The 57671-nt window shown below is 27.7% G+C and carries 56 protein-coding genes, 3 tRNA genes and 1 other RNA gene (1 of these 60 cut by a window edge); 34 read left to right on the forward strand and 26 right to left on the reverse strand.

Annotated features, from left to right (window positions below):
• On the reverse strand, positions 1 to 722 hold the 5' portion of the coding sequence (locus tag H0H67_RS00510) for a GYDIA family GHMP kinase (protein WP_185859404.1). It extends 199 nt beyond the left edge of the window; only the first 722 of its 921 coding nucleotides appear in the window; the start codon lies at positions 720 to 722; its stop codon lies beyond the left edge, outside the window.
• Positions 723 to 734: 12 nt separating this feature from the next.
• Positions 735 to 1604: an ACP S-malonyltransferase gene (fabD, locus tag H0H67_RS00515; protein WP_185859405.1), complete on the reverse strand. Its 870-nt coding sequence runs from the start codon at positions 1602 to 1604 to the stop codon at positions 735 to 737.
• Positions 1605 to 1644: 40 nt separating this feature from the next.
• On the opposite strand from fabD, the gene H0H67_RS00520 reads away from it, so the two are divergent.
• Positions 1645 to 2406, forward strand: coding sequence for a TatD family hydrolase (locus H0H67_RS00520; RefSeq protein ID WP_185859406.1), 762 nt, complete (start codon positions 1645 to 1647; stop codon positions 2404 to 2406).
• A gap of 11 nt (positions 2407 to 2417) precedes the next feature.
• Here H0H67_RS00520 and fumC read toward each other — a convergent pair whose 3' ends face one another.
• On the reverse strand, positions 2418 to 3803 hold the full coding sequence (fumC, locus tag H0H67_RS00525; RefSeq protein ID WP_185859407.1) for a class II fumarate hydratase: 1386 nt from the start codon (positions 3801 to 3803) through the stop codon (positions 2418 to 2420).
• 219 nt (positions 3804 to 4022) lie between these two features.
• On the opposite strand from fumC, the gene H0H67_RS00530 reads away from it, so the two are divergent.
• Positions 4023 to 4319 (forward strand): FtsB family cell division protein, encoded by a 297-nt coding sequence (locus tag H0H67_RS00530; RefSeq protein ID WP_238784579.1) that lies wholly within the window; start codon positions 4023 to 4025, stop codon positions 4317 to 4319.
• 6 nt (positions 4320 to 4325) lie between these two features.
• Here the strand turns inward: H0H67_RS00530 and mnmG are convergent, their stop codons facing one another.
• Positions 4326 to 6200 carry a tRNA uridine-5-carboxymethylaminomethyl(34) synthesis enzyme MnmG gene (gene mnmG, locus H0H67_RS00535; protein WP_185859408.1) on the reverse strand — a complete coding sequence of 625 codons (1875 nt, stop codon included), beginning with the start codon at positions 6198 to 6200 and terminating at the stop codon, positions 4326 to 4328.
• Positions 6201 to 6210: 10 nt separating this feature from the next.
• Positions 6211 to 6627, reverse strand: coding sequence for an rRNA maturation RNase YbeY (gene ybeY / locus H0H67_RS00540; RefSeq protein ID WP_185859409.1), 417 nt, complete (start codon positions 6625 to 6627; stop codon positions 6211 to 6213).
• 73 nt (positions 6628 to 6700) lie between these two features.
• Here ybeY and H0H67_RS00545 point away from each other — a divergent pair, with 73 nt between their 5' ends.
• The gene (locus tag H0H67_RS00545; RefSeq protein WP_317168118.1) at positions 6701 to 7360 is read left to right on the forward strand and encodes a CDP-alcohol phosphatidyltransferase family protein; all 660 of its coding nucleotides are present in this window, start codon (positions 6701 to 6703) and stop codon (positions 7358 to 7360) included.
• A 4-nt stretch (positions 7361 to 7364) separates the two neighbouring features.
• Positions 7365 to 8135: a 3'-5' exonuclease gene (locus tag H0H67_RS00550; RefSeq protein WP_185859411.1), complete on the forward strand. Its 771-nt coding sequence runs from the start codon at positions 7365 to 7367 to the stop codon at positions 8133 to 8135.
• A gap of 7 nt (positions 8136 to 8142) precedes the next feature.
• Here the strand turns inward: H0H67_RS00550 and htpG are convergent, their stop codons facing one another.
• The 5 genes from htpG to rpmB form a co-directional block, all read right to left on the reverse strand.
• Positions 8143 to 9984, reverse strand: coding sequence for a molecular chaperone HtpG (htpG, locus tag H0H67_RS00555; protein WP_185859412.1), 1842 nt, complete (start codon positions 9982 to 9984; stop codon positions 8143 to 8145).
• 65 nt (positions 9985 to 10049) lie between these two features.
• Positions 10050 to 11000 carry a signal recognition particle-docking protein FtsY gene (gene ftsY / locus H0H67_RS00560; protein WP_185859413.1) on the reverse strand — a complete coding sequence of 317 codons (951 nt, stop codon included), beginning with the start codon at positions 10998 to 11000 and terminating at the stop codon, positions 10050 to 10052.
• Between the two features lie 9 nt (positions 11001 to 11009).
• Entirely contained in the window at positions 11010 to 11165 is a 156-nt protein-coding gene (locus H0H67_RS00565) for a DUF4295 family protein (RefSeq protein ID WP_185859414.1), read from the reverse strand.
• A 1-nt stretch (position 11166) separates the two neighbouring features.
• A complete protein-coding gene (gene rpmG / locus H0H67_RS00570) occupies positions 11167 to 11349 on the reverse strand; it encodes a 50S ribosomal protein L33 (protein ID WP_185859415.1) in 183 nt (60 codons plus the stop codon).
• Positions 11350 to 11351: 2 nt separating this feature from the next.
• Positions 11352 to 11591 (reverse strand): 50S ribosomal protein L28, encoded by a 240-nt coding sequence (gene rpmB, locus H0H67_RS00575; protein WP_185859416.1) that lies wholly within the window; start codon positions 11589 to 11591, stop codon positions 11352 to 11354.
• A gap of 65 nt (positions 11592 to 11656) precedes the next feature.
• Here rpmB and H0H67_RS00580 point away from each other — a divergent pair, with 65 nt between their 5' ends.
• From H0H67_RS00580 to H0H67_RS00590, 3 genes are all read left to right on the forward strand, one after another.
• Positions 11657 to 12361, forward strand: a complete 705-nt coding sequence (locus tag H0H67_RS00580; RefSeq protein ID WP_185859417.1) for a YebC/PmpR family DNA-binding transcriptional regulator — start codon at positions 11657 to 11659, stop codon at positions 12359 to 12361.
• An RNA gene (rnpB, locus tag H0H67_RS00585) (RNase P RNA component class A) lies at positions 12359 to 12648 on the forward strand. Before H0H67_RS00580 ends, rnpB begins: the two co-directional genes overlap by 3 nt.
• Positions 12649 to 12733: transfer RNA gene (locus H0H67_RS00590), tRNA-Ser, on the forward strand. It abuts the RNA gene before it with no gap.
• Positions 12734 to 12735: 2 nt separating this feature from the next.
• On the opposite strand, the gene rmuC is transcribed toward H0H67_RS00590, so the two are convergent.
• The 3 genes from rmuC to rho all read right to left on the reverse strand — a co-directional run bounded on the left by rmuC (position 12736) and on the right by rho (position 15643).
• Complete coding sequence (gene rmuC, locus H0H67_RS00595; RefSeq protein WP_185859418.1) at positions 12736 to 13899, reverse strand: DNA recombination protein RmuC; 1164 nt, start codon at positions 13897 to 13899, stop codon at positions 12736 to 12738.
• 37 nt (positions 13900 to 13936) lie between these two features.
• Positions 13937 to 14009: transfer RNA gene (locus H0H67_RS00600), tRNA-Met, on the reverse strand.
• Positions 14010 to 14074: 65 nt separating this feature from the next.
• A complete protein-coding gene (rho, locus tag H0H67_RS00605) occupies positions 14075 to 15643 on the reverse strand; it encodes a transcription termination factor Rho (protein ID WP_185859419.1) in 1569 nt (522 codons plus the stop codon).
• A gap of 148 nt (positions 15644 to 15791) precedes the next feature.
• Here rho and H0H67_RS00610 point away from each other — a divergent pair, with 148 nt between their 5' ends.
• Both H0H67_RS00610 and prfA read left to right on the forward strand, forming a co-directional pair.
• A complete protein-coding gene (locus H0H67_RS00610; RefSeq protein ID WP_185859420.1) occupies positions 15792 to 16175 on the forward strand; it encodes a DUF4293 family protein in 384 nt (127 codons plus the stop codon).
• 48 nt (positions 16176 to 16223) lie between these two features.
• Entirely contained in the window at positions 16224 to 17294 is a 1071-nt protein-coding gene (prfA, locus tag H0H67_RS00615) for a peptide chain release factor 1 (RefSeq protein ID WP_185859421.1), read from the forward strand.
• Positions 17295 to 17307: 13 nt separating this feature from the next.
• Here the strand turns inward: prfA and accC are convergent, their stop codons facing one another.
• The 3 genes from accC to rpmF are packed head-to-tail and all read right to left on the reverse strand — an operon-like array spanning position 17308 to position 19345.
• Positions 17308 to 18669, reverse strand: coding sequence for an acetyl-CoA carboxylase biotin carboxylase subunit (gene accC, locus H0H67_RS00620; protein ID WP_185859422.1), 1362 nt, complete (start codon positions 18667 to 18669; stop codon positions 17308 to 17310).
• A 6-nt stretch (positions 18670 to 18675) separates the two neighbouring features.
• Positions 18676 to 19140 carry an acetyl-CoA carboxylase biotin carboxyl carrier protein gene (gene accB / locus H0H67_RS00625; protein ID WP_185859588.1) on the reverse strand — a complete coding sequence of 155 codons (465 nt, stop codon included), beginning with the start codon at positions 19138 to 19140 and terminating at the stop codon, positions 18676 to 18678.
• Between the two features lie 19 nt (positions 19141 to 19159).
• A complete protein-coding gene (gene rpmF, locus H0H67_RS00630) occupies positions 19160 to 19345 on the reverse strand; it encodes a 50S ribosomal protein L32 (RefSeq protein ID WP_185859423.1) in 186 nt (61 codons plus the stop codon).
• A 121-nt stretch (positions 19346 to 19466) separates the two neighbouring features.
• Between rpmF and proS the strand changes: the two genes are divergently transcribed.
• Positions 19467 to 20936 carry a proline--tRNA ligase gene (gene proS / locus H0H67_RS00635; protein ID WP_185859424.1) on the forward strand — a complete coding sequence of 490 codons (1470 nt, stop codon included), beginning with the start codon at positions 19467 to 19469 and terminating at the stop codon, positions 20934 to 20936.
• On the opposite strand, the gene H0H67_RS00640 is transcribed toward proS, so the two are convergent.
• Positions 20930 to 21871, reverse strand: coding sequence for a dihydroorotate oxidase (locus tag H0H67_RS00640; protein WP_185859425.1), 942 nt, complete (start codon positions 21869 to 21871; stop codon positions 20930 to 20932). The genes proS and H0H67_RS00640 overlap by 7 nt on opposite strands.
• 62 nt (positions 21872 to 21933) lie before the next feature.
• Between H0H67_RS00640 and pyrF the strand changes: the two genes are divergently transcribed.
• Together pyrF and H0H67_RS00650 are read left to right on the forward strand one after the other, a co-directional pair.
• A complete protein-coding gene (gene pyrF, locus H0H67_RS00645) occupies positions 21934 to 23295 on the forward strand; it encodes an orotidine-5'-phosphate decarboxylase (protein WP_185859426.1) in 1362 nt (453 codons plus the stop codon).
• Positions 23296 to 23475: 180 nt separating this feature from the next.
• Positions 23476 to 24051, forward strand: a complete 576-nt coding sequence (locus H0H67_RS00650; RefSeq protein WP_185859427.1) for a MarC family protein — start codon at positions 23476 to 23478, stop codon at positions 24049 to 24051.
• Here H0H67_RS00650 and H0H67_RS00655 read toward each other — a convergent pair.
• From H0H67_RS00655 to fbp, 3 genes are read right to left on the reverse strand one after another with little or no spacing between them, the layout of a single operon-like run.
• Positions 24042 to 24218: a hypothetical protein gene (locus tag H0H67_RS00655; protein ID WP_185859589.1), complete on the reverse strand. Its 177-nt coding sequence runs from the start codon at positions 24216 to 24218 to the stop codon at positions 24042 to 24044. The two genes, H0H67_RS00650 and H0H67_RS00655, sit on opposite strands and share 10 nt — an antisense overlap.
• Before the next feature lie 22 nt (positions 24219 to 24240).
• A complete protein-coding gene (locus H0H67_RS00660) occupies positions 24241 to 24390 on the reverse strand; it encodes a hypothetical protein (protein WP_185859428.1) in 150 nt (49 codons plus the stop codon).
• Between the two features lie 14 nt (positions 24391 to 24404).
• Entirely contained in the window at positions 24405 to 25403 is a 999-nt protein-coding gene (gene fbp / locus H0H67_RS00665; RefSeq protein ID WP_185859429.1) for a class 1 fructose-bisphosphatase, read from the reverse strand.
• A 160-nt stretch (positions 25404 to 25563) separates the two neighbouring features.
• On the opposite strand from fbp, the gene H0H67_RS00670 reads away from it, so the two are divergent.
• Both H0H67_RS00670 and H0H67_RS00675 read left to right on the forward strand, forming a co-directional pair.
• Positions 25564 to 26325, forward strand: a complete 762-nt coding sequence (locus H0H67_RS00670; RefSeq protein ID WP_185859430.1) for a lysophospholipid acyltransferase family protein — start codon at positions 25564 to 25566, stop codon at positions 26323 to 26325.
• Between the two features lie 21 nt (positions 26326 to 26346).
• Entirely contained in the window at positions 26347 to 26826 is a 480-nt protein-coding gene (locus H0H67_RS00675) for a ribonuclease HI (protein WP_185859431.1), read from the forward strand.
• On the opposite strand, the gene H0H67_RS00680 is transcribed toward H0H67_RS00675, so the two are convergent.
• Positions 26821 to 27516, reverse strand: a complete 696-nt coding sequence (locus H0H67_RS00680; RefSeq protein WP_394366809.1) for a TrmH family RNA methyltransferase — start codon at positions 27514 to 27516, stop codon at positions 26821 to 26823. The two genes, H0H67_RS00675 and H0H67_RS00680, sit on opposite strands and share 6 nt — an antisense overlap.
• A gap of 252 nt (positions 27517 to 27768) precedes the next feature.
• On the opposite strand from H0H67_RS00680, the gene H0H67_RS00685 reads away from it, so the two are divergent.
• Positions 27769 to 28068 carry a deoxycytidylate deaminase gene (locus H0H67_RS00685; RefSeq protein WP_317168119.1) on the forward strand — a complete coding sequence of 100 codons (300 nt, stop codon included), beginning with the start codon at positions 27769 to 27771 and terminating at the stop codon, positions 28066 to 28068.
• Between the two features lies 1 nt (position 28069).
• Positions 28070 to 28152 (forward strand) — tRNA-Leu (locus H0H67_RS00690).
• Positions 28153 to 28162: 10 nt separating this feature from the next.
• On the opposite strand, the gene ureC is transcribed toward H0H67_RS00690, so the two are convergent.
• Together ureC and H0H67_RS00700 are read right to left on the reverse strand one after the other, a co-directional pair.
• The gene (gene ureC, locus H0H67_RS00695) at positions 28163 to 29869 is read right to left on the reverse strand and encodes an urease subunit alpha (protein ID WP_185859432.1); all 1707 of its coding nucleotides are present in this window, start codon (positions 29867 to 29869) and stop codon (positions 28163 to 28165) included.
• On the reverse strand, positions 29866 to 30501 hold the full coding sequence (locus H0H67_RS00700) for an urease subunit gamma (protein ID WP_185859433.1): 636 nt from the start codon (positions 30499 to 30501) through the stop codon (positions 29866 to 29868). Before H0H67_RS00700 ends, ureC begins: the two co-directional genes overlap by 4 nt.
• 202 nt (positions 30502 to 30703) lie before the next feature.
• On the opposite strand from H0H67_RS00700, the gene thrA reads away from it, so the two are divergent.
• Genes thrA through thrC form a run of 3 tightly spaced genes read left to right on the forward strand, consistent with a single transcriptional unit; the run spans position 30704 to position 35457 of the window.
• Positions 30704 to 33151 carry a bifunctional aspartate kinase/homoserine dehydrogenase I gene (thrA, locus tag H0H67_RS00705; RefSeq protein ID WP_185859434.1) on the forward strand — a complete coding sequence of 816 codons (2448 nt, stop codon included), beginning with the start codon at positions 30704 to 30706 and terminating at the stop codon, positions 33149 to 33151.
• Positions 33152 to 33156: 5 nt separating this feature from the next.
• Positions 33157 to 34110: a homoserine kinase gene (locus H0H67_RS00710; protein WP_185859435.1), complete on the forward strand. Its 954-nt coding sequence runs from the start codon at positions 33157 to 33159 to the stop codon at positions 34108 to 34110.
• A gap of 33 nt (positions 34111 to 34143) precedes the next feature.
• Positions 34144 to 35457, forward strand: a complete 1314-nt coding sequence (thrC, locus tag H0H67_RS00715) for a threonine synthase (protein WP_185859436.1) — start codon at positions 34144 to 34146, stop codon at positions 35455 to 35457.
• 5 nt (positions 35458 to 35462) lie between these two features.
• On the opposite strand, the gene H0H67_RS00720 is transcribed toward thrC, so the two are convergent.
• Positions 35463 to 36257: a thymidylate synthase gene (locus tag H0H67_RS00720; RefSeq protein ID WP_185859437.1), complete on the reverse strand. Its 795-nt coding sequence runs from the start codon at positions 36255 to 36257 to the stop codon at positions 35463 to 35465.
• Positions 36258 to 36318: 61 nt separating this feature from the next.
• On the opposite strand from H0H67_RS00720, the gene H0H67_RS00725 reads away from it, so the two are divergent.
• The 3 genes from H0H67_RS00725 to H0H67_RS00735 are packed head-to-tail and all read left to right on the forward strand — an operon-like array spanning position 36319 to position 38371.
• Positions 36319 to 37257, forward strand: a complete 939-nt coding sequence (locus tag H0H67_RS00725; RefSeq protein ID WP_185859438.1) for a ribose-phosphate diphosphokinase — start codon at positions 36319 to 36321, stop codon at positions 37255 to 37257.
• Positions 37254 to 37910, forward strand: coding sequence for a 50S ribosomal protein L25 (locus H0H67_RS00730; protein WP_185859439.1), 657 nt, complete (start codon positions 37254 to 37256; stop codon positions 37908 to 37910). The genes H0H67_RS00725 and H0H67_RS00730 overlap by 4 nt, the downstream gene beginning before the upstream one ends.
• 26 nt (positions 37911 to 37936) lie before the next feature.
• Positions 37937 to 38371: a nucleoside deaminase gene (locus H0H67_RS00735; protein ID WP_185859590.1), complete on the forward strand. Its 435-nt coding sequence runs from the start codon at positions 37937 to 37939 to the stop codon at positions 38369 to 38371.
• On the opposite strand, the gene H0H67_RS00740 is transcribed toward H0H67_RS00735, so the two are convergent.
• Entirely contained in the window at positions 38368 to 39015 is a 648-nt protein-coding gene (locus tag H0H67_RS00740; RefSeq protein WP_185859591.1) for a DedA family protein, read from the reverse strand. The two genes, H0H67_RS00735 and H0H67_RS00740, sit on opposite strands and share 4 nt — an antisense overlap.
• A 262-nt stretch (positions 39016 to 39277) precedes the next feature.
• Here H0H67_RS00740 and aroB point away from each other — a divergent pair, with 262 nt between their 5' ends.
• Both aroB and gyrA read left to right on the forward strand, forming a co-directional pair.
• Positions 39278 to 40345, forward strand: a complete 1068-nt coding sequence (gene aroB / locus H0H67_RS00745) for a 3-dehydroquinate synthase (RefSeq protein WP_185859440.1) — start codon at positions 39278 to 39280, stop codon at positions 40343 to 40345.
• A 59-nt stretch (positions 40346 to 40404) separates the two neighbouring features.
• Positions 40405 to 42864: a DNA gyrase subunit A gene (gyrA, locus tag H0H67_RS00750; RefSeq protein ID WP_185859441.1), complete on the forward strand. Its 2460-nt coding sequence runs from the start codon at positions 40405 to 40407 to the stop codon at positions 42862 to 42864.
• Here gyrA and H0H67_RS00755 read toward each other — a convergent pair.
• Positions 42848 to 44962, reverse strand: coding sequence for a carboxy terminal-processing peptidase (locus H0H67_RS00755; RefSeq protein ID WP_394366811.1), 2115 nt, complete (start codon positions 44960 to 44962; stop codon positions 42848 to 42850). The two genes, gyrA and H0H67_RS00755, sit on opposite strands and share 17 nt — an antisense overlap.
• A 65-nt stretch (positions 44963 to 45027) precedes the next feature.
• Here H0H67_RS00755 and surE point away from each other — a divergent pair, with 65 nt between their 5' ends.
• The 10 genes from surE to H0H67_RS00805 all read left to right on the forward strand — a co-directional run bounded on the left by surE (position 45028) and on the right by H0H67_RS00805 (position 57617).
• Positions 45028 to 45870 carry a 5'/3'-nucleotidase SurE gene (surE, locus tag H0H67_RS00760; protein ID WP_185859442.1) on the forward strand — a complete coding sequence of 281 codons (843 nt, stop codon included), beginning with the start codon at positions 45028 to 45030 and terminating at the stop codon, positions 45868 to 45870.
• Positions 45855 to 46820: a Holliday junction branch migration DNA helicase RuvB gene (gene ruvB, locus H0H67_RS00765; RefSeq protein WP_185859443.1), complete on the forward strand. Its 966-nt coding sequence runs from the start codon at positions 45855 to 45857 to the stop codon at positions 46818 to 46820. The genes surE and ruvB overlap by 16 nt, the downstream gene beginning before the upstream one ends.
• Before the next feature lie 65 nt (positions 46821 to 46885).
• Positions 46886 to 48181 (forward strand): adenylosuccinate synthase, encoded by a 1296-nt coding sequence (locus tag H0H67_RS00770; protein WP_185859444.1) that lies wholly within the window; start codon positions 46886 to 46888, stop codon positions 48179 to 48181.
• Positions 48182 to 48194: 13 nt separating this feature from the next.
• Positions 48195 to 49631, forward strand: a complete 1437-nt coding sequence (gene purB / locus H0H67_RS00775) for an adenylosuccinate lyase (protein WP_185859445.1) — start codon at positions 48195 to 48197, stop codon at positions 49629 to 49631.
• Positions 49632 to 49657: 26 nt separating this feature from the next.
• Entirely contained in the window at positions 49658 to 53332 is a 3675-nt protein-coding gene (locus tag H0H67_RS00780) for a phosphoribosylformylglycinamidine synthase (RefSeq protein WP_185859446.1), read from the forward strand.
• A 19-nt stretch (positions 53333 to 53351) separates the two neighbouring features.
• Positions 53352 to 53837, forward strand: a complete 486-nt coding sequence (gene purE, locus H0H67_RS00785) for a 5-(carboxyamino)imidazole ribonucleotide mutase (RefSeq protein ID WP_185859447.1) — start codon at positions 53352 to 53354, stop codon at positions 53835 to 53837.
• A 2-nt stretch (positions 53838 to 53839) separates the two neighbouring features.
• The gene (purC, locus tag H0H67_RS00790) at positions 53840 to 54562 is read left to right on the forward strand and encodes a phosphoribosylaminoimidazolesuccinocarboxamide synthase (protein ID WP_185859593.1); all 723 of its coding nucleotides are present in this window, start codon (positions 53840 to 53842) and stop codon (positions 54560 to 54562) included.
• A 42-nt stretch (positions 54563 to 54604) separates the two neighbouring features.
• A complete protein-coding gene (purF, locus tag H0H67_RS00795; protein ID WP_185859594.1) occupies positions 54605 to 56038 on the forward strand; it encodes an amidophosphoribosyltransferase in 1434 nt (477 codons plus the stop codon).
• Between the two features lie 12 nt (positions 56039 to 56050).
• A complete protein-coding gene (gene purM / locus H0H67_RS00800) occupies positions 56051 to 57034 on the forward strand; it encodes a phosphoribosylformylglycinamidine cyclo-ligase (RefSeq protein WP_185859448.1) in 984 nt (327 codons plus the stop codon).
• A gap of 19 nt (positions 57035 to 57053) precedes the next feature.
• A complete protein-coding gene (locus H0H67_RS00805; protein WP_185859449.1) occupies positions 57054 to 57617 on the forward strand; it encodes a formyltransferase family protein in 564 nt (187 codons plus the stop codon).
• Positions 57618 to 57671: the final 54 nt, after the last annotated feature.

Here is a 57671-nt window from a genome sequence, read left to right on the forward strand (position 1 = left end):
TTTAGTAATAATTTTTCAAATTCTTCCAATGTTTTACAAAAAGGAATTTTTTGAGTAATAGAAGATATAGACTCAATACTTTGAATGGATATATTTTTTTTAGAACGAAAAAATTGTATTCCATCACAAGTATTTTGTTTTTTATTGAGATGCAGAAAAAAAAGTTTATCTCTAAATGGAGGATTAAAATTTATAGGGATAATATGAGGTTTTTTGTTGTGTAATTTATAAATTATTGGTTTTGAGTAGGAAACACAAGCTATATCATAACCACTTCCTGGAAAATTATTTCCTAATAACATATATGGATCTATTTTAGCCCACTTAGATATGTTATAAATTAAAGTAGAACTACTTCCCAATCCCCAATTTCTAGGAAATTCTAGTTTTGTTTTGACATGTATTCCCAATGAATTATGAAGAAAACTTTTTTGAAGTTTTTTGGATTTTAATAAAAGATATTTTAAATCATTTGCTATTTTTTTTTCTGTTTCATAACAAATTTCTAAAGAAGGAAGTTTGAAAATAACCTCGAACCAAGGTTTATTAATTTCATCATAACTCTTCCAATGCAAAACAGAAGATAAATTACGTCTTAATATAGTTAATGATTGTCCTTTAATTGTAGGTAAAGCTAACCCACAAGCTCCACATAAAATAAAATATTCTCCTGTTAACAAAAGTTTTCCATGACTATAAAAAAAATTATCATGTTGATGCATGATCACATGGTTTTATATTTTTTTTGCAAAATTTCTTAAAATTTTTCTAATTAAACCTTGTAAAATATTTCCTGGACCTATTTCTGTAAATGAAATAGCTCCATGAGCAATCATGTTTTCTATAGATTGTTTCCATTTTACAGGAGAAGTCAATTGTTCTATAAGATTTTTTTTTATATCGTTAGATTTTATAACTGATTGAGCAGTTACATTTTGATATATTGGACATTTAGAGTCTTTAAAAGAAATTTTGTTTATAAATTTTTTGAATTTTTTCCTAGCTGGTTCCATGATGGGAGAATGAAAAGCTCCATGAACAGGAAGAATAAATATTCTTTTAGCTCCTCTTTTTTCTAAAGAAGAACAAACTCTTTTAAGAGCTTGATATTCTCCGGAAATAACTAACTGTTCAGGTCCATTATAATTAGACGGAACAATAATTCCACTATCATTTTTACAAAAATCTTCTACAATTGAATCTTCCAAACCAAATACTACAGCCATCCCTCCATGAATTGATTCACAAATTTCTTGCATAATTGAAGCTCTTTGATTGACTAATATCAAACCATTTTCAAAAGAAAAGACATCAATTGCAGCTAAAGCAGAAAATTCACCAAGAGAATGTCCAGCTACCATATCAGGTTCAAAATTATTTGATATTTTTGCTTTTATAACTGAATATATATAAATTGCGAGCTGTGTGTATTTTGTTTTTTTTAAAATATCCATAGGACCTTCAAACATTATAGATGTGATTCTAAATCCTAAAATATCATCAGATAATTGGAATAATTTTCTTGCCAAATGAGAATTTTTATATAAGTTTTTTCCCATTCCTATAAATTGAGATCCTTGACCAGGAAATAGATAAGCTTTCATAAGAATCAAAAATTTTTTTAAAATTAATAATTATTATAATATGAAAATTACTGATACCCATGCTCATCTGTATATGAATGATTTTAATGAAGACATTGATTTTGTAATTCAAAAAGCTTTGAATCAAGGAATACACAGATTTTTTATTCCTTCTATAGACTATTCCGACATTCCCAATATATTAAAATTAGAAAAAAAATATCCTAACATATGTTATGCAATGATAGGACTTCATCCCAATAGAGTTTTTCCAGATAATTTAGAAAAAAAATTAAATAGTATTGAAAAATGGTTATGGAAACATTCCTTTATTTCTGTAGGAGAAATTGGAATGGATCTTTATTCAGAAAATAAATTTGTTTCAGAACAAGAATACGCTTTTCAAATTCAAATAAAATGGGCAAAAAAAAAAAAACTTCCCATAGTTATACACTGCAGAAAAGCTTTTGATCATATTTTTAACATTTTATCAAAAGAATCTTCTATTAAAGGAGTATTTCATTGTTTTTCTGGAACTTTAGATCAAGCAAAAAAAATTATTGATTTTGGAATGAAAATAGGAATTGGAGGAATGATTACTTTCAAAAACAATCATATCAGTCAATTTCTGCATAAAATAAGTCTGGATCATCTAGTTCTAGAAACTGATTCCCCCTATCTTTCTCCACATCCTTTTAGAGGAAAAAGAAATGAACCAAAAAATTTAAGAATAATTTTGAAAAAACTTTCTCAAATTTATTCTACATCAGAAGAAAAAATAGCCGATATCATTCATCTGAATGTAGAAAACTTATTTTTTTAATAAATATTGATTCATACCATTTTTGATGGATTAACTAATTTTTCAAATTTTTCTTCAGTTAAGTATCCTAATCGAATTGCCTCTTCTTTTAAAGTCCTATTATTTGCATAAGCAGATTTTGCTATTTCTGCTGATTTATCATATCCAATATGAGTATTCAATGCTGTGACCAACATCAAAGATTTATCCAATAATTCTTTAATTCTTTGATCATTTGGTTTAATTCCTTTCACACAAAAAGAAGAAAAAGAAGTACAAGCATCTGAAAGAAGTTGGGAAGATTGCAAAAAATTGTACACTATTAATGGTTTAGCAACATTTAATTCGTAGTTTCCTGAAGATCCGGCTATGGAAATGGAGACATCGTTTCCTATAATTTGTGTACAAACCATCATAATCGCTTCACATTGAGTAGGGTTTATTTTTCCAGGCATGATAGAAGACCCTGGTTCATTTTCAGGAATGAAAATTTCTCCAATTCCTGAACGTGGTCCAGAAGCTAAAAAACGAATATCATTTGATATTTTTATTAAAGAAACGGCTATTTGTTTTAAAGCTCCGTGAGCCTCTACCATAGCATTATGAGATGATAAAGATTCAAATTTATTCTTTGCGACTTTAAAAGGGTAACCTGTATATCTACATATATATTCAGTCACTTTTGCATCATACCCCTTTGGTGCATTTAATCCCGTTCCCACAGCAGTTCCTCCTATAGCTAATTCAGAAAGATGATCTAAAGTTTTTTCAATAGAATCCAATCCATGATCTATTTGAGAAACATAACCTGAAAATTCTTGTCCTAAAGTAATGGGAGTAGCATCCATAAGATGAGTTCTACCTATTTTAATCACATTTTGAAATGATTTTGATTTTTTTTCCAAAGTTTCTCTTAATTTCTTGATAGAAGGAATAGTTTTTTCTATCAACTTTTTATAAGAAGCAATATGCATTGCTGTAGGAAAAGTATCATTAGATGATTGAGACATATTTACATCATCATTTGGGTGTATAAAAGATTTTCCTTGACCCATAACCCCTCCCATTAAAACGTGAGCTCTATTAGAAATCACTTCATTAATATTCATATTGGTATGAGTTCCAGATCCTGTTTGCCATATAACTAAAGGAAATTGATTATTTAATTTTTCTTCTATAATTTCATTACAAACCAAAGAGATAATATCTCTTTTTTTTTTAGATAAAAGACCAAATTTATAGTTTGCATGAGCCGCAGCTTTTTTTAAAAAACCAAAGGAATGAATAATTTCTATAGGCATAGAAGCTTCTGAACCTATTCTAAAATTTTTCCTAGATCTTTCTGTTTGCGCACCCCAGTATTTATCTACAGGAACTTTCACTACACCCAAAGTATCTTTTTCTGTTCTATAAATCATTGTCCTATTTTTTTACTAAATTATAGAAAAAATTATAAATTTTTATTATATTAAAAATGATGATAATTAAGTTTATAGGATTTTTACTTTTTTTGGTAGTGACTATATCTGGTTTTTGGTGTGTTTTTTTTCTATCTATTTTTAGTATTTACTGGGTTATTCTAAGTATATTCATCAATTTTTTGATGAATTTTATAACAAAAAGAAAAAAATTATAAAATGTTTAAAAACAAATACTTATGGATAAGTTTCTTTTTCTTTATATGGATGTCTTTTTTTGATTCCAATTCTTTAATGCTACATTATAAGTTTAATAATAGTATCCAAGAAATGATATTAGATAGAGATTCTTTAAAAAAGAAAGTTTTATCAGAAGATAATCATTTAAAAAAATTGACTACAGATCCTAAATATCTAGAAAAATTAGCAAGAGAAAAATTTTACATGAAAAAAGAAGATGAAGATTTATTTGTTATATCCAGCAAAAATCAGATAAAACTGATAAAAATAACCTAATCAACCTTAACGTCCCATATAAATGAGTAAAATGCTTAAATCAGAAGGAGAAATTCCACTGATTCTTGATGCTTGCGCTAATGATACTGGACGATAATAATCCAATTTTTCTCTTGCTTCTAAGGAAATAGATTGAATTTTTTTATAATCAAAATTATTTGGAATTTTTAGATTTTCTAATTTTAATAATTTTTTCGCATTTTCTTTTTCTCTATCTATATATCCTTTATATTTTATTTGAATAGAAACTTGTTCCAATATTTCTTGATTAAAATCATTTTTTTTAATTTCTTCCATTAAAAAAGGAATGGATATAATGTCTTTTATATCAATCTCAGAACGAGATAAAATAGTTTCTATTTTTTTATCATGATATATTCTAGGAGACTTTTTATCATCTAAAATGGGATTTATAACTTTCGGTTCAAAATTTTTTTTTTGAAATAGATATATACATTTTTCTATTTTATATTTTTTTTTATCTAATATTTTCATTTTTTCTTCTGAAATTAAACCAATATTGTATCCCATAGGTGTTAACCTAACATCTGCATTATCTTGCCGTAATAACATTCTATATTCAGCTCTTGAAGTAAACATTCTATAAGGTTCTTCTGTTCCTTTTGTAATTAAATCATCTATTAAAACCCCAATATAAGCTTGATTTCTTTTAAGAAGAAACGGTTCTTCTTCACGAATTTTTAAATGAGCATTGATTCCTGCCATTAATCCTTGAGAAGCAGCTTCTTCATATCCAGTAGTACCATTAATTTGTCCAGCAAAAAAAAGGTTTTTTATAACCTTACTCTCCAAAGTAGGTTTTAATTGTTCGGGAGGAAAATAATCATATTCAATTGCATATCCAGGTCTTAATATTTTCACTTTTTCAAATCCATAAATTTTTTTTAATGACTGATATTGTACTTCTTCTGAAAAAGAAGTGGAAAAACCATTGACATACACTTCTGCAGTATTCCACCCTTCAGGTTCTACAAAAATAGGATGTTCTTTTTTCTCAGAAAATCTAAAAATCTTTTCTTCTATAGAAGGACAGTATCTTGGACTGACTCCTTGAATAGATCCTGTAAAAATTGGAGAGGAATTGAAATTTTTACGTATTAAATCATGTACTTTTTGATTTGTAGAAGTTATATAACATTTTCGTTGTCTAGTTAATTTTTTCGTTTCATAAGAAAAAGAAAATTTTTTTGGATGAGAATCTCCATATTGAGATTTCATTTTCTCATAATTTAAGGAACGTCCATCTACCCTTGGGGATGTTCCAGTTTTCATTCTACCATATTTTAATCCAAAGTATTTGGTTAATTGTTCCGTGATCCCCCTAACTTCTTTTTCTGCTATTCTTCCTCCATCAATTTTTTTTTTCCCAATATGTATTTTTCCATTTAAAAAAGTACCATTTGTAAGTATAACTGATTTTCCTTTAATTTTTAATCCAAAAAAAGTTTTTACACCTTTCACTTGATCTTTTTCTATAATTAAAGAAGTCACTGTGTCTTGATATAGATCTAATTGAACATTTTTTTCTAAAAAAAATCTCCAATAATAGGAAAATAACTTTCTATCGCATTGAGCTCTAGGACTCCACATAGCTGGTCCTTTGGATTTATTCAGCATTCTAAATTGAATCATGCTATAATCAGCAATGATTCCAGAATAACCCCCTAAAGCATCTATTTCTCTAATCATTTGTCCTTTGGCTATGCCTCCTATAGCTGGATTACATGACATTTGACCTATAGTTTGTAAATTTGTAGTAATAAGTAAAGTTTTAGAACCCATATTAGAAGATGCGGAAGCAGCTTCTGCTCCAGAATGTCCTCCACCAACCACTATAATATCATATATATCTAAAAACATGATTATTTTTTCAAAATTTAAATAAATTTAAATAAAACTCTTCTTTTTTTTTCATTATCTTTTTATCCATTTTTTTTTGATCATCATATCCTAAAAGGTGTAATACAGCATGTATCATCACACGTTTTAATTCAACCAGGAAAGATTGATTCCATCGTTTAGAATTTTCAAAAACACGATCTACACTAATAAATATATCTCCAGATATCCATTTATCGATAGAATAATTAAATGAAAGTACATCTGTATAAAAATTTTTTTGCAAATATTTTTCATTCATGTCCAAAATAAAATTATCATTACAAAAAACATAATTAATATTACCAATATACATTCCTTCATTATTTAACAAAATACAGATTTCTTTAATAAAGAAAGATTTATCTTGAATAAGAAAATCAGAGTTTTCATAAAATAATTTAATCATTATTTTAAAGGATAATTAATTTTTACATGTTTTGAAAAAAATCAAAAAAATAATTCCAAACATTTTTACTTTATTGAATTTATTTTGTGGATGCATATCCATAATTTTTTTACAATCAAAAAATTTTGAATGCTCATTTATTGCTACTTTATTTTCAATAATTTTTGATTTTTTAGATGGTTTTATGTCTAGGTTCATAAAAAACGAAAATCAATTCGGAAAAGAATTAGATTCTCTCGCTGATATGGTTTCTTTTGGAATAGTTCCATCCATAATAGTTTTCCTGTTATTGAAAACAATGAAAAAAAAAATACCATTTTTTGAATGGTTTTCTTTTTTCATTGCCATTTTTTCCGCATGTCGTTTAGCTAAATTTAATATGAATCCTTATAATAATTATAGAGGATTGACGACCCCTGTCAATACTTTATTTTTTTCTTCTTTATCTATTGTAACTATTTCTTCTACAGTTCCTTTATTTATAAAAAATTTCATAATGTCTCCTATCATAATATTTTTTCTGATATTCTTTTCTTGTTATTTTATGGTTTCTAAAATACCAATGATTTCGTTTACTTTTCAAGGTTTTTCTTGGAAAAAGAATAAAATCCGTTATATTTTCTTATTGATTAGTATATTTCTTTTATTAACTTTACATGTAATAGCTTTACCATGCATTATTATTTTTTACATAACAATTTCAACCTATTTTCATAGATTGAAAAATTCATAATAATATGAAATTAAAACTTCATCGTCCCATTTGTTTTTTTGATATAGAAGCAACAGGAATCAATATCGGAAAAGATAGAATTATAGAAATATCCATATTAAAAATATTTACTAATGGAAATCAAGAAGATAAAACTTGGTTGGTCAACCCTGGAATTCCTATTCCTACACAATCAACAGCTATTCATGGAATTAAAGATGAAGATGTAGCAGGAAAACTTAGATTTAAAGATGTGGCCTTTATCATTTTTAAAATGATTGAAAATACAGACCTAGCAGGATATAATTCTAATAGATTTGATATACCAATTTTAGCAGAAGAAATGCTTCGTGCAGGAATATCTTTCGATATTAAAAAATACAAAACTATAGACGTGCAAGTTATATTTCATAAAATGGAGCCTAGAACACTTTCTGCTGCTTATAAATATTATTGCAGTAAAGATCTTATGAAAGCTCATAGTTCAAAAGCAGATGCATTTGCTACATATGAAATACTACTGGCACAATTGGAAAAATATGAAAATTTAAAAAAAGATGTCAAAAGTCTAAATCAATTTTCTCACCAAAAAAATATAGCAGATCTTGCTGGATTTGTCAAAATAGATGAAGAAGGAAACGAAATATTTAATTTTGGAAAATATAAAGGAGAAAAGGTTTTTGAAATTTTTGAAAAAGACCCCAATTATTATGGATGGATACAAAATTCAGATTTTCCATTATACACAAAAAAAATATTAACAGGAGTTAAATTAAGAAGATTTAATAAATCTTAAAAAACTATCATCTAACAATATCTTCTAATCTCTTTGAGATAAAATCAGTGAGATTTTTTCCGTGAAGCAAATTTTTGGATAAAAGAGTTAAATTCAAAGCTTCTTGAATCATTTCTTTTCTTTTCTCTTCAAATGTTTCTTGTAATATTTTTTTCATCAAAATATGATTTGTATTTACTATCAATTGATAATATTTTTTTTGATCTCTTTCTACAAGATCCCTTCCTATAGAATTCATTTCTTTGATTCTTCTTAAAAACTCCGGAACGATAATTAAAAAAGGATAATCTTTTTTGGATAAATTTTCTAATTGTATGGAAAATTTATAATCATCCACTAAATGAGTATTAATAAGATTTTTCAAATCTTGTTTCTCTTTTTCAGAAAGTTCTGAATCATATTTTTTCTCTTTATCAATTAATTTTTCAATATGATCTGAATCTACTCTAACAAAAGAAATTTCCTTGTCATAAAATTCTAATTTTTGTATTAAATGAACTGAAAGAGGACTATCCAAAATTAAAACTTCATAATTTCTATCTTTTGCTTCTTTAATGTAACTATGTTGTTCTTCTTTATCTGAAGAATAAAGAAAAACAATTTTTCCTTCTTTATTTTTTTGAATTTGACTTATTTTTTCTTTAAACTCTTTTAAAGTAAAATAAACGTTATCGATAGTATAAAAAATTAAAAATTTAATAGCTTTATCAAAAAAGTTTTGTGTACTAATCATTCCGTATTCTACTATAATTTTTATATCTTCCCATTTTTTTTGAAAATCTTCTCTATTTGAAAGAAATAGAGAATTTAGCTTATCAGAAACTTTTCTTGTTATGTATCTGGATATATTTTTAACAGATGTATTTGACTGTAAATGAGAACGTGATACATTAAGAGGGATATCTGTAGAATCTATAACTCCTCTTAATAAGCTAAGGAAATCTGGAACAATTCCCTCTAAATTATCCGTAATATAAACTTGATTTTGATACAAATGAATTTTATCTTTCTGTATGTCAATTCTTCTTTCTATTTTAGGAAAAAATAAAATTCCTGTAAGATGAAAAGGATGATCTATATTTAAATGGACCCAAAATAAAGGATCTTCTAACTGATTAGGATATAATTCATGATAAAAATCTAAATAATTTTTATCAATCAATTGAAGTGGATTTTTATTCCAAGCAGGATGAATATTATTGACAATAGTTTCTTTATCATTCTTTTCTTTAGAAGATAAATGAATTTCTACAGGCATAAATTTACAATATTTTTGTATCAATTTTAAAATACGATTATATTCTAAAAATTCCTTACTATCTTCATTAAGAAATAAAACTATTTCTGTTCCTCTATCTCTTTTTTCAATTTCTTTCATTATAAAATTAGGAGAACCTTCGCAAGACCAAAATATAGATGATGCTTCTTTTTGATAACTTTGAGTGAAAAGAATGACTTTATTAGCTACCATAAAAGAAGAATAAAATCCCAACCCAAAATGACCAATAATATGACTATCTTTTTCAGATGTATTATATTTTTTAATAAATTCTTCTGCTCCAGAAAAAGCTATTTGATTAATATATTTTTTTACTTCTTCTTTGGTCATTCCAATCCCATTATCTATGACATGAATAGTTTTATTTTCTTGATCTATTAGAACATTAACTTTCAAATCATCTACAATATCATCCAAATTTTCCAATTTAGCTATAGTTTTCAATTTAATAATAGCATCTGTTGCATTAGAAACAAGTTCACGCAAAAAAACTTCTTGATCAGAATAAAGAAATCTTTTGATGATAGGGAAAATATTATCTGAAGTCACACTAATTTTATTATCCTCCATAAAACTAACATTTTTGAAAAAAATAAAACAAAGATCATACCATAACAAATGAAAAAGACAGAATGTCAGCTTTCATTGTTTTCAAAAAAAGAATTTATAAATTTTTTTCCATCAAATTCTTTCAAATCTTGTATCTTTTCACCTGTTCCTAGATATTGGATGGGGATTTTGAATTGATCCATAATTCCTATTACTACTCCACCTTTAGCTGTCCCCTCTATTTTTGTCAATACAATAGAAGAAATTTTAACGAAATGAGTGAACTTTTTGACCTGTTCAAAAGCGTTTTGACCCGTACTTGCATCCAAAACAAGCATAATTTCATGAGGAGACTCAGGTATAATTTTTTTCATGACTCTACTTATTTTAGCAAGCTCTTCCATCAGACCAATACGATTTTGTAATCTACCAGCTGTGTCAATTAAGACCACATCTTTTTTTCTGGATTTAGCAGATTGTAAAGTATCATATGCTACAGATGCTGGATCTGCATGCATATGTTGTTTTATTAAAGAAACTTGAGCTTTATTTGCCCATATTTCAAGTTGATCAACGGCTGCTTCCCTAAATGTATCAGAAGCTCCTATAATTAAATTAAAACCTTTTTTCTTTAAAAAAAAAGACAATTTTCCAATTGTAGTTGTTTTTCCTACTCCATTGACTCCTACTATCATAATTACATATGGTTTTTTATGATATTTTATTTTTTTTTCTAAAGATTCATTTTTTATATCTATAAAAAGATTTTCTATCTCTTTTTTCAGAAAATCATATAGGTCTTGTGTAGTCCTATATTTTTCTTTTTGAATTCTTTTTTCTAAATTGTTGATGATTTTTATAGTAGTTTTTGTCCCTATATCTGCAGACAACAATAGATCTTCTATATGATCGATGACATTTTTTTCTATTTTTGATTTTCTCAAAAAAAGATTTTTTATTTTATAAAAAAAGGATTCTCTAGTTTTTCTCAATTCATGATGAAATGCTGATTCCTTTTCTTTTTTTAGAAAGAACATTATAAATAACTACTTTTTTATAAAAAAAATCTTGACTTCCTCATCAGAAAGCATTTTCTTCTCAAAGGTATAAAAATCAGATTTTTTAGATTTAACTATTTTTATAGCCAAAGTCATTTTTTTTGATGATTTTTTTTTCTTGTTTTCTACTATTTTTTTAGACATATTATTTTATTTCTTTATGAGTTGTATATTTTCTTAACAATGGATTATATTTTTTTAATTCAATTCTATTCGGAGTATTTTTTTTGTTTTTTGTTGTTACATACCTAGAACAACCAGGAATTCCACTTTTTTTTTGTTCAACGCATTCTAATATAACTTGTATTCTATTTCCTTTTTTAGCCATATTTATTTATTAAATTTTATATTTTTTTTGTAACGTTTTAATGCCTTTTCAATTCCTATTTTATTAATAAGTTTCACTCCATAAGCACAAATTTTTAAAGTAATCCATTTTTTTTCTTTTATTAAAAAAAAACGTTTTTTACATAAGTTAATATTAAAACGACGTTTTTTTTTATTATTTGCATGAGAAACTTTATTTCCTGTCATTGCTTTTTTTCCTGTCAATTCACAAACTTTTGACATAATAGTTTTTTTTTCTAAATTGCTGATCAAATTGCTAATTTAGCATAAAAAAAGAAAGACGCTTCATGTCAGGACATAGTAAGTGGGCAAATATACAACATAGAAAATCTAATCAAGATTTCAGAAAGTCTAGAAAGTTTTCCAAAATTATAAAAGAAATAACTATCGCTGTTAAAGAATCAGGTACTAATAATTTTCGTTTCAGAAATGCGATTATGAATGCAAAATCAGTTAATATTCCTAAAAGCACTATAGAAAAAGCCATAAAAAAAGCTTTACAAATAAGAACAGACGATTACAAAAATTTAAATTTAGAAGGACAGATTCACGGAGTCAGTTTGATTATAGAATGTATTACGAATAATAGTATTCGTACAATTTCTAATATCAGAACATTTTTGAAAAAAAATGGAGGAAGACTATGTCATAATGGAGAGTTAACTCATTTATTTCATAGAATGGGTGTCTTTCATCTAAAAAAAAAAGAGATTCATTATTCAATGGAAGATTTTGAATTAATGACAATAGATTTTGGAGCTAAAGATTTTCTACAAAGAAACGAGATGGTTTCTATATACACAGATTTTGAATACTTTGGATCTATGAAAAGCCATTTAGAAAAATTAGAAATATTCCATGAATATCAAGTAATACGTGTTCCTAAACAAATGATGAAATGGATTTCAAAAGAAAAGAAAGAAAAAGTTTTGAATTTAATTGAAAAACTTGAAAAAGATGAAGATGTAGAAAACACTTACTCTAATTTATAAGTAGGACGACCTATCGCATTGAAAAAATGAGGAAAGTCCGGACACCATAGAGCAACACAGTGGGTAACACCCATCCATCGTGAGATGAGGAATAGTGCAACAGAAAGAAAGTACAGATGAATAGCTGTAGTGAAATCATGTAAACTCTGTGTGGTGAAATGCCATGTACACCGGAAGACTGGCTCGGTTTATACCGGGGGGTAGGCAGATAGAGATCATGGGTAACCTAAATCCTAGATAAATGATAGGTATCAATACAGAATCCGGCTTATAGTCCTACTTATTTTGGAGAGATGGCCGAGAGGATTAAGGCGCACGTCTGGAAAGCGTGTTCACAGAAAAGTGTCAAGGGTTCGAATCCCTTTCTCTCCGCTTTAACAACTTTCTATGTCTTTCAATTTTTTTTCAATTAAATTAGTTCTAACTCCCAATAATTTATTGATATCCTTTGAAGCTCCTTGTAATTTATCTTGAGCCTGATGAAGCAGTAATCCAAATTTTTTGAATTCTTGTTTTACTGTTTCCAAAATTTTCCATACTTCAGAACTCCTTTTTTGAATAGCTAAAGTTCTGAACCCTATCTGTAAACTGTTTAATACAGCTGCCAATGTTGATGGTCCTGTTATTACGGTTTTGTATTTTCTTAATAATTCTTCTAATAAACTAGAATTCCTTGCTATTTCAGCATAGATTCCTTCAAAGGGTAAGAAAAGAATAGCAAAATCAGTAGTGTTTGGAGGATCTATGTACTTATCTTGAATATCTTTGGACATTTTTTTAAGTACAGATTCCATATTTTTTATAGCTATTTCTATATTTTTTTTTTCTCCTTGACGATAAGCGTTTTGTACTTTTTCATAAGTTTCTTTTGGAAATTTTACATCAATAGGTAGCCATATAATATTTCCGTCCCCAAGTCCTGGAAGTTTGATTGCAAATTCTACAACAAATTTTGTGCTAGATTTGGTAATAACATTAGAAGCATATTGCTCTGGAGACAAAATTTGTTGTAAAAGCATTGAAAGTTGCATCTCGCTAAAACTACCACATATTTTTACATGATTTAGGGTTCTTTTTAAAGAACTTACATCTTTTGCCAAAATTTTCATTTCTCCCAAACCTTCTTGTAAAAACAATAATTGATTACCAATAATTTCGAATGATTTACCAAGATGAATATTCAAAGAATTTTGAAGTTTTTCATTAACATTTTCTTTTATTTCTTCAAGTCTTTTTTCTATAATTTTAATCAATTTTTCTTGTTTATTATAAACGGAATCTAATTTTTTTGATTGATTATCAATGTAAAATTGAATTTTTTTATCTAGATAATCTTGAGAATCTCTTGTAGTTTGTATCAATCCATTTTTTACTTCTATCAAAGAATCACTAAGCTCTTTTTTGCTATATTGAGATAATTTATGAATTTCATCTTTTTGATCCTTGAATTCTTTTCTGAAAAACAATTCCAGTTTTCTCAAAAAATATATGCATATGAAAAAAATAAAAAAACAAAAAATAATAAAAAAATAATCCATGAAATAAAAAGAAATCATTTGATTGATGAGGAAATAGTAGCGGGAATAGGACTCGAACCTATGACCTTCGGGTTATGAGCCCGACGAGCTACCAACTGCTCCATCCCGCGACAATCAATAATATAATGTTTTTCATCTACAAAATCAAATATTGATAAAAAAATATATTACAAATTCATCCATTCATAGATATTAAAAACTCTTCGTTATTTTGAGTTCTAGACATTCTGGATCTTAAAAATTCCATAGCTTCCACTGGATTCATATCAGAAAGATGCTTTCGCAAAATCCACATTCTTTGTAATGTATTTTGATCAAGCAAAAGATCATCTTTTCTTGTACTAGAAGAAACTAAATCAATAGCTGGATAAATTCGTTTATTAGCTATTTTTCTATCTAATTGAAGTTCTTTATTTCCTGTTCCTTTAAATTCTTCAAAAATAACTTCATCCATTTTTGATCCTGTATCAATCATAGCTGTAGCAATAATAGATAAAGATCCTCCATTCTCTATATTTCTGGCAGCTCCAAAAAATCTTTTTGGTCTATGTAATGCATTTGCATCCACACCTCCTGACAAAACTTTTCCAGATGCAGGTGCTACAGTATTGTATGCACGTGCTAAACGTGTAATAGAATCCAACAAAATGACTACATCATGAGAACATTCAACCATTCTTTTTGCTTTTTGTAAAACAATATTAGCCACTTTAACATGTCTATCTGCAGGTTCATCAAAAGTAGATGCAATAACTTCTCCTTTAACATTTCTTTGCATATCTGTGACTTCTTCTGGACGTTCATCAATCAACAATATAATTAAATAAACTTCAGGGTGATTGGCAGCAATAGCATTAGCTATTTCTTTTAATAAAGTCGTTTTTCCTGTTTTAGGAGGAGCGACAATCATTCCTCTTTGTCCTTTTCCTATGGGAGTGAAAAGATCTACTATTCTTGTAGAAAGAGTTGCTTTTTTTTCAGCTAACTTGAATTTTTCATTAGGAAATAATGGAGTTAAATGTTCAAAAGAATCTCTTTCTCTTACAAAAAAAGGAGGACGACCATTGATTTCAAGAATTTTAATTAAGGGAAAATATTTTTCTCCATCTTTAGGAGGACGAACTTCTCCTCTTATTGTATCTCCTGTTTTCATTCCGAAAAGTCTAATTTGAGATTGAGAAACGTAAATATCATCAGGTGATGATAAATAGTTAAAATCGGAAGATCTTAAAAACCCGTAATTTTCTGGCATAATTTCCAATACTCCTTCACTGATTATAATTCCTTCGAATTCATATTCAGGAGTACGATATTTATTAGAAGAAATTTTGTGTGATAACCCTTCGTGGCTATGAGATGATAGTTGAGATTCAGATTTCTCATTTTTTCTCCAATTAGGAAAATTTTGATATTTTTTTTGATACTTTATATCTTCTGATAGCTTTGAATTGGAATTTTTCAAATTTTCTTGAGAAACTAATTTTTTTTTCCCATTATTTATATTTTTTTTTTCAGAAAATGAATTTTTAGATTCTGAGTTTTTTCGAATTTTAAATCCTTTTTTTAAAGGATTTTCTTTTCTTGATGAAGAATGTGTGGAAGTATTTTTGTTATTAAAAATGGAAATGATTTTCTCTAGGAGTTCGTTTTTTCGTAATTGTGTACATTTTTTTAATCCTGAAGAACGAGCAATCTCTTGTAATTCAAAAAGTTTTTTACTTTTTAATTCAGTAATATCAAACATAAAGTGATTGGGTTAGATTTTATATAATATGATGCTTGGCAAATAATATACTTTTTTAGTATAATTATTTTAGAAACGATAAATACAATTATACAAAAAATTAATTTGAACTTGAATAACAAAAATAATAATAAACAATTTAATTTATATGTTATATAGAATACAAACATTATATCTATTTATTTCCATCTTAATTTATTCCGTTTTTCTATATTATTTTCGTACCATTTTCTTTTCTTTAAAAAAAACGATTTCTGTTTTTCTAATTATATGTTTAATTCTATCTATTTTAAGTTTTCTTTTTTTCAAAAAAAAGAAATTTCAAATATTTATGAATCAAATAAATATGCTTATAAACAGCATTCATTTGATTCTTTTTTTTTATCAATCGAATCAATACATTATTCTTAAAAGAGAAATGTCCATTTTTTTCGTATTATTATGTTTTTGTAGCATATGGATTTTGTATATGGCAAATAAGGCAATAAAAAAAGATATAGAATTAATTGATTCCATGAGTAGAATACGATGACTTCCATTCAATGAATTTTAAAATTTTTATTGGAAAAACTGAAAAAAAATGAAAGAATCTTCATTTATTCAAAAATTAGAAGAATTTAAAAAGGAATTTCATGAAATTTCAAAATCTATTATTCAACCTAATATTATATCTGATCAAAAGAAATATAAAATACTATTAAAAAAATATATAAAACTGGAAAAAATAGTTTTCCTTTATGAAAAATACAAAAAAAGACTTGCTTTGCTTCAAGAAGCAAATTTTATATTGAAAAACGATTCAGATGCAGATCTAAAAGAATTAGCCTCCATAGAAAAATACAAAATTTTAGAAAATTTGTCTTCTATTGAAAAAGAATATTATGATCTGATTTTATCAGAAGAAACAACAGAAGATCATAGAAATGCTATTGTAGAACTTCGTTCTGGAACAGGAGGAGATGAAGCATGTCTTTTTGTAGAAGATATATTAAGAATGTATACAATGTATTTTAAAAAATCAGGTTGGAAATATAAAGTTATACATTCTCAAAAAGGAGGAATAAAAGGATACAAAGAAATCATTTTAGATGTAAATGGAAAAGAGGGAGTTTATGGGAATTTAAAATTTGAATCTGGAGTACATAGAGTGCAAAGGATTCCAAAAACAGAATCTCAAGGTAGAGTGCATACATCTGCTATAACAGTAGCCGTACTTCCTAAAGTCAAAGATATAGAGGTAAATATTAATTTATCTGATATCAAAAAAGATACTTTTAGATCTAGTGGATCTGGAGGACAACACGTCAACAAAACAGAATCAGCTGTCCGATTAACCCATATACCCAGTAAAATCACAGTAGAATGCCAAGAAGAACGTTCTCAACACAAAAATTTTGAAAAAGCTATAAATGTTTTACGGTCAAAAATTTATCAAATCGAAAAGGAAAAAAGATTAAAGGAAATATCTATAAAAAGAAAATCTTTGGTCTCTACGGGAGATCGTTCTGTCAAAATACGAACCTATAACTATCCAAAAAGCAGGATCACGGATCATAGAATACACAAATCTATTTATGATCTTGTAGGATTCATGAATGGAAACATTCAAGAAATGATTAATCTTTTAAAACATTTTGAAAAAAAAAAATAATGTCATTTCATTTTCAATGATTTGACAATAGTAGATTTAAATCTATTTTATCTAAAAAATTCGTATTATAATTTCCTTTCAAAAAATCATCGTTTTGCATAAGTTTTCTATGAAAAGGAATAGTAGTTTGGATTCCTTCTATCACAAATTCTTCTAAAGAACGACGCATTTTTTCAATGGTTTCTTTCCTATTTTTTGCTGTAGTGATAATTTTAGCAATCATAGAATCATAATGATGTGTAACAAAATATCCTGCATAAATATGTGTGTCTACACGGACTCCTTTTCCTCCTGGTAAATGCATCTGAGTAATTTTTCCGGGAACTGGTCGAAAATTATGATATGGTTCTTCTGCATTAATTCTGCATTCTATTGAATACATTTTTGGATAAAAATTTTTTTTTCTGGAAAGTTTTTTTCCACAAGCTAAAAATATTTGTTCTTGAATTAAATCTAAACCTGTAATCTCTTCGGTTATAGTATGCTCTACTTGTATTCTTGGATTCATTTCCATGAAATAAAAATTTTTCTTTTGATCTACCAAAAACTCTATAGTTCCTACTCCTTCATAATGAATAAATTCAGCAGCTTTAACTGCTTCTTCACCCATTTTTTTTCTAAGAGATGGAGTTAAAAATGGAGAAGGAGCTTCTTCTACTAGTTTTTGATTTCTTCTTTGAATAGAACAATCTCTTTCGGATAAATGACATGCTTTTCCATATCTGTCTCCTATAATTTGTATTTCTATATGCCTTGGATCTAAAATTAATTTTTCTATATACATATCTTTTTTTCCAAAACATGACCAAGCTTCCTTTTTAGCTTCTTCCCAAGAATTTATTAAACTTTTTTTCTCAAAAACAGATCGTATCCCTTTCCCTCCACCTCCAGAAACAGCTTTAATGATAATAGGATATCCTATCTTGTCTGCAAGATATTCTATATCTTTATAAGAATATTCCGAAAAACAATCAGATCCAGGTAAACAAGAAATTCCAGCTTTTTTCATAGTTTTTTTAGCCGAAATTTTATTCCCCATTTGAATCATATGATTTGGTTTAGCTCCTATAAATTTAATTCCATGTTTATGACACATGGATGAAAAATATGCATTTTCAGACAAAAATCCATATCCAGGATGAATAGCGTCTGCATTTGTAATTTCTGCTGCAGAAATTAAATTTGGAACATTGAGGTAGGATTGATATGGAGGAGGAGGTCCTATACATACAGCTTCATCTGCAAAATAAACATGAAGACTATGTTTGTCTGCTGTAGAATAAACAGCCACAGTTTTTATTCCCATTTCTTTGGCTGTTCGTATTATTCTCAAAGCAATTTCACCACGATTAGCTATTAATATTTTCTTAAACATAAAAGATTAATAATTGGGATCTAAAAGAAATAAAGGTTGATCATAATCAACTGGAGAAGAATCTTCTACAAGAATTTTAACAAGTTTCCCATCGACTTCAGATTCAATATCATTGAATAATTTCATGGCTTCTATCACACAAACTTTTGTTCCTATTTTTATTTTATCTCCTATTTTCACAAAAGGTTCTTGATCTGGATGAGGTTTTCTATAAAATGTTCCTATCATAGGAGATTTTATTGTTAAATATTGATTTCGGTTTTCTTTTTCTATTTTGGAAAATCTATCAGAAAAATCAGAAATAGAGGAAGACATTTTAGAATAAGCAGAATTCCATAAATTTTTTTCATTTTTTCTTATAAATATCCTATTTTTTATATGAATTTTAGTGGTCCCTATTTTAACCCTTATTTCACTAATATTTGATTCTGAAACAAATTGAATAAGTGACTTAATTTTTTTGAAATCCATAAATTTATTATCAGGATCTTTATTCTTCTTTATTATATACAATTTTTCCTCTATAATAGAGTTTTTTTTCATACCAATAAGCGTGATGATATAAATGTTTTTGATTTGTTAAAGCACATTTCACTAATAAAGGCTCTTTGATTTTCAAATGACTTCTTCTTTTATCTCTTCTGGATTTAGATTGTCTTCTTTTAGGATGTGCCATAAAAAATATTAGTTTGTTTAATAAATCACTAATTTAGAAATAAAATTAAATGTGTTAATAATTTTTTTTTATATCTTTATTTTTGAACAGATGTTTTTGTTGTTTTTATTTCTCATGTTTTATGAACCAATTAACTAAACGAAATAAGGATTATTCAAAATGGTATAATGAAATAGTCGTAAAGTCTGGTTTAGCAGAATTTTCGGGTGTACGTGGTTTTATGATTATAAAACCATATGGATACTCTTTATGGGAAATCATGAAACAAAAACTAGATAAAATGCTCAAAAATACAGGACATAAAAATGTTTATTTTCCTTTACTAATTCCTAAATCCGATTTTTCAAAAGAAAAAGAACACACTGAGATATTTTCTGAAGGATGTGCTGTGGTTACACATTATAGGTTGAAAAAAAATAAAAATGAATTGGTTCTTGATCCTGAATCAAGATTACGAGAAGAATTAGTAATTAGACCCACCTCTGAAAGTATCATATGGAAAACTTATAAACGTTGGATTCAATCTTATAGAGATCTCCCTATTTTATTAAATCAATGGGGGAATGCATTGAGGTGGGAAATGCGAACCCGTTTATTTCTTAGAACTACCGAATTTTTGTGGCAAGAAGGACATACTGCTCATTCTACGGAAAAAGAGGCCATAGAAGAAGCTAAAAAAATATTAAACATTTATACAGATTTTTCTGAAAATATTATGGCTGTTCCTGTTTTACAAGGAATTAAACCATACATGGATAAATTTTATGGATCCGAAAAAACATATTGTATAGAAGCTATCATGCAAGATGGAAAAGCTTTACAAATTGGTACTTCACATTTTCTAGGACAAAATTTTTCGAAAGCTTTCGATGTTCAATTCACTAATTACAATGGAAAAAAAGAATATGTATGGTCGACTTCTTGGGGTGTATCTACTAGATTAATAGGTGGATTAATCATGTCACATTCTGATGATAAAGGTTTAATCATCCCTCCAAAAATAGCTCCTATACAAATTGTTATTATTCCTATATATAAAGACAAAGAAAAGTTTGGAATTATAAATGATATGGTCCAAAAAATTATAAATATTTTAGAAAAGGAAAGAATACGAGTAAAATATGACAATAGAATAACATTTACTCCTGGATGGAAATTTAATGAATATGAAATGAAAGGAGTCCCTATACGAATCAGTATAGGTCCAAACGAAATCAAAAATGAAAAAGTTGAAATTTTCAGAAGAGATACACATGAGAAAATATATAACATATCTTGGATAAACTTAAAAAATTTGATTCCTAAATTACTTGATGAAATACAAAAAAATATTTACCAAAAAGCCTTAGATAGAATGAAAAAACTAACCATAAAATCAGATCATTACAACGATTTTAAACAAAAAATCAATGATTATGGAGGATTCATTCTTGCTCACTGGGATGGAACAAAAAATACAGGAAAGAAAATTCAAGAAGAAACAGAAGCCACTATACGTTGTATTCCCTTATCTCATGAAAAGGAAAAAGGAAAATGTATTTATTCTGGTACCCCTTCTTTTCAAAGAGTTGTTTTTTCTAAATCTTATTGAAATTTTTTCAATTTTCCTTTAAAACTATTTATCGATGAGTAATTTTTTTTCCGTAAAAAAAGAGTAAATTCTTTTTTTAATCTATCAAATACTGTAACTCCTTCCTTCATCAATTGTGTTCCGATTTGAACAGCTGAAGCCCCACATAATATGTGTTCAAAAATATCTTTTCCAGAAGAAATTCCTCCACATCCTATAATAGAAATATCTTTTCGAAGATAAGTATAAAATTTACGAATATTAGCTAGTGCAAATGGTTTTATAATTGATCCACCAATCCCTCCAAATCCATTTTTGGGTTGTATTACTGCTGTTTCGTTACTCGTATCAACAAAGATTCCGTTGGGTAAGCTATTAATACAAGTAATAAAAATAATAGGAAATTGATTCAAAATTAAAGACATATTCTTGATGTATCCCTCCTTGAAATAAGGAGGAAGTTTAATTCCTAAAGGTTTTTCATTAAATTTAAATACATTTTCTAAAAAACCATAAATTTTGTGTAAATCGTCTCCTAATACTTCTTCTTGAAGATTTGGACAAGATAAATTCAACTCTATAGCCGTAATTTTTGAAGAATAATTAGCTTTTCTAATGAGAAAAAAATTTTCTTCTATAGATAATCCGGATATAGAAAGAAAAACAGGTTTTTTTGTTTTTTTTTCTTCTAAAAAATTTAAATAAAAATCTATTCCAAGATTAGGTAATCCCATGGAATTTATGCTTCCCATATTCCACTCAAAATATCTTGGCTTGATGTTTCCTTTTCTTGGTCTGCTTGTACAGCTTTTTGTGACTATAGCACCAGAAGAACTATCTAAAAGATCGGACAATTCTTGATCTGTAGTACAAAGAGCTCCTGAAGCATTCATAATACATGATGAAAGTTGAATCTCATTTATATGAGCAGAAATATCTATTTTTTTCATAATCATATCAGTCAATTATAATAATATCCAAGTATAAAATTTTTAACTTTACCAAAACAGTTTTTTTTATGGAAGAAAAAGAACAGTTCTTTTTAAAAATTTACAATTTAGGAATCATCAAATTTGGAAATTTCACTTTGAAAAGTGGAATGAATTCTCCCATATATATAGATTTTCGTCCAATAGCTTCTAGACCAGATTTATTAATCAAATTATCAGATTTACTTCTTCATGAAGTTTCATATACTAATTTTGAACTAATTTGTGGAGTTCCTTACGCCGCTTTGCCTATAGCTACAACTTTATCTTTGAGGTCTAATATTCCGTTAATTATTAAAAGAAAAGAAAATAAAGGTTATGGAACCAAGCGAATGATTGAAGGAATTTACAAAAAAGGACAAAATTGTCTTCTCATAGAAGATGTCATAACAAGTGGAGATAGTTTATTAAAAACTGTAATAGATCTTGAAAAAGAAGGATTGATTATAAAAGATATTATGTCCATTCTTGATAGAGAACAAGGAGGAACAGAAAATATAAAAAAAAGGGGATATAATATACGAACTTTATTTCGTATAGGAGAAGTTTTAAAAATGTTAGAAAAAAAACATTTTTTAAAAAAAAAAAAAATACACATGATTCAATTTTTTTTTAGCAAAAAAAATATAAAAAATTTTCAAAACAAACGTATTTCTTATGAAGAAAAAAAAGAAAAAACTTCTCATCCTATAGGAAAAAAACTTATTGAGATTACATTGAAAAAAAAAACCAATCTGATCGTTTCTGCGGATTTAGTACATTCTAAAAATATATTGAAATTAGTCAATTTAGTTGGAGATATCATTTGTGGATTAAAACTTCATGTAGATATTATTAATGATTTTTCATTTTCATTTATAAATTCTCTTAAAAATATTTCTATAGAAAAAAATTTTTTACTACTTGAAGATAGAAAATTGTGTGATGTAGGTCCTACTAATTATCTTCAATTACATTATGGAATATATAAGATTTCTTCTTGGGCGGATATTATCACTGCGCACGTATTTGCGGGTAGTGGGAGTCTACAGAACTTGAATATTCCTTCTAGTATGGGTTTAATTACGATATCTGAAATGTCTTCTTATGGAAGATTGTCCGATGATAATTATATAAGAAAAGCATTAAATATTTCTTTGAAAAACCCGAAAGTTATTGGAACTGTGGCACAAAGAAAAGTAGACGATAGATTATTACTATTTACTCCTGGAATTCATTTTTCTAATTCAAATAATTTAGTAAATAGCTATATTCATCCCACTCAAGCTTTTGAAAAAAATGGAAGTGACTTTATCATTGTAGGAAGAGCTATTTACCAGTCTAACAATCCAAAAATAGCAGCAGAAGAATATAGAAACGCAGGATGGAAAGCGTATGAAAATGGTCTTTGAATGAATTTGTGAGTTTTTTTCAAAAAAATTAATGATACTGATTATATTTTTATTTAATTTGTATGTGTGATTAAGATCTTGTTTTTTTTAGAAAAAAACATGATAACTTATTGTAAACGTGTTCGTTATTTATCGATAAATTCGTAAAAAAGTAAAAATTCTTTAGAATAAATTTTGAATATGGAATGGATAAATTCATTAATTAGTTGTTTTATGATCCTTTTTAGCATTATTGACATATTAGGAAATGCTCCCATTATTATGGGATTCAAATCAAAAGGAAATATAATAGATACTAAAAAAGTTATAATTACTTCTCTTGTTATATTTTTATCTTTCCTATTTTTAGGACAACCTATGCTCAAAATTATTGGAGTGGATGTTCACTCTTTCTCCGTAGCAGGATCTATAGTATTGTTTTTAATTGGTTTAGAAATGATATTAGGGGTGGACTTTCATAAGGTGACAGAAAATGCTCAAACTTCTATTGTTCCAATAGCTTTTCCTCTTATAGCTGGACCAGGATCTTTAACTACCTTAATTTCATTAAGAACAACTTATGACGTAAATGTTATTCTTTTATCTTTGATACTCAACATGATAGTTGTCTATTTTGTGATAGATAGATGCGATTTTATAGCTGAAAAAATAGGAAACAGTGGGTTAGACATACTCAAAAAAATATTTGGAATTGTTTTATTAGCTTTTGCCGTTAAAATTTTTGGAGCAAATGCAGGTCAATTATTTCAACCATAATCTTTTTTTATTTTATTGAAAATTTTTTTAATAGATCTATTTATATCTTGAAATCTAGGAATAGATAAATTTTTGTAAATGAGAATGATATAAAAACTTTTGTTTTTTATATGTTTTTCCAAAATAAATTTATTCAATGAAAAACAAGCTCTTAATAAACGTTTTATTCTATTTCGATGAACCGATTTTTTAAAATTTTTTTTTTACTAAAGTTCCAATTAAATTGATTAATGAATTTTTTTCATAATTTAATAGAAAAACAGAACAAACAGGATCTACCAACAAATATTTTCCATTTTTTATGACTTTATCAAAAATTTTTTTACCTTTTTTTTTCATGTGATAATTCACAATTAATAATTACTAATAAATTCTTCTAATTTGGATACCATTCCTATGGGACCACATACAAATGGAGTTCTTTGATGTAATTTTGTAGGTTCTATATCTAAAATTCGTTTTTTTCCATCAGAAGCCTTTCCACCAGCTTGTTCTGCTAGAAAAGCCATTGGATTGCATTCATAAAGCAATCTTAATTTTCCTTCTGGAGAAGAAGCGGTTTTAGGATAGATATATATTCCTCCTTGTATCATATTTCTGTGAAAATCTCCTACCAAAGATCCAATATATCTTGCCGTATAAGGACGATTTTCTTTTTTTTCTTGGCAATATTTTATAAATTTCCTAATTCCATTAGAAAATTTTGCATAATTCCCTTCATTAATAGAATAAATTTTTTCTTTTTTAGGAAAAAAAAGATTAGGATGAGATAAATAAAAAGTTCCGACTGAAGGATCTAAAGTAAATCCATGAACTCCATTTCCAGTACTATACACCAGTATAGTAGAGGATCCATAAATAATATATCCTGCAAGGATTTGTTGATTTCCTTTTTGCAAAAAATCTTCTATTGTTACATTCATTTGAATAGAAGATTTTCTCATATATACGGAAAATATAGTTCCTATAGATACATTGACGTCTATATTGGAAGATCCGTCAAGTGGATCTATTAAAACAATATATTGATTTTGTAAAGGATTTTCTTTTTTATTATTTATCACTATAAAATCTTTACTTTCTTCGGAAGCTATTCCACAAACTACATTTCTGCTTTTAAAAGATTCAATAAAAGCTTTGTTAGCAAAATCATCCAATTTTTGTTGATTTTCTCCTTGAATATTAGTAACTCCAGAACTTCCTATAATTTCTTCAGTTAACCCCGCTTTATTGACTTCTTTATGAATAGCCTTAGAAGCTAATTTAATAGAACTAAACAATCGCAACAAAGCCTCAGTTGAATACGAGAAACGATCTCTATTTTCTATAACAAACTCTCCTAATGTATACATACATTTATCAGAAAACGCAATACTTTCTACAAAGTAAAAAGATCAGATTATTTTTTCAAATAATATCTATATTTTATTTTTCTAGATAGAATTTTTAGAATATATCAATAAACTTTATAAAGTTATTAAAAATTTCTTATATTTTTATTAAATTTTATTGATGAAAATTCTGCAAGTATCACTTATATTATTATGGCGTGCATGGTTTTTTATTATCAACATATTTTTAATTCCATTATGGGCAGGTGCTTCTATTCCATTCCTTTTTAAAGATAAATATTATCCCATTGTATATTGGTTTCATCAAATGTGGGCTAGAAGCAATCTATTTCTCATGGGGTTTTGGTATGTATTAGAAAAAGATGAAGAAAAGTTAGACAAAAATAAACAATACTTGATTATCAGTAATCACACCTCTATCATGGATATTATGTTAATTTATTCCTTAATGAGAAATCATCCTCTAGTTTTTGTAGGAAAAGCGGAATTAGCTAAACTTCCATTTTTTGGTTTTGTTTACAAAAAAAGCAATATTCTTATAGATAGAAAAAATTTATCTAGTTGTATACAAGTATTTAAAAAAATACAGGATAAAGTAGATTCTGGAAAAAGTGTTTGCATTTTCCCAGAAGGGGGGGTACCTAATCAGTCTGTTTTTTTGGATCATTTCAAGAGTGGTGCTTTTTTTATAGCCATAATCAAGAAAATTTCCATTATTCCCTTTACTATAGCTGATATAAAAACAAAATTTCCTAGTTTTTCTATTATGAAAGGTGGACCAGGAAAAATAAGAATCAAACAACATCATTCTATATCAACAAAAAATTTATCCTTAAAAGATAAAAATGATTTGAAAAAAAAATGTTTCAATTTGATAAAATATCAATTAGAAAAATTTGATCGTGAAAAAGAAAATAATTAAAAATTTTAATATGAATTGTTCGTGAATAAAAAAATTCATATTTATACTGATGGTTCTTCAAAAGGAAATCCTGGACCAGGAGGATATGGAGTTTTTATAGAAACGATTGGAAATTCTTATAATAGAAAAATAATTTCAGAAGGATTTCGTTATACAACGAATAATAGAATGGAACTATTAGCAGTTATTGTCGGATTAGAAGAAATCAAAAAAAGAAAACAAAATATTGTAGTTTTTACTGATTCTAAATATGTAGTCAATCCGATTCAAAACAATTGGATTTATAAATGGAAAGAAAATAATTTTTTTAATAAAAAAAATGTAGATCTATGGAAAAGATTTTTAGATATTTTTCATAAACAATTTATCATTTTTCAATGGATTAAATCTCACAATAATCATTATATTAATGATTATTGTGATAGATTATCTGTAGAAGCTTCTAAAAGAAAAACTCTAAAAATAGATTATGTGTATGAAAAGCAGAATAAATTTTTATAAATAAACAGCATAATTTTTTTGTCTAATCATCTCATACATTATTATAGACACAGCATGACTGACATTTAATGAATCCACATTTCCAAACATAGGAATAGTTATAATTTCATTTGCTTTTTTTAACCAAATATTAGATATTCCTTTATTTTCTGAACCGAAAACAATGGCTAAATTTGAATCACTCAGTTTAGTTTTATATAAATTTTTAGCTTTTTTATGATTACAAAATCCTGTTACTACAATTTTTACTTTATTTTCTTGTAACCAAGAAATGATCGATTCTATTTTTTCTATAAAAATTTTCCTTGTAAAAACACTTCCTAAACTGCATCTGATAACATTAGAATTATAAATGTAAGTTTTCATATTACATAATATAATAATATTAACACCTGCAGCATCAGCTGTTCTTAATATGGCTCCTATGTTACCAGGTTTTTCGATTCCATCTAATATAAGGATTAAAAAATTATCAGTTATTTTTTCGTTTTTTAGTTTATGATCTATCGATGATTCTTCTCTAAATAAAGCAATAATTCCACCTGAATTCTTTCTATATGCTAATTTTTTAAAAATTTTCATACCGATCAAAAAAGTAATAGAATGGTATGATTCAATCATACTATATTCTGTGAATATTTTTTCGCATATAAATATTTTTTTTGGAAAAAAATTGCCTTTTATAGCCATTTCAAATTCTTTTATTCCTTCAACAACAAATTCATTGATATAATTTTTTTTTTATAAATTTTTATTAAATCTTTAATTTTTGTATTTTGTAAACTATGTATTTTTATCATTTTTTCATTTTTGTATAATGGTAAAATTTTATAATAATAAATACGATGACGTAGCGTATATGGAATTGGCTATTGAACGATCAAAATTATCTTTTTGTAAAAAAAAAAAGTAGGAGCTATTATAGTTAAAAATAATCAAATCATATCTTATGGATATAATAGAACTCCAATTGGATTTGAGAATATATGTGAAGAAAAAAATGGACAAACTAAATGGTATGTTATACATGCAGAAGCAAATGCAATATTAAAACTTTCTTATTCTTCCTTATCTTGTGAAGGATCTTCTATATATATTACACATTTTCCATGTCAAGAATGTTGTAAATTGATTTATCAATCTAGGATCATAAAAGTCATATATCTACACAATTATACAAAAAACGATAAAGGAATGATTTTTTTGAACAGATTAAAGATAAAAATAAAAAAACTGCAATAAAACCCAGGTGGCGAAATTGGTAGACGCATTGGACTCAAAATCCAGTGATTTTACATCATGCGGGTTCGAATCCCGCCCTGGGTACAAAAATATTTTAGAATAAAAAATATCTTTGAGCAAGTGGCAAAATATCAGAAGGATTAGATACAATTTTTTCCCCATTTATATAAACATTATAGCTTTTTGGATCCACTTCTAAATTTGGAGTTTCCCCATTTAACACCATATCTTTTTTGGATAAAAAACGACATCCTTTTACTATTTTTATTTGTTTTTTTATTTCATTTTTTTCAAAAAAACCATGATTGATCGCACTCGATGAAACAAAAATACTGCTTAATTTTGGTTCAAAATAACCAAACATTTTACGATACATGAATGGTTGAGGCGTAGGAATGGTAGCATTAGGATCTCCCACACTAGCGTATACAATCATTCCACTTTTTATGACTAATTCCGGTTTGACTCCAAAAAAAGAGGGTTTCCATAATACTAAATCTGCCATTTTACCAACATTTACAGATCCTACATATTCTGATATACCATGACTAATGGCAGGATTTATGGTATATTTAGAAATATATCTTTTTACCCTGAAATTATCATTTTTTTGATTGTCCTCATTAAGAGAACCTCTTTGTTTTTTCATTTTATCAGCTGTTTGCCAAGTTCTTTTCACTATTTCTCCGATTCTTCCCATAGCTTGTGAATCAGAACTAGTCATACTAATAGCTCCCATATCATGTAAAACACCTTCTGCGCTAATAGTTTCAGACCTAATTCTAGATTTAGCAAAAGCTATATCTTCCGGCAAATTAGAATCTAAATGATGGCAAATCATTAACATATCTAAATGTTCATCAATCGTATTGAAAGTATAAGGCATAGTAGGGCTTGTAGATGAAGGCAATATATTAGAATAAGATATTACTTTCAATAAATCAGGAGCATGACCTCCTCCAGCTCCTTCTGTATGATAAGTATGAATGGTTCTCCCTTTAAATGTCTTTAAAGTGTCCTCAATATAACCTGATTCATTTAGTGAATCAGTATGAATATTGACTTGCACATCTAATTTATCAGAAACATTTAAACATTGATCTATAACATAAGGAGTACTCCCCCAATCTTCATGTATTTTGAATCCTCCAGCACCAGCTTCTACTTGTTCAATTAAAGCTTCAGGATGAGAACTATTCCCACTGGCAAGAAAAATAAAATTGATAGGAATATGATCTGTACTTTTTAACATTCTTTGAATATTCCATACACCAGAAGTACAATTTGTGGCTATAGTTCCAGTGGCAGGACCTGATCCTCCTCCGATAATAGTAGTGGTTCCATTTTCTAATGCAACTTCAAATAATTGTGGACATATGTAATGAACATGACTATCTACACTTCCAGCTGTTACAATTAAATTTTCAGAAGAAATAACTTCTGTCCCTGCTCCAATATACATATTTGGAGTCACTCCGTCCATAAAGTATGGATTTCCTGCTTTTCCTATCCCAATTATAACTCCATTCTTGATCCCAAGATCAGCTTTAACAATACCCCAATGATCAACAATGATAGCGTTGGTCAACACTAAATCTAAAACTCCTTCATTTCTTGTAGCAAATGGATGTTGCCCCATTCCATCCCTAATGACTTTTCCTCCTCCAAAAACACATTCATCTCCATAAATAGTATAATCTTTTTCTATTTCAATCCATAAAGATGTATCTCCTAAACGAATTCTATCTCCTTTTGTAGGACCATACATACTGGCATAAGATTCTCTGTCTATTTTTTTCATGTTGTATTTTCTTTTCCTGAAAATCCATAAATTTTTTTTATTCCTCCTATTTCTACTAATATGACTTCTTTTGTTTCTCCTGGCTCAAAACGAACAGATCTTCCAGAAGGAATATCCAATCTATATCCTTTAGTTCCTTCTCTTTCAAAAAGAAGATAAGAATTTGTTTCATAAAAATGAAAATGAGATCCTACTTGAATAGGACGAGTTCCAGAATTAGACACAACTCTCTCTATACGAGACCTTCCAGGTAATAAAACAATATCTTCTTTAAGAAGATCATATTGTCCTGGAATCATATTAGAGTTTTCTTTTCTATTTTTTTTAATAGGTTTAATAGGATTGTGTACAGTGACTAATTTTGTTCCATCAGGAAAAGTCGCCTCTATCTGAACATTATTGAGTAATTCATATACTCCATCCATAACTTGTCCATCATTCAGAATATTTCCAGCTTCATACATAAGTTCTTTTACCGTTTTTCCATCACGTGCTCCTTCCATTACATAATGAGCAATTAAAGCTAAAGATTCAGGATAATTTAATTTTAATCCTCTTTTTAAACGTTTTTTCGCTAATTCTCCAGCCATGTGCAGAAGAATTTTTTCCTTTTCATAATAAGTTAAATGCATACTTTCTTTAAGTTATTTTGATTCATAAACATAATATCGTTGCAAAAACAGTTCTACAAGTTTAAAGTTATGAAATATTATAATAATTTTTTACTGATCATAAAATTTTAAAAAAATAAAAAGAAACACGTCTCCGTAAATTATCATTATTTTTGTTATCATCTTTAATAATGGGAAAATTGTTTTAAAAAATAATTAAAAAATGCAAGTTTTAAAATTTGGGGGAAGTTCCGTTGCTCATTCTGATGCCATCAAACGTATTTGTTCTTTATTAGAAAAAAAACCAAAAGGAAGATATGCCATTGTTGTATCTGCATTAGGAAATATAACTGACCAATTAATACAATGTGGTCAATTAGCTTCTGAAAGAAAAAATATTTATAAAAATATACTAGAAGAAATAGAAATTCGTCATCTAAATATTATCAGAGAATTGTTTCCAATTACTTATCAAAGTCATTTAATTAGTTGGATTAAAAAAAACATAAATGATTTAGAAAGTTTATGCGATGGAATTTTTCAGGTAGAAGAACTTTCAAAACGTTCTTTAGATAAAATCATGAGTTTTGGAGAACTGAGTTCTTCTTTTCTTATTGCGGAAAAATTAAAACAATCTGGATTAGATGCAATTTGTAAAGATAGCAGGGATTTAATTATTACTGATTCTCAATTTGGATGTGCACAAGTGGACTTTATCACAAGTAATCACCATATTATTCAATTTTTTAGAGAAAAAATATCAGAATATATTGTCTTACCAGGTTTTATAGGTTCTACTTTAGAAAACGAAACGACTACTCTTGGAAGAGGAGGGTCTGATTATACTGCGGCTATTTTAGCTTCAGCGATATCGGCTAGTTTGCTTGAAATATGGACTGATGTAAGTGGAATGATGACTGCTAATCCAAAAATTGTGAATCAAGCTTTTCCTATTAAGGAAATATCTTATGAAGAAGCAATGGAATTATCGCATTTTGGAGCAAAAGTGATTTATCCTCCAACGATACAACCTGCCATGAAAAAACATATTCCTATACAAATTAAAAATACTTTTTCTCCTTTAGACCCAGGAACGTTGATTTATATTAGTAAAAACACAAATATAAGTCAACCCGTTACTGGAATATCTGGCATTCAAAATATGGCTTTACTCACTCTTGAAGGAAGTGGAATGGTCGGAATTCCTGGATATTCCAAACGTTTATTTGAAGCATTATCACGTGAAAAAATAAATGTAATATTTATAACTCAAAGTTCTTCAGAGCATTCAATTACCACAGGTATTCATGAAATGGATGTGATAAAAGCAAAAGCTGTAATAGATAGTGAATTTGCTCAAGAAATCCACCATAGACGTATTGATCCATTGAGAATAGAAAAAGATCTTTGTATTATTGCTGTAGTAGGAGATAATATGAAAAATCTTCATGGAACTAGTGGAAAAATGTTCTCTTCTTTAGGAAGAAATAGTATTAATGTTAGAGCTATAGCACAAGGTTCTACTGAAAAAAATATATCAGCTGTTATTAGAAAAACTGATTTTAAAAAGGCATTAAACACCTTGCATGAGGCTTTTTTTGAAAGTCCACCAAAACAAATTAATCTTTTCATTTGTGGAGTGGGAAAAGTAGGAAGTAAATTACTTGAGCAAATAGATCAACAACAAAATTATCTCTTAGAAGAATTAAAACTTCAAGTTAGAGTAATAGGATTAGCCAACAGCAAAAAAATGTATTTTAATAATCATGGAATGAATTTAGGTCATTGGGAGAAACATCTAAACCAAGATGGTCACAAAATGAATATATATTCTTTTATGGAGGAAGTTTGGAAATTTAATCTAAGAAATAGTTTATTTGTTGATAATACAGCTAGTGAAGAAATGGCTATGACCTATGATAAATTCTTAAAAAATGGAATCGGTGTTATTACCTGTAATAAAATAGCTTGTTCCTCTGATTATGATCATTATAAAAGATTAAAAACACTTTCTAGACATTTTAAAGCTCCATTTCTATTTGAGACTAATGTAGGAGCCAGTCTTCCAGTCATTAGTACACTGAATGATCTTATCAATAGTGGAGATAAAATTAATAAAATAGAAGCTGTTTTATCAGGAAGTTTAAATTTTATATTCAATCATTTTACAGGAAAAAAATCATTTTTAGAAGTCGTCAAAGACGCTCAATTGAAAGGATATACAGAACCTGATCCTCGTATTGATTTAAGTGGATTAGATGTTATGCGAAAAATCCTTATTTTAGCAAGGGAATGTGGTTCTACATTAGAACTGAGTGATATTCATCAAAAATCTTTTCTTCCTGAAACCTGTTCAAAATCCACTTCTATAGAAAATTTTTATAAAGAATTAGATAAATACAGAGACTATTTTTTTAAAATTAGAAATGAAGCAGAACAATATAAAAAACGTTTGCGTTTTATTGCTCGTTATGAAAATGGAGTTCCTTCTGTAGGTTTAGAATCAATTAAACAAAGTCACCCATTTTTTCAACTAGAAGGAAAAGATAATATGGTTTTATATAACACATATCGTTATTCTGAACAACCTCTTATCATAAAAGGAGCAGGTGCTGGAGCAGAAGTTACTGCATCTGGAGTTTTTTCAGATATTATTAAAGCTACTAAATAAAAATCATGAAGGGGATTAAAATATTTTCACCAGCTACTGTTGCTAATCTAGCTTGTGGCTTTGATGTTATTGGATTAGCTTTGGATCTTCCAAAAGATGAAATTTTTTTGTATAAATCCAATAATCCAGGAATACGTATTAAGAGAATACATGGAACATCGTTGCCAAACGATCCAAAAAAGAATGTAGCTTTTGTAGCTTTACAGTTTTTGTTAAAAAAATATCAACAAAAGCAAAGATTTGAAAAAGAAGAAAAAATAGGATTCGAAATAGAATTAATTAAAAATATCCATCCTGGAAGTGGAATAGGATCTAGTGCAGCTAGTGCTGCAGGAATCGTTTATGGAGCTAATGTATTATTAGGAAATCCTTTTAATACCATACAGTTAATACGTTTTGCTATGGAAGGAGAGCGTGTAGCAAGTGGAACAGCTCATGCTGATAATGTCGCTCCTGCTATTATGGGAGGAGTTACCTTAGTAAGAAGTTATAAACCATTGGATATCACTAAATTGCATTATCCAAATGAATTGTGGGTAAGCATTATACATCCACAAATTGAAATAAGAACATCGGATGCAAGAGAAATTCTAAAACAAAAAATATTAATGACAGATGCTATTCGACAATGGGGAAACATAGGCGCATTAGTTGCAGGTTTGTATCAAGAAGATTATGGTTTAATAAGCAGATCTCTAGAAGATGTGATAGTTGAACCTATACGAGCGATGCTCATTCCAGCTTTTTATGAATTAAAAATTAGATGTAAAGAAATAGGAGCTTTAGGTGGAGGTATTTCTGGTTCAGGCCCCTCTGTTTTCATGTTAAGTAAAGGAAGCCATATTGCGAAAAAAGTTACTGAAGTCATGAATCGTGTCTACTCTCCATTAAAAGTTGATTATAAAACTTATACTTCTCCTATTAATCAACAAGGAGTAAAGTGGTCTAAAATTCTTTGAAATAAGAATGGATAATAAATAAAAATAGTTTTTATGTTGTATCATAGTTTAAAAAATCATATAGATTTAGTTTCTTTCGAAGATGCTGTTTTAAGAGGTTTAGCTCCGGATGGTGGATTGTACATCCCTGAATGTATTCCTAAACTAACCCCTCAATTTATTTATAACCTTTCTAGGTATGATATTTATGAAATTGCTATGACTGTAATCAAGCCTTATATCGGGAAATCCATACCAGAAAAATCTATCTATAATATTATTCATGATACTTTAAATTTCTCTTTTCCATTGCAAAAAATTCATGATAATATTCACGTATTAGAGCTTTTTCATGGACCTACTTTAGCTTTTAAAGATGTAGGAGCTGAATTTATGGCAGGGTGTTTAAGTTTTTTTTCCGAAAGAATAGGAAAAAATGTAACAGTTTTAGTAGCTACTTCAGGAGATACTGGTGGTGCTGTAGCTAAAGGTTTTTATAAAAAACCTGGAATAGAAGTCATTATTTTATATCCATATAATGGAATTAGTTCTTTGCAAGAAAGACAAATTACTACATTGGGTAACAATATTTTAGCCTTAGAAATTGATGGAAATTTTGATGATTGTCAAAAAATGGTTAAAAAAGCCTTTTTAGATAAGGAAGTACAAAAAAAATATATATTAACTTCTGCTAATTCTATTAATGTAGCGAGATGGCTCCCCCAAATGTTCTATTATTTTTTAACTTATCAACAAATAATAGAAGATCCGATAGATTTAATTTTTTCAGTTCCTAGTGGAAATTTTGGAAATATCTGTGCAGGAATAATGGCTGAAAAAATGGGATTACCAATCAAATTTTTTGTTGCTTCCACAAATGTTAATGATACCATTCCTAGATTTTTGAAAACTGGAAAATATAATCCACTTCCAGTAAAAAAAACCATATCAAATGCTATGGATATATCTGATCCTAGCAATTTTTCTAGGATATGGTATTTATACGAAAAAAATATGTCTCAATTAAGAAAAAAACTTTATTCCTATCAATTTACGGACAAAGAGACTCTAGACATTATAGAGATGGTATGGAAAAAATACAAGTACATGCTTGATCCACATGGAGCTATTGGTTATTTAGGCCTTAGAAAATATTTACAAGAAGTTAAAAATACTTCATCTATAGCGATTTTTTTAGAAACTGCTCATCCAATTAAATTTATAGATGACATGCCTCTTTTTTTACGAAAAAAAATTCTTATTCCTAAGAAACTGGAAATATTTTTAAATACGAAAAGAAAAAAACAAAAAATATCACTATCCAATGATTTCAATGTTTTTAAAAATTGGTTATTGGAAAGAAAATGAAATTTTTAAACAGCAACGTCCCCCTTAATATGAGGAAAAGGATTATAGTCTTTCAATTGAAAATCTTTAAAACGAAATTCAAAAATATTTTTTACTGAGGGATTGAGGATCATTTTTGGAAGTGGTCTTGGAGTTCTTTTCATTTGTAATTTTATTTGTTTGATATGATTATTATAAATATGAGCATCACCTATAGTGTGAATTAATTCTTTTTCTTTTAAATTAAGAGTTTTAGCTAACATAATGAGTAGCAAAGCATAAGAAGCTATATTAAAAGGCAAACCTAGAAAAATGTCTGCACTTCTTTGATATAATAGCAACGATAATTTTTTTTCAAGTACATAGAATTGAAATATCAAATGACAGGGAGGAAGTGCCATATTTTTAATCATTCCTACATTCCAAGAAGAAACAATCAAACGTCGTGAATTGGGGTTAAATTTGATCTCTTCTATAAGATTAGCTATTTGATCAATAAAATGTCCATCATATGTAGGCCATTTTCTCCATTGAAATCCATATATTGGACCCAATTCTCCATTTTTATCTGCCCATTCATTCCATATAGAAACTTCATTTTCTTTTAAATATTGTATATTTGTGTCTCCTTTCAGAAACCATAATAATTCATAAATAATAGATCGTAAATCTAATTTTTTTGTGGTCAAAAGAGGAAATCCTCTTTCTAAATCGAATCTCATTTGATATCCAAATATACTTATTGTGCCTATTCCAGTACGATCTTTCCTTTTTATACCGTTTTTTAATACGTTTTTTAATAGATTTAAGTATTGTTTCATAATCCTAAGTATTATTTTTTAATTTAATTTTAAGAGTATTTTTGCATAAAAAAATATAACTATGAATCAAAAGGTTCTCTTCTTTTCTACAAGAAGTGGGTTAAAATTATCAGAAAATATAGCTTCTTATTATGGTACTTTTCTTGGAAAAGTACGATTTTTAGAATTTAGTGATGGTGAATATACTCCTTGTTTTGAACAATCTGTTCGTGGATCTAAAGTTTTTTTGATTGGTTCTACTTTTCCTCCAGTAGACAATTTAATGGAATTGCTATTGATGTGCGATGCAGCTCGTAGAGCTTCCGCTCATAATATAACACTTGTTATACCATATTTTGGATGGGCTAGACAAGACCATAAAGATAAACCTAGAACTCCTATTGCTGCAAAACTTATAGCAAATTTAATGGTAGCTTCAGGAGCAACTAGAGTCATGACCATGGATTTGCATGCAGATCAAATTCAGGGATTTTTCGATATACCTGTAGATCATTTGTATGCATCTAGAATATTCATTGATTATATTAAAAAATTAAACATGGATCAACTAACTATTGCCTCTCCAGATATGGGAGGAGCTAAAAGAGCTAGAAGTTATGCTGGTTATTTGGGAACAGATGTAGTTATTTGTTATAAAGAAAGAAAAAAAGCAAATGAGATTGAATTTATGAATCTTATAGGAGATGTTAAAGGAAAAAATATCATACTTATAGACGATATGGTAGATACCGCTGGTACTCTAACAGAAGCTGCTAACTTAATAAAAAAACAAGGAGCTAAAAGTGTACGTTCTATTGCTACTCATCCAGTTTTATCAGGAAATTCATATGAAAAAATAAATCAATCATCACTTGAAGAATTGGTGGTAACAGATACTATTCCTATAAACAGAATCAAATCCAATGATAAAATCAAAGTTTTATCTTGTGCTCCACTTTTTGCTGAAGTCATGCAATCTGTACATAAAGACGAATCCATTAGTAATAAATTCGTGATATGAAATATATAAATATATACGGTCAAAAAAGAAATGTTGGAAAAAAAGCTGCTCATTCTATTCGACTTTCTGGAAAAATACCATGTATTTTGTATGGAAAGAATATGAATATTCCATTTTTCGCTTCATTAGAAAGTATAAAAAAAATAGTGGAGACAACGGAGGTATATGAAATAATTATTCAAATAGATAATCAAAATATAAATGCAGTTAAAAAAGAAATACAATTTGATCCTATTAGTGACAAAATATTACATGCAGATTTTTTTAAAATTGATAAATCAAAGCCTATTGTCTTGGAAATTCCTGTCAAATCTTTTGGAAGACCTATTGGAGTTTCTAAAGGTGGAGAATATTATTCTCCAATTAGAAAACTTAAAGTCAAAGCTTTTCTATCTAATATTCCAGAATATATAGAATTAAATATTGGTTCTCTAGACATAGGAGACAGAATAACAGTTGAAGATCTATATAACGATCAATATGTTATATTGCATCCATCTCACACACTTATAGCAAGAGTGAAAAATTCACGAGTAAATATTAAAAGTTCTCAAGAAGATAAAAAAGAAGATAAAAAAGAAGATAAAAAAGAAGATAAAAAAGAAGATAAAAAAGAAGATAAAAAAGAAGATAAAAAAGTAAAAAATAAATAATGTCTTTTATAAAAGATCTTTTTTTTATGAAAATAGCTTTAAAAGAAGCTTTTATTGCTTTTCATAAAAATGAAGTTCCTATAGGTGCTGCAATAACATATGAAGATGTGGTTATAGCAAAAGCTCATAATTTAACTGAAACTTTCAGTAACATCACCGCACATGCAGAAATGTTGGTAATCGATTTAGCTTCTAATTATTTGAAAAATAAATACATAAAAAAATGCACATTATATGTCACTCTAGAACCATGTATTATGTGTGCAGGAGCTTTATTTTGGTCTCAAATAGGAAGAGTAGTTTGTGGAGCTTCCAATAATTCTAGAAGAGGATTTTTGTATTCTGGTATTAAATTACATCCAAAAACTAAATTTGTATCTGGAATTATGAAAAATCAGTGTAGAGCTCTGATCCAAAAATTCTTCCTTTTTAAAAGAATTCATAAGCATGAAAAAAATTAAATAAGTGCCTTTTTTTTTATTTTAAGTTTCAAAATAATCGGTAAAGTTGTAGTAAATACGATTAATAAAATAATCCACTCAAGATGATTTTTTAATTCAGGAAAACTTTTATCTAGATAATGTCCAGACAACATAATAGAAAAAGTCCAAGAAAGTGCTCCAATAATATTATATATCATAAATTTTTTGAAATCAATGCGGATTGCTCCTGCTACAATAGGAGCAAAAGAACGAAACATTGGAAGAAAGCGACTCATAATTAATGCAGTTGTTTTGTATTTATTATAAAATAATTTTGCCAAAATAAGATGTTTTTTCTTAAAAAAAAAGGAATCCTTTTTTTTATATAATAATTTCCCGGATTTATATCCTAACCAGTATCCTTGCATGTTTCCAAGAGTAGCTACAACCGCTACAATTAAAATGATGACAAAGAAAGGAACATCATAAAAATTTTTGCATAAATCTTCTCCAAAAATTCCAGCAGTAAACAACAAAGAATCTCCTGGCAAGAAGAATCCTATGAAAAATCCTGTTTCTGCAAAAACTATTGCTAAAAGAATAAACAAAGCTGTTTTTCCAAAATATAAAAATATCCATCTAGGATTGAATAAATGCTGAAAAAAATCCCAAAAATCAGACATTTTACAAATATGAGAAACAAAATTCAATATTTCCATTTTTTATAAAGAAAAAAACCTAAAAAAAATATTTATTTTCATACTCAAAAAATATGTTTTTTATGGAGTGTTTATTCAAATTTATTAATATTTTAGGATGGATCCCTAATATATTTTTTTTAATAGTAGGTTTTATTTTTTTGCTTTTTTGGTTATACAAAATATTTCATTTTATTGATTAATAAAAAATTAGTTAATTTTGTTGGGTGAAGCTAAATGAATGCGAATGAAAAATAGCGATAGAGTGGGTTTCATATATTTTCGTGAAAAAGCTTATGAAATACTAGAAAATTATCTCCTTAACCAAATAGATTCCATAAAAAATACATTTATTTTGTTGGATGATAGAACTCATAAACATTGTCTTCCTATTCTTTTATCTCATATAGATTTTTTAAAAAAATCTAATTTGATTCAGATAAAATCAGGAGAAAAAGAAAAAAATATTCATACATGCATTCAAATATGTAAAAATCTGGAAAAATTTAAAGCAAATAGAAAAAGTTTAATCCTAAACTTAGGAGGAGGAGTTATAACAGATATAGGTGGATTTGTAGCTTCTATATTTAAAAGAGGAATTCGTTTTGTGAATATTCCTACTACTTTATTAGGAATGGTAGATGCTTCTGTGGGATACAAAACAGGTGTTAATTTAGATTCTATTAAAAATGAAATAGGATCTTTTTATATTCCGGAATTTTTAATTATTGATACTCATTTTTTGAAGACTCTTCCTAAAAAAGAGATTATTTCTGGAATGGCTGAAATGTTTAAACATGGTTTAATAGCGGATAAAGATTTTTGGATAAAAATGAATCAAATAAAAGATATAAATAATATAAATCAATGGGATCATTTAATTCATCAATCTATATTAATAAAACAGAAAATTGTGGATTTAGACCCTAAAGAAAAAGGATTAAGAAAAATACTTAATTTTGGACATACCATTGGACATGCTTTGGAAAGTTATTTTCTGAATACGGAAAAGATATTACACGGGATAGCTGTGATCATGGGAATGATCTGTGAATCTTGGATTTCTTACAAAATTAATGGTTTATCTATTTCTGATTATGAAAATATTAAATCAAAATTTTCTGCATTATATCCAATGCAAAAAAAATTTTTTGATTTAGAAGATTCAGAAATCGAAAAAATATTGATGATCATGGAATATGATAAAAAAAATGAGAATAACAAAATTCAATTTTCTTTATTAAAAGAAATAGGAAAATGTTCTTATAACTGTCAAGTTCCACATTCCTTGATCAAGGAATGTTTTTTTAACTAAACATTTTTTATTAATTTATTAATATTCTTTATATTAAAATTAAGTAAATCTCATAAAAAATGAGTGAAAAAGAAAAATTAGTTCCCATCAATATCGAAGATGAAATGAAATCATCTTATATAGATTATTCTATGTCTGTTATTGTGTCTAGAGCTCTTCCTGATGCAAGAGATGGATTAAAACCTGTACATAGAAGAGTCCTTTATGGGATGTATAGATTAGGAATTTTATCTAATAGTTCCTATAAAAAATCGGCTCGTATTGTTGGAGAAGTTTTAGGAAAGTATCATCCACACGGAGATGTTTCGGTTTACGATACAATGGTTCGTATGGCTCAAAAATGGACTCTTCGTTATCCATTAATAGATGGACAGGGGAATTTTGGTTCATTAGATGCAGATCCTCCTGCAGCTATGCGTTATACAGAAGTCAGAATGAAACAAATATCTGAAGAAATGTTATTGGATATCAAGAAAAAAACAGTAGATATGCAATTTAATTTTGATGATTCTTTAGAGGAGCCAACAGTTTTGCCTACACGGATCCCTAATCTTTTGATCAATGGATCTTCTGGTATTGCAGTTGGAATGGCTACTAATATTCCTCCTCATAATTTAAAAGAAACTATAAATGCTATTTGTGCTTATATAGACAATAACAATAATTTATCTGTAGAACAGATTATGAAATACATTAAAGCTCCGGATTTTCCGACAGGAGGAATCATTTATGGATACGATGGAGTTAAAAATGCTTTTCAAACCGGAAAAGGGCGTATTGTTTTGCGTGCAAAAGTTCATTTAGAAGAAATTCAGGGGAGACAATGTATTGTAGTAGATGAAATTCCTTATCAAGTAAATAAAGCTGATATGATAACTAAGACTGTAGGATTAATGAAAGAAGGTAAAATGGAAGGGATCTATCAAATTCGTGATGAATCGGATAGAAATGGATTGCGTATTGTTTATATTCTTAAGCAGAATACAAACCCTCACATTATATTGAATAAATTATTTCAATATACTTCTCTACAAATTTATTTCAATGTCAATACTATAGCTTTAGTTAATGGGAAACCTCTTCAATTAAATATAAAGGATCTTATTCAACATTTTGTAGAACATCGACATGATGTTATTATTCGTCGTACTAAATACGAATTAGAAAAATGGAAAAATCGTGTTCATATATTGATAGGATTTTTTAAAATATTAGATCATTTGGATCTGATGATCCAACTGATTAAAAAATCTAAAAATCATCATGATGCTTGTTATACATTGATTAAAAGATTTAAAATATCAGAAGATCAATCTAAATCTGTTTTAGATATGCGTTTACAAAATCTTACCTCTTTAGAGCTAGAAAAACTGAAAAAAGAATATGACGAACTTGTAAAAAGAATAGAATTTTTTCAAAATGTTTTGGTTCAATCTTCTATAAGAACCAAAATTATCAAAGAAGAACTTTTAGATATCAAAAAAAAATATCAAGATTCACGTAGAACACAGATTGATTATTCAGGTAATAAAGTACATATAGAAGATTTAATTGAAAACGAACAAGTGGTTCTTACTATTTCCCATGCTGGTTATATCAAGAGAACTTCTTTATCAGAATACAAACGTCAAGGAAGGGGTGGGGTAGGAAATAGAGGAGCTACAGCCAGAGAATCTGACTTTTTTAAACATTTACTTATAGCAACGAATCATCAGTATCTGCTTTTTTTTACAGAAAAAGGAAAATGTTTTTGGTTAAGAGTATATGAAATTCCAGAAGGATCCAAAATTTCTAAAGGAAGAGCAATTCAAAATATTATTCGTCTTCAACAAGATGATAAAGTTAATGCCTATATATTAACGGGAGATCTTACCAATAAAGAGTACGTTAAAGATTATTATGTAATGATGGTTACTCAAAAAGGTTTTATTAAAAAAACATCTTTAGAAAATTATTCTAGACCCAGAAAAGATGGAATTAATGCCATCGTAATTCGTAAAGGAGATTCTTTATTAGAAGCTATTTTAACCAAAGGAGATAGTCATGTTTTTATTGCTGTAAAAAGTGGAAGAATTATTCGTTTTTCAGAAAAGAAAGTAAGATCAACTGGAAGAACTTCTTCTGGAGTAATAGGAATTAATTTTACAGTTAAGACTGATATAGTGATTGGAATGATATGTGTGGATGGAAAAGAAAAAGCACATTTGTTGGTAGTTTCTGAAAAAGGATTTGGAAAAAGGTCCCATCTAAAAAATTATCGTATAACTAATCGTGGTGGAAAAGGAATAAAAACAATAAATATTACTCAAAAAACAGGTGATTTAATTGCTATCAAACATGTTACCGATCAAGATGATTTGATGATCATTAAAAAATCAGGAATTATTATACGTATACCTGTGTCAGACATAAGAGTTATGGGAAGAACGACTCAAGGTGTTAGATTAATTAACTTAAAAGAAAACGATGCTATAGCTGATGTAGCAAAAGTTTATAAACCTATTATGGGGTTTCATTAAAATCACGCAAAATATTAACACATTCTGAGACTAAAAAATCTTTTATCAAATTTTTTTTCCATTCTTGTTGTTCTTTCATTTCTGATTCTTTTTCATTTAAAATAATTTTATAAGAAGGAGGAAAAGCTCGTAATCCATATATATTCAAATAATTTTTTAGTTTCTGAAAATTTTCATTTCTTTTTTTTATTTTTTTATTCTCAAAATAGAATTTTTTCCAGTTTAAAGAAAACTGTTTCTTTTTTGAAAAATTTTTTTCTAATAATTGTATAGTTTTATTAATATTCGTTAAATTCTTATTTTTATTCAAACGGTTAATGCTTTTAAGCTTGACATTTTCTAAGTTATTTATTTTATTTTGATTCCAATAGTGAAAAGAAATGGGATCTACATTATCCCATTTCATAGAATTGGGTTGATTTTTTTCCATAAGTTTTAAAGATATATTACTTATATCACTCGGGATCACTATATCTGAATTAACTCCTTTTAATTGAGTCGAACTTCCATTTACACGGTAAAATTTGTTAATGGTAAATTTTAAAGCTCCAAATTCTTTATTGGAAAAGAAAAATCGATTTAATGGATAAATAGTTTGAACTGTTCCTTTTCCATATGTTTGAGAACTACCAACAATAATTCCTCTTTTATAATCAGCTATAGCTGCTGCAAGAATTTCAGAAGCAGACGCTGATAGTTCATTAACAAGAACTACAAGTGGACCTGTCCATAGGATTTCTTCATGATTATTTATTAATATCTTTTTTTTCTTATGAGATTGACCTATTTGTACTATGGGGACTTTTCCCAAAAAAAAACCAGCAATTTCTATTACAGTATCTAAAGAACCTCCTCCATTATTTCTGATATCTATAATGAGACCTTTTATATTTTCCTTTTTTAATTTTTGAATAATTTTTTTCATATCTTTAGCTGCATTTCTTCCATTTTTGTTTTCAGGATTAAAATAAAATTCAGGCAAATAGATCAACCCATATTTATTTTCATTTTTATCCAATATCATAGCACTTTTTGCAAAAATTTCTTTCTTCTCTATAACATCTCTGGTTAAGATTATTTCTTCTATAGAACCATTCTTTTTTTGAAGAGTTAATTTGACTTTGCTTCCTTTTTTTCCTCTAATCAAACGAATTGAATTTTCCAATAATAAACCTACAATATTTTGAAACTCAGAATTGATATCTTTTGCTACTCGTATAATTTTATCTCCTACTTCTATTTTTTTGCTTTTCCATGCTGGAGCACCAACAATAAGTTTAACAACAGTAGGGTATCCCTTATCATCTTGTAACTCAACCCCTATTCCTTCTGTTTGTCCAGATATGTTTAAATCAAAAATTTCTTTTTCTTTAGGAGATAAATAACGAGTATGAGGGTCATATTGGGAAGTTATAGTATTTACATACATAGAAAACCAGTCAAATTCTTTTTTTCTTTTTAATTTTCTTAAATATTCCAGAATATATTCTTCCACTTTTTTTCTAGATATTTTCTCTTCATGAAGAAATGCATTTTTCCAAATTTTTTGTTTCGAAATCTTTAATTTTTTTTGGTTGATAGAAGTTATAATTTCTAGTAAAGTCAAATATTTTAAATATTTTCTCCATTTTTCAATCCATTCTTGATGATTTTTTGGATAATAAATATCATTTACTCCAATAAAATACATTTCTTCTTTATTAAAATCAAAAGGTTTTTTTAATATTTGAAAACATATGGATTCCACTTCTTTTATTCTTTGATAAAAACGCTTGATAATAATATTGAAAAACGTAGTATCTCCATGAATCCAAAAATCATCTATTTTATTTTTATACAAAGACAAATCTTCTATATCTTTTTGCATAAAAAAACGTTTTTGATTGTCTAATTTTTCAAAATATTTATTATATACTTTTTGTGAAAAATCATTATTAATAGAAATGGGATTTGGATGCAAAAAGTGAAGTGTTTTATATATTGTTTTGAGTATTAAATGATTTTTTTCTTGTTCTCCATTAGGAGAACAAAAACTCAATAAAAAAATGAAAATGAAACCAATTATTATGTACTTAAGTTGTTTGATTTTAGAAATCACAATTATGTTTTTGTTTGATAAATAGTAGTAAAATTATTATATAAATATCTTTTTTCTGTAAAAAAATGAATAAAAAACCAATTATTTTAGTTACAAATGATGATGGTATTATAGCTCCAGGTATTAGAGCACTTATTCATGCTATGAATCTTTTAGGAGACGTGTATGTTGTTGCTCCAAATAAGCCTCAATCTGGAGTGGGACATGCCATAACTATGGATACTGTGTTGTACTGCGATTCTGTAAAAATAGATAATGGAAATCAAAAAGAATGGGAATGTTCAGGGACACCGGTAGATTGTGTAAAATTAGCTATTAATAAAATTCTTCCAAGAAAGCCTGATATTTGTGTATCAGGAATTAACCATGGATCAAATTCTTCTATAAATATCATGTATTCTGGGACAATTTCCGCTGTTATTGAAGCTAGTATAGAAGGAATTCCATCTATAGGATTTTCTCTTTTGGATTTTGATTGGAATGCTGATTTTGAACCATCAAAAAAATATGTTTATAGAATTGTCAAAAAAATACTTTATAATCCTATTCCAGAAAAAATAATTAGTCTGAATGTTAATATTCCAAATTTGAAAAAAGAACAAATCAAAGGAATTAAAATATGTAGACAAGCAGGATCTAAATGGAAAGAAAGTTTTGATAAACGATCTAATCCAAAAGGAAGAACTTATTATTGGTTAGTAGGCGATTTTGTTAATCTTGATGAAAAAATAGATACAGACGAATGGGCATTAAAAAACGGATATGTTTCTATTGTTCCTATTCAATTTGATTTAACAAATTATCCTATATTAAATATTTTAAAATCCTGGAATTTTATATTATTCTTTTGGATCCATATCATTTTGAATATGAACATTAAAATATATAGCCAGTGTCATCTTTTTTAGAAGAATCTTTAAATCCAAAAAAAATTAAAGATTTTGTTGGACAACATGATATATTGGAAAATTTAAAGATTTTTATTTTGGCCGCTAAAAAAAGAAAAGACGCTTTAGATCATATTTTGTTTCATGGGCCTCCAGGATTGGGAAAAACAACACTTGCTCATATTGTAGCTAATGAATTATGTGTTAATCTTACTGTTACTTCAGGATCTGTTTTAGATAAACCAGGAGATTTAGCTGGATTACTAATTCATTTAAAATTAAATGACGTCATTTTTATTGATGAAATTCATCGTCTTTCTCCAATAGTTGAAGAATATTTGTATTCGGCTATGGAAAATTACAAAATAGATATTATTATAGATTCTGGATCTAACGCTAGATCAGTACAAATAGATTTATCTCCTTTTACTTTAATAGGTGCAACTACCAGATCTGGATTGCTTACAGCACCTATGCGATCTAGATTCGGTATCAATTTCCGTCTTGGTTATTATGAAAAGAAATTATTGAAAAATATTGTAAATAGAAGTGCAAGAATACTAAATATTCCAATTACGGAAGAAGCTTCTTATGAAATAGCTAATAGAAGTAGAGGGACTCCACGTATAGCTAACGCTTTACTTCGTAGAATTCGCGATTTTGCACAAATAAAAGGAAATGGGACTATTGATCTCAATATATGTAATTTAGGATTACAATCTCTTAATGTAGATAAAAATGGATTGGACGAAATGGATAACAGAATCCTTTTATCTATTATAGATCATTTTAAAGGAGGACCTGTTGGAATTAATACTATAGCGACAGCTGTTAGCGAAAATTCAGATACGATAGAAGAAGTTTATGAACCTTTTCTTATCAAAGAAGGATACTTAATTAGAACACCTAGAGGAAGAAAAGCTACAAAATTAGCGTATCAACATTTAAAACAAAATCTAAAAAAAAAATGAAATATTTTTTATTATCTGCTTATAAAAATTAACTTTGTTGAAAACTATCAAAATGTATAAAAGTCATGCCTTCAAATGTTATTGTTGGTCTCCAATGGGGTGACGAGGGAAAAGGAAAAATCACAGATTTACTTTCTAAAAATTCAGATTATGTAATCCGTTATCAGGGAGGGAATAATTCAGGTCATTCTATTCATGTTAAGAATCATTATTTTATTCTTCATTTAATTCCTTCTGGAGTTATTTATTCTAATGTAAAATGTATAGTTGGACCTGGAGTGGTTGTTGATCCTAAATCTTTTATTAAAGAAATACAGGATTTAGAATCAATGAATATTGACACATCCAAAGTCTTTTTAGCAAAGAGAGCACACGTAACTATGCCTTATCATCGTTTGATAGATCAATATAAAGAAGAGGCATTATCTGATCAGTCTATTGGAACGACACATCGTGGAATAGGACCGACTTATGAAGATAAAACAGGACGTATGGGAATACGTGTATTAGATTTTTTAAATTTTAATAATTTTTATCAAAAACTAAAATATAATATAGATTTCAAAAATGAGATTATTACAAAAGTTTATAAAAAAAAACCTATTGTTTTTGAATCTATTTATGAAGAATATATAGAATATGCAAAAGTTCTTTCTAATCGAATCATAGATGCTGTTCATGAAATTCATGATGCTTTTCATAATGAAAAAAAAATTCTTTTTGAAGGAGCTCAAGCGATGTTATTGGATATTAACTATGGAACATATCCATATGTAACTACTTCTTCTACTTCCACAGGAGGTGTATGCATAGGATCTGGAGTTCCTCCTAATTTTTTAGGAAATTTTATAGGAGTAGCAAAAGCATATTGTACACGTGTAGGATTTGGTCCTTTTCCGACAGAAATTAAGAGCGAAATAGGTCATGTAATACGTCAAAAAGGAAATGAATATGGAGCGACAACAAAACGTCCAAGACGATGTGGATGGTTGGATTTAATAGCTCTTAAGTATTCTTGTATGATTAATGGTATTAATCATTTGATTATCACTAAATTAGATATATTAAGTGAATTAGAAGTTATTAAAGTATGTGTAGAATACAAATATAATGGAAAAGGGATAAAACTTTTTCCAGCAAATATAGAAAAAAATATGAAGGGTGTTTATGTAGATTTTCCTGGTTGGAAAAAAAACATATCTCACATTCGAGAATATGAAGATTTACCGGATAATTGTAAGAAATACATTAAATTTATTGAGAATTATCTAAATTTAGAAGTATTATTAATTTCTGTAGGTTCTGAAAGAAATCAGAACATTATTAAAAATAAATATTCATTTTTTAAAATTTTTTATTAAAAAATATTTTTTTGTGAAAGAATATAAAAATCCTTTAGTCGAACGATATAGTAGCAAAGAAATGTTATATAATTTTTCTCCAAAAAAAAAATTTACTACTTGGAGAAAATTATGGTTGTATTTAGCAGAAATACAAAAAGAAATAGGATTAAATATTAGCGATGAACAAATTCATGATTTGAAAAATCATTTATTTGATATTGATTGGGATAGGGTTTCTTTTTATGAAAAAAAATTTCGTCATGATGTTATGGCACATTTGTACGCTTTTGGAGAGAAGGCTATTAAAGCGAAACCTATTATTCATTTAGGCGCTACAAGTGCGTTTTTAGGAGATAATACAGATCTTATTTTGATTCGTGATGGATTGGATATTTTACTTAAAAAATTAATTAATGTCATTTTTCGTATTAGGAATTTTTCTTTAGAATACCATAATCTTCCTACTTTAGCTTTCACACATTATCAACCGGCTCAGTTAACTACTGTAGGAAAACGTTCTGCTTTGTGGATACAAAGTTTACTTCTAGATCTAGAAGAATTAGAATTTAGGTTAAAAAATATTCATTTTAGAGGAGTGAAAGGAACTGTTGGATCGGCTGATAGCTTCAAAGAATTATTTCATGGAGATTTACAAAAAGTAAAATATTTAGAAAAAAAAATATCCAATAAATTTGGATTCAAAAATGTGTTTCCGATTACAGGACAAACTTACGATAGAAAGGTCGATGCACAAGTTTTGAACTTATTATCCAATATTTCTCAATCTTCTCACAAGTTTAGTAATGATTTGCGTTTACTACAAAATTTAAAAGAAATGGAAGAACCTTTTGATAAAGATCAAATTGGATCTAGTGCTATGGCTTATAAACGTAATCCTATACGAAGTGAACGAATGGCTTCTTTAGCAAAATATGTTATTTCTTTATCCAATAGTTCAGCTATGGTTGCAGCTACTCAATGGTTAGAACGTACTTTAGATGATTCTGCTAACAGAAGACTAGTTATAGGACAATCATTTTTAGCTACAGATGCTATTTTGATGATTTGGAATAATATATTAGAAAACATTATTGTATATCCTAAAATCATTGAAAAGCACATTCAAGATGAACTTCCATTTTTAATTACTGAATACATCATTGTAGAATGTGTAAAAAATGGAGCAGATAGACAAGAAATTCATGAGAGAATACGAATTCATTCTATGGAAACAAATTCGAAAATAAAATTAGAAGGAAAAGAAAATGATTTTGTTCAACGTCTTTTGCATGACAAAAAAATACCAATTCATAAAGAAAAAATGAACCAAATACTAAATCCAAAAAATTTTATAGGATTTTCTTCAGATCAAACTTTGGAATTTCTTGATAAAGAAGTGAATCCAATATTGAATCGATTTCATTATTTAATTGATTCTGATATATCTAATATGGATAGACAAGTTTAATACACATACATCTATTTTGTAAAATAATGAATTTCAGAATTTATATACAAAAAAAAATTCCCTTTGATATTGATTCTAGAAAATTATATCAAGAATTGAAAAATATGGATATTTCATTATCTAAGGTAGTTGTTTATTATATATATGACATTTTTCACATAAGTCAAGAACTTTTCTTAGAAAGTTTGTTAAAAATTTTTGTAGATCCTGTAACAGATATTTTACATGAAAAAATGGATTTTGAGAATCCATATTATATAGAAAAATTTACGAAAAAGTATGATGATCGTGCAAATGCAGCTATGCAATGCATAAAAATTTTAGATCCTAAATCGAATACTGTTTTTGTCAAAACTGGTCAATTGATTGAGTTTATTGGAATAAATCAAGATAAAGATTTTCATAAAATTAAAGAATATTATATCAACTCAGATTTAAGTTTTGATAAACCAGATATAAAAAAAAATGATATTCAAATTGTGGATAATTTCATAGATTTTTCTATTGAAGAAATGAATAAATTTCATAATACTTGTAATTTATCCATAGATATAAATGATTTATTGTTCATACAGAAGTATTTCATTAAAGAAAAAAGAAATCCAAAAAAAGCAGAATTTAGTATATTGGATGTTTATTGGTCAGATCATTGTAGACACAAAACATTTTATACTAGCCTAGTAAATATATCTTTTGGTGGTTCATTCAAAAATACATATCAAAGTATTTTTAATAAATATTTAAAAGACAGAGATTCAATAGGAAGATCAAAAGATCCTATCAATTTAATGGACTTATCTAGTCTTCCTGCTACAATTTTTTATCAAAAGGGAAAATTAAAAAATTATGTTTTATCTCATGAACATAATGCGTGTATCATTATGATAGATGTAGATATCATAGGTAGTAATAAAAAAGAAAAATGGTATTTATTATTTAAAAATGAAACACACAATCATCCTACTGAAATTGATCCTTTTGGTGGAGCTTCCACTTGTATAGGAGGGGCAATTAGAGATCCATTATCTGGAAGAGCTTTTGTTTATCAAGGACTAAGGTTAAGTGGAGCTGCTGATCCTACAAATTCAAAAACTCTTAATGGAAAGTTTCCACAACATAAAATCTGTTTTGAATCAGCTTATGGTTATAGTTCTTATGGAAATCAAGTAGGATTAGCAACAACTCATGTTAATGAGATTTATCATGAAGGATATAGAGCTAAAAGAATGGAGATTGGAATGGTTATTGGAGCAGTTCCCGTTGACTTTATCAAGCAAAAAGAACCAAAAAAAGGAGATGTTATTTTATTAGTTGGAGCATTAACAGGAAAGGAAGGAATAGGAGGAGCTACTGATTCTTCTAAAGAATATGATACAGATTTCAAAAATAAGATACAACGAGGACAAAAAGGAAATCCAATAACAGAAAGAAAAATTCAAAGATTTTTTAGAAAAAAAGAGGTCATATCTATGATCAAAAGATGTAATGATTTTGGAGCGGGAGGAGCTGCTGTTGCTATAGGAGAATTAAGCGATAGTTTGGTTCTTTATTTAGATAAAATCCCCAAAAATGAGGAAATGGGAGCTGTTGAAATCGCTCTTTCAGAATCTCAAGAACGTATGGCTGTGGTATTAGATTCCAAAGATGTTAAAAAATTCATTCATTTGGCCAGTGAAGAAAATATAATGTCTACATTAATTGCTTATATTACTGATAATCAAAGAATTATTTTTTATTACAAAGGAAAAGAAATTTTTAATGTAAAAAGTTCTTTTATGAATACAAGAGTTGGGTATAAAGAGCAATCTGTTTATGTGAGTTCTCCTACTTCTATTTCTCCTTTTAAAAAATCAAAAGAATTTTTATTTAGTAAAAAAATATTTTTGGATACTCTTTCTAAATTAAATATAGCTTCTCAAAAAAATTTGGTAGAAATGTTTGACAGTACTGTAGGTGCTACTACAGTTTTAATGCCTTTTGGAGGAAAATACCAAATGACACCTTCTGAAGGAAGTGTTCATAAAATTCCTGTTTTTAAAGGAACTACAAATACAGTTAGTTTAGCTTCTTGGGGGTTTCATCCTGAAATTTCTTCTTGGAGTCCTCTTCATGGAGGGGCTTATGCAATTGTGGAATGTATTTCTAAAATTGTTTCTATGGGAGGCGATTACCAAAATACCTATTTTAGTTTTCAAGAATATTATCAAAAATTAGGAAATGATCCGAAAAATTGGGGGAAACCCTTCTCTGCTTTATTGGGAGCTTATCATGCTCAGATGTCCTTAGGATTAGTTTCTATTGGAGGAAAAGATTCCATGTCCGGAACATATAAAAATATACATGTCCCTCCGACATTCATTGCTTTTGGCGTTTCTACTGGTTCATGTTTAAATGTTATTTCTCCTGAATTTAAAAAAATAGGAAATAAAATTTATTTATATTATCATCATTCATTAAAAAATGAAATGCCCGATTTTGATTCTATTAAAAAGGCCTATAAAGAGGTTTATGAGGGAATTCGTTCAGGAAAAATTGTTTCAGTAAAAACAGTGAAAGATGGAGGTGTTTCTGTTGCTATTGCAAAAATGGCATTTGGAAATCGTTTAGGAGTAGTTATAAATTGTCAAGAGCATTTGCTTGAAATGAGCATAGGTTCCTTAATTGTAGAATCTTCATCTCCAATTTCAGATAATTTTGTTCTAATAGGAGAAATAGTTTCCTCTAAATCATTAAATTTTAATGGAATATCTATTGATCTAAACGAATCTATAAAAAATTGGGGAAAAACTTTGACTCCTATTTTTTCTTCTAGTGAAGTTAAAACAAATTTTAAAAAAGTAGAAAAGACAACTAAAAAAGAAAAAAAATGTAATCCTATAGTGTGGAAATGTAAATTTAAAAAAAAAGGGAAACCACGTGTATTCATTCCCATATTTCCTGGAACAAATAGTGAATTTGAATCTATTCGTGCATTTGAAAAAGAGGGATCTATAGTAAACACTTTTGTATTTAAAAACTTGAATGACCAAGATATTATTGAATCTATTTTTCAAATTAAAAAACAGATAGAATCTGTACAAATATTTATGCTTTGTGGTGGATTTAGTGCTGGAGATGAACCGGATGGGGCTGCTAAATTTATTGTATCTATATTACATAATCCATACATCAAGGATGCTATTAAACGTTTTCTTGATAAAGATGGATTGATATTAGGTATTTGTAACGGATTTCAGGGATTGATAAAATCTGGATTATTACCTTATGGTAAAGTTTGCTTGAGGAATTATAAATCTCCTACGCTTACTTATAATAAAATAGAAAAACATATATCTCAGTGTGTTCATATAAAAGTGATTTCTGATCAATCTCCATGGTTAAATGGGATGAAAAATAGAATATATACTCTTCCCATATCTCATAGTGAAGGTCGATTTTATGCAAGCAAAGAAATAACAAATATTTTATTTCGAAAAAATCAAATCGCAACACAGTATGTAGATTTGGAAGGAAATCCTAGTTTGGAAAGATTATATAATCCCAATGGATCTGTTTCCGCTGTAGAAGGATTATTAAGTGAAGATGGAAAAATTTATGGAAGAATGACTCATCCAGAACGTTATGATCATGGATTATTAAGAAATATACCTAATGTTCATGAACATTCGATTTTTAAAAATGCAATACAATATTTTTTATAAATAAATCATATAATATTATATGAAAGTGGCTATACTTATTGGAAGTGTTTCCGATAAACCAACTATGAAAGCAGCAGCTGAAATACTAAAAAGATTTAATGTAAATTATACATCTTATGTTATTTCCGCACATAGACTGCCTGATATTTTATCAAATATCATAAAAAAAATAGAATCTGAAGGAACAGATTTAATTATTGCAGGAGCTGGGTTATCCGCTCATTTACCTGGAATTATATCTTCGAAAACTATATTACCCGTTATAGGAGTCCCTATTTATCATTGCGATAATGGATTATTAGGAGGAATAGATTCTCTTTTTTCTATGGTGCAAATGCCAAAAGATGTGCCTGTTGCTACAGTAGGAATAAATAATTCTTATAATGCAGCTTTATTGGCTATTCATATTTTGGCTATAAAAAATAAAGATCTCAAAAAATCTTTGCTAAAATTCAGAATGGAAATAAGAAAAAAACTGGTAAATGAAATAGAGCAATATTTGTGATGATGAGTCTCATAATTAAAAAAAATCTTTCATTAGAAGGGAAAACAAAAAAAATATATACCACTAATAATCCACTTGAAGTACTAATTCATTATAAAGATAGTATAACTGCTTTGGATGGATTGAAGAATCAATTTTTGCAAGACAAAGGAATTTTAAATAATGAAATAAGTACATTAATATTTAAATTTATAAATTCCTGTGGAATTAAAACTCATTTTATACGAAAAATTAATAATCGGGAACAATTATGCCATAAAGTAAATATAATTCCTTTAGAATTTGTTGTTCGCAATATTGCAGCAGGAAGCATGTCTAAACGTTTAAATATTCAAGAAGGAATTCGTTTATTGAATCCTATTTTCGAGATTTTTTATAAAAATGATAAATTAAAAGATCCATTTATTAATGATCATCACGCAGTATTCTTGGGAATTGTTTCTTATGAAGAACTCAATTTTATTTATCGTATTATATCAAATGTGAATAATATTCTCAAAAAATATTTTTTAGATAAAAATATTATATTGGTAGATTTTAAAGTAGAATTTGGTAAAGATCATAAGAATCAGATTTTACTTTCTGATGAAATTAGTCCTGATACCTGTCGTTTTTGGGACAGAAAAACAATGAAAAAGTTAGATAAAGATCCATTTAGAATTGGATTAAAGGAAGAGGTACTTGACATTTATATGGAAATATTAAAAAGGTTAAATGTAAGATAATCCATTAAAATAATGGGGCAAAGATATTCTTTTTCCAAAAAGATGATATCTCAATTATTCCATTCAATTCTGAAAAATAGTTATACTGATAAGTTTCATGATGAATGTGGTGTTTTTGGGATTTATTCTCCTCATAAAGTAGACACCTTTTCTTTAATTCAATTTGGTTTATTTGCATTGCAACATAGAGGACAAGAAGCTTGTGGTTTTTCTGTTTTGCGAGATGGATTTATTATATCTCATAAAAATGAAGGTCTTGTTTTAGATTTTTTTAGAAATATTTCAAATTCCAAATGTTATCACGGTAATGCTGTTATTGGGCATACACGTTATTCTACAGAAGGAGGACAAAGCAAAAAAAATATTCAACCTTTTTTTGGAGAAGATTCCGATGGAAGGAGTATTATATCCATAGTCCACAATGGAAATTTAGTCAATGCTCAAGAGATACGTAAAAAATTAGAATTTGAAGGAGTCCATTTTATATCTGAATACTCTGATTCTGAAGTAATATTACGTCTCATTCAAAAATATTTATTGGAATCTAATAATAATTTAGAAAAAGCTATTCAAAAAACAACTCTAGATATTATAGGAGCTTATTCTGTCATAGTACTTATGGATAATAAAATGGCGGCATTTCGAGATCCAAATGGGATACGTCCTTTGTGTTATGGAATGCTGAATGAAGAAACTTATATTTTTAGTTCTGAAACTTGTGGAATAGATTCTGTAGGGGGATTTTATGTAAGAGATTTATTCCCAGGAGAAATTGTTATTGTAGATCAAAAATCAATTCGATTTTCTATGCTAAAAGAAAAGAAATATACAAAAAAAAGAATATGTTCTTTCGAGTATATTTATTTTTCTCGTCCTGATTCTTTAATTGAAAATATAAATGTGTATGAAATTCGTGAAAAAAGTGGAGAAAAACTTTATGAACAACACCCAGTAGAAGCAGATGTAGTTATTGGTGTTCCAGATTCAGGAGTTCCAGCTGCTATTGGTTACTCTAAAGCATCTGGAATTCCTTTCAAACCTATTTTGGTGAAAAATAAATATATTGGTAGGTCTTTTATTCTACCTAAACAGGATATGCGTGAAAAAATGGTAAACTTAAAATTAAATCCTATATTGGATGAAATAAAAGAAAAACGTATTGTTATTATTGATGATTCTATAGTTCGTGGAACTACTAGTCGAAGATTAGTTTATATTTTAAGAAAAGCAGGAGCAAAAGAAATTCATTTCAGAAGTGCTTCTCCTCCTATCATAGCTCCATGCTATTTAGGAGTAGATACTCCAAGTAAAAAAGATCTCATTTCATACAATCATATTGATCAAAAAAGTATAGCAAAAATTCTAGATGTAGATAGTTTAGAATTCTTAAGCATGGCTAATCTGATAGACATTCTTGGCGGAATTCATTATTGTTTTGGTTGTTTTACGGGAAACTATCCGGTTAAAAAAAAATGAATATAATAAATTATGAAAGAAAGCAATATCACCATATGCAAAATTAATAAAATTTTAAAAAAAACTTATAACAATAGGGTTATGAGTACGTTAGATCATTTTTCTGGATTTTATAAAATATATGAATGTGGATATCAAAAACCTATTTTAGTATCTGGAGTTGATGGAGTTGGAACAAAATTGCGTTTAGCTATCGATTACAAAAAATATTCTTTAATTGGAGAAGATTGCTTTGCAATGTGCGCAAATGATGTTTTATGTCATGGAGCTGCTCCTTTATTTTTTTTAGACTATTTAGCTTGTGGAAAACTAGATTCTTCTATTGTAGAAAAAATTATACAAGGAATAGCTGTTTCTTGCAAAAGAACTAATACCTGTCTTATTGGAGGAGAAACTGCAGAAATGCCTGGAATTTATCAAGAAAATGATTATGATATTGCTGGATTCTGTGTAGGTATTGTAGAAAAAGATCATCTTATAGATGGGAAAAAATTGATTCAGGAGGGAGATATTTTAATAGGACTCCCTTCGTCTGGTGTACATAGTAATGGTTTTTCTTTAATTAGAAATATTTTTTCTACAGAAGATTTTGTGAAATTTTTTCAAGAAAAACCATTTTATGAAACCCTTTTGATTCCAACTAGAATTTATCATTTTACTATTCATATTTTATTAAAAGAATTTATGATTCACGGATTAGCTCATATTACTGGAGGAGGAATATCAGAAAATTTATCTAGAATTCTTCCGGAAAACTTATCAGCTATAATCGAAAAAGAAAAAATTCCTATTCAACCTGTTTTTAATTATATTCGAAAAAAAGGAAATTTATCTGATCAAGAAATGTGGAATACTTTTAATATGGGAGTAGGAATGATTATAATAGTTTCTTTGAAGGAAAAATATTCTATTCTAGATAGACTCCGTTTTTTAGGAGAAAAACCTTTTGTTTTTGGCAGTATTGTGAAAGGAAATAAAATAGTATTTTTGAAATAAAAAATATTTTTCATACACAATGAAAAAAATTGCTATTTTAGTTTCTGGAAGAGGAACCAATATGCAGCATATTTTAAAAGCAATTAAAAACGGGATACTTTCTAATTTTAGAATCAATTTAGTTATTTCTGATAGATGTTGTAGTGCAATTCAGTATGCGTTGAAAAAAAATATAAAAGCCATATCTTTAGAAAAGACTAAAAAAAAATTTCTTTCTAAAGAAATAGACAATTTACTTGTAAAAGATATTCCGTATATTATAGTTCTTTCTGGATTTCTTTCTATACTTGATGCAAAATTTTGTGAAAAATGGAGCGGAAAAGTGATTAATATTCATCCTTCTCTTTTACCAAAATATGGAGGAAAAGGAATGTACGGAATGAAAGTGCATCAAGCAGTTATTAAGAATAAGGAAAAAATATCAGGAGCCACAGTTCATTATGTGACGAAAGACGTGGATGCAGGAGACATAATTTTGAAAAAATCATGCAAAATTTATTTAAAGGAAACTCCAATGTCTTTATCACAAAAAGTTTCTCTCATAGAAAGAGAAATATTAATTCAGTCTATCAAAAGTATTTGAAAAAGAAGATACTTTATTTAAAATCCACTATTCTTACTTATACTCAAAAATAAA

The organism is Blattabacterium cuenoti, assembly GCF_014251575.1.
GTDB lineage: Bacteria > Bacteroidota > Bacteroidia > Flavobacteriales > Blattabacteriaceae > Blattabacterium > Blattabacterium cuenoti_N.

Coding starts and splice junctions, on each gene's coding strand:
- rho (WP_185859419.1), bottom strand. CDS start 15,643: ATGTTTGATATTACTGAATTAAAAAGTAAAAAACTTTTTGAATTACAA.
- accC (WP_185859422.1), bottom strand. CDS start 18,669: ATGTTTAAGAAAATATTAATAGCTAATCGTGGTGAAATTGCTTTGAGA.
- H0H67_RS00580 (WP_185859417.1), top strand. CDS start 11,657: ATGTCAGGACATAGTAAGTGGGCAAATATACAACATAGAAAATCTAAT.
- thrC (WP_185859436.1), top strand. CDS start 34,144: ATGTTGTATCATAGTTTAAAAAATCATATAGATTTAGTTTCTTTCGAA.
- ftsY (WP_185859413.1), bottom strand. CDS start 11,000: ATGTTCTTTCTAAAAAAAGAAAAGGAATCAGCATTTCATCATGAATTG.
- H0H67_RS00730 (WP_185859439.1), top strand. CDS start 37,254: ATGAAATATATAAATATATACGGTCAAAAAAGAAATGTTGGAAAAAAA.
- H0H67_RS00710 (WP_185859435.1), top strand. CDS start 33,157: ATGAAGGGGATTAAAATATTTTCACCAGCTACTGTTGCTAATCTAGCT.
- rmuC (WP_185859418.1), bottom strand. CDS start 13,899: ATGGATTATTTTTTTATTATTTTTTGTTTTTTTATTTTTTTCATATGC.
- H0H67_RS00520 (WP_185859406.1), top strand. CDS start 1,645: ATGAAAATTACTGATACCCATGCTCATCTGTATATGAATGATTTTAAT.
- H0H67_RS00680 (WP_394366809.1), bottom strand. CDS start 27,516: ATGGCTATAAAAGGCAATTTTTTTCCAAAAAAAATATTTATATGCGAA.
- rpmB (WP_185859416.1), bottom strand. CDS start 11,591: ATGTCAAAAGTTTGTGAATTGACAGGAAAAAAAGCAATGACAGGAAAT.
- surE (WP_185859442.1), top strand. CDS start 45,028: ATGAATAAAAAACCAATTATTTTAGTTACAAATGATGATGGTATTATA.
- H0H67_RS00770 (WP_185859444.1), top strand. CDS start 46,886: ATGCCTTCAAATGTTATTGTTGGTCTCCAATGGGGTGACGAGGGAAAA.
- accB (WP_185859588.1), bottom strand. CDS start 19,140: ATGGATTTCAAAAAAATTAAGTCACTTATTCAATTTGTTTCAGAATCA.
- H0H67_RS00780 (WP_185859446.1), top strand. CDS start 49,658: ATGAATTTCAGAATTTATATACAAAAAAAAATTCCCTTTGATATTGAT.
- H0H67_RS00660 (WP_185859428.1), bottom strand. CDS start 24,390: ATGAAAAAAAAAGGTAAAAAAATTTTTGATAAAGTCATAAAAAATGGA.
- proS (WP_185859424.1), top strand. CDS start 19,467: ATGAACCAATTAACTAAACGAAATAAGGATTATTCAAAATGGTATAAT.
- H0H67_RS00550 (WP_185859411.1), top strand. CDS start 7,365: ATGAAATTAAAACTTCATCGTCCCATTTGTTTTTTTGATATAGAAGCA.
- H0H67_RS00650 (WP_185859427.1), top strand. CDS start 23,476: ATGGAATGGATAAATTCATTAATTAGTTGTTTTATGATCCTTTTTAGC.
- fbp (WP_185859429.1), bottom strand. CDS start 25,403: ATGTATACATTAGGAGAGTTTGTTATAGAAAATAGAGATCGTTTCTCG.
- H0H67_RS00610 (WP_185859420.1), top strand. CDS start 15,792: ATGTTATATAGAATACAAACATTATATCTATTTATTTCCATCTTAATT.
- fabD (WP_185859405.1), bottom strand. CDS start 1,604: ATGAAAGCTTATCTATTTCCTGGTCAAGGATCTCAATTTATAGGAATG.
- pyrF (WP_185859426.1), top strand. CDS start 21,934: ATGGAAGAAAAAGAACAGTTCTTTTTAAAAATTTACAATTTAGGAATC.
- ybeY (WP_185859409.1), bottom strand. CDS start 6,627: ATGATTAAATTATTTTATGAAAACTCTGATTTTCTTATTCAAGATAAA.
- ureC (WP_185859432.1), bottom strand. CDS start 29,869: ATGAAAAAAATAGACAGAGAATCTTATGCCAGTATGTATGGTCCTACA.
- purF (WP_185859594.1), top strand. CDS start 54,605: ATGATATCTCAATTATTCCATTCAATTCTGAAAAATAGTTATACTGAT.
- H0H67_RS00725 (WP_185859438.1), top strand. CDS start 36,319: ATGAATCAAAAGGTTCTCTTCTTTTCTACAAGAAGTGGGTTAAAATTA.
- purE (WP_185859447.1), top strand. CDS start 53,352: ATGAAAGTGGCTATACTTATTGGAAGTGTTTCCGATAAACCAACTATG.
- thrA (WP_185859434.1), top strand. CDS start 30,704: ATGCAAGTTTTAAAATTTGGGGGAAGTTCCGTTGCTCATTCTGATGCC.
- H0H67_RS00720 (WP_185859437.1), bottom strand. CDS start 36,257: ATGAAACAATACTTAAATCTATTAAAAAACGTATTAAAAAACGGTATA.
- H0H67_RS00805 (WP_185859449.1), top strand. CDS start 57,054: ATGAAAAAAATTGCTATTTTAGTTTCTGGAAGAGGAACCAATATGCAG.
- fumC (WP_185859407.1), bottom strand. CDS start 3,803: ATGATTTATAGAACAGAAAAAGATACTTTGGGTGTAGTGAAAGTTCCT.
- H0H67_RS00530 (WP_238784579.1), top strand. CDS start 4,023: ATGTTTAAAAACAAATACTTATGGATAAGTTTCTTTTTCTTTATATGG.
- purC (WP_185859593.1), top strand. CDS start 53,840: ATGAGTCTCATAATTAAAAAAAATCTTTCATTAGAAGGGAAAACAAAA.
- prfA (WP_185859421.1), top strand. CDS start 16,224: ATGAAAGAATCTTCATTTATTCAAAAATTAGAAGAATTTAAAAAGGAA.
- H0H67_RS00735 (WP_185859590.1), top strand. CDS start 37,937: ATGAAAATAGCTTTAAAAGAAGCTTTTATTGCTTTTCATAAAAATGAA.
- H0H67_RS00565 (WP_185859414.1), bottom strand. CDS start 11,165: ATGTCTAAAAAAATAGTAGAAAACAAGAAAAAAAAATCATCAAAAAAA.
- rpmF (WP_185859423.1), bottom strand. CDS start 19,345: ATGGCACATCCTAAAAGAAGACAATCTAAATCCAGAAGAGATAAAAGA.
- H0H67_RS00700 (WP_185859433.1), bottom strand. CDS start 30,501: ATGCATTTAACTTATTATGAAAAGGAAAAAATTCTTCTGCACATGGCT.
- purM (WP_185859448.1), top strand. CDS start 56,051: ATGAAAGAAAGCAATATCACCATATGCAAAATTAATAAAATTTTAAAA.
- htpG (WP_185859412.1), bottom strand. CDS start 9,984: ATGGAGGATAATAAAATTAGTGTGACTTCAGATAATATTTTCCCTATC.
- H0H67_RS00640 (WP_185859425.1), bottom strand. CDS start 21,871: ATGATTATGAAAAAAATAGATATTTCTGCTCATATAAATGAGATTCAA.
- H0H67_RS00670 (WP_185859430.1), top strand. CDS start 25,564: ATGAAAATTCTGCAAGTATCACTTATATTATTATGGCGTGCATGGTTT.
- gyrA (WP_185859441.1), top strand. CDS start 40,405: ATGAGTGAAAAAGAAAAATTAGTTCCCATCAATATCGAAGATGAAATG.
- rpmG (WP_185859415.1), bottom strand. CDS start 11,349: ATGGCTAAAAAAGGAAATAGAATACAAGTTATATTAGAATGCGTTGAA.
- aroB (WP_185859440.1), top strand. CDS start 39,278: ATGAAAAATAGCGATAGAGTGGGTTTCATATATTTTCGTGAAAAAGCT.
- H0H67_RS00740 (WP_185859591.1), bottom strand. CDS start 39,015: ATGTCTGATTTTTGGGATTTTTTTCAGCATTTATTCAATCCTAGATGG.
- mnmG (WP_185859408.1), bottom strand. CDS start 6,200: ATGTTTTTAGATATATATGATATTATAGTGGTTGGTGGAGGACATTCT.